This is a genomic window from Streptococcus sp. HMSC065H07, from assembly GCF_001837325.1.
Taxonomy (GTDB): Bacteria; Bacillota; Bacilli; order Lactobacillales; family Streptococcaceae; genus Streptococcus; species Streptococcus salivarius_H.
Window position 1 is genome coordinate 1 of sequence record NZ_KV832043.1, and the last position, 57,671, is coordinate 57,671.

The 57,671-nt window shown below is 38.6% G+C and carries 49 protein-coding genes and 3 pseudogenes (1 of these 52 running past the window's edge); 43 read left to right on the plus strand and 9 right to left on the minus strand.

Annotated elements, in window-relative coordinates:
* From HMPREF2637_RS11325 to htpX, 4 genes and pseudogenes are all read left to right on the plus strand, one after another.
* Positions 1–1,383 (plus strand): annotated as a pseudogene (locus HMPREF2637_RS11325) (alpha-1,3-glucanase); the annotation flags it as partial.
* Between the two features lie 143 nt (positions 1,384–1,526).
* Positions 1,527–2,531, plus strand: a complete 1,005-nt coding sequence (locus HMPREF2637_RS08505) for a DNA/RNA non-specific endonuclease (RefSeq protein ID WP_064524728.1) — start codon at positions 1,527–1,529, stop codon at positions 2,529–2,531.
* A 148-nt stretch (positions 2,532–2,679) separates the two neighbouring features.
* Positions 2,680–3,240 carry a LemA family protein gene (locus HMPREF2637_RS08510; RefSeq protein ID WP_002884070.1) on the plus strand — a complete coding sequence of 187 codons (561 nt, stop codon included), beginning with the start codon at positions 2,680–2,682 and terminating at the stop codon, positions 3,238–3,240.
* A gap of 1 nt (position 3,241) precedes the next feature.
* Complete coding sequence (htpX, locus tag HMPREF2637_RS08515) at positions 3,242–4,141, plus strand: zinc metalloprotease HtpX (RefSeq protein ID WP_064524726.1); 900 nt, start codon at positions 3,242–3,244, stop codon at positions 4,139–4,141.
* A 50-nt stretch (positions 4,142–4,191) separates the two neighbouring features.
* Here the strand turns inward: htpX and HMPREF2637_RS08520 are convergent, their stop codons facing one another.
* The 4 genes from HMPREF2637_RS08520 to HMPREF2637_RS08535 form a co-directional block, all read right to left on the minus strand.
* Positions 4,192–4,839: a metal-dependent transcriptional regulator gene (locus HMPREF2637_RS08520; protein WP_070839951.1), complete on the minus strand. Its 648-nt coding sequence runs from the start codon at positions 4,837–4,839 to the stop codon at positions 4,192–4,194.
* Positions 4,840–4,918: 79 nt separating this feature from the next.
* Positions 4,919–5,845 (minus strand): metal ABC transporter substrate-binding protein, encoded by a 927-nt coding sequence (locus HMPREF2637_RS08525; RefSeq protein ID WP_070839955.1) that lies wholly within the window; start codon positions 5,843–5,845, stop codon positions 4,919–4,921.
* Between the two features lie 19 nt (positions 5,846–5,864).
* Positions 5,865–6,704, minus strand: a complete 840-nt coding sequence (locus HMPREF2637_RS08530) for a metal ABC transporter permease (protein ID WP_002884063.1) — start codon at positions 6,702–6,704, stop codon at positions 5,865–5,867.
* On the minus strand, positions 6,694–7,422 hold the full coding sequence (locus HMPREF2637_RS08535) for a metal ABC transporter ATP-binding protein (protein ID WP_002890643.1): 729 nt from the start codon (positions 7,420–7,422) through the stop codon (positions 6,694–6,696). The genes HMPREF2637_RS08530 and HMPREF2637_RS08535 overlap by 11 nt, the downstream gene beginning before the upstream one ends.
* Before the next feature lie 289 nt (positions 7,423–7,711).
* On the opposite strand from HMPREF2637_RS08535, the gene HMPREF2637_RS08540 reads away from it, so the two are divergent.
* The 6 genes from HMPREF2637_RS08540 to HMPREF2637_RS08565 all read left to right on the plus strand — a co-directional run bounded on the left by HMPREF2637_RS08540 (position 7,712) and on the right by HMPREF2637_RS08565 (position 14,866).
* Positions 7,712–8,185, plus strand: a complete 474-nt coding sequence (locus HMPREF2637_RS08540; protein WP_070839958.1) for a hypothetical protein — start codon at positions 7,712–7,714, stop codon at positions 8,183–8,185.
* Positions 8,182–8,577 carry a DUF4430 domain-containing protein gene (locus tag HMPREF2637_RS08545; RefSeq protein WP_002890648.1) on the plus strand — a complete coding sequence of 132 codons (396 nt, stop codon included), beginning with the start codon at positions 8,182–8,184 and terminating at the stop codon, positions 8,575–8,577. Before HMPREF2637_RS08540 ends, HMPREF2637_RS08545 begins: the two co-directional genes overlap by 4 nt.
* A gap of 173 nt (positions 8,578–8,750) precedes the next feature.
* Entirely contained in the window at positions 8,751–11,573 is a 2,823-nt protein-coding gene (ppc, locus tag HMPREF2637_RS08550) for a phosphoenolpyruvate carboxylase (RefSeq protein ID WP_070839961.1), read from the plus strand.
* Positions 11,574–11,640: 67 nt separating this feature from the next.
* Positions 11,641–12,675, plus strand: a complete 1,035-nt coding sequence (holA, locus tag HMPREF2637_RS08555; protein WP_064524720.1) for a DNA polymerase III subunit delta — start codon at positions 11,641–11,643, stop codon at positions 12,673–12,675.
* A 95-nt stretch (positions 12,676–12,770) separates the two neighbouring features.
* Complete coding sequence (sodA, locus tag HMPREF2637_RS08560; protein WP_037600453.1) at positions 12,771–13,376, plus strand: superoxide dismutase SodA; 606 nt, start codon at positions 12,771–12,773, stop codon at positions 13,374–13,376.
* Between the two features lie 98 nt (positions 13,377–13,474).
* Positions 13,475–14,866 (plus strand): serine hydrolase, encoded by a 1,392-nt coding sequence (locus HMPREF2637_RS08565; protein WP_073688778.1) that lies wholly within the window; start codon positions 13,475–13,477, stop codon positions 14,864–14,866.
* Positions 14,867–14,895: 29 nt separating this feature from the next.
* Here HMPREF2637_RS08565 and HMPREF2637_RS08570 read toward each other — a convergent pair whose 3' ends face one another.
* The gene (locus HMPREF2637_RS08570; RefSeq protein ID WP_021144376.1) at positions 14,896–15,552 is read right to left on the minus strand and encodes a prepilin peptidase; all 657 of its coding nucleotides are present in this window, start codon (positions 15,550–15,552) and stop codon (positions 14,896–14,898) included.
* Between the two features lie 109 nt (positions 15,553–15,661).
* On the opposite strand from HMPREF2637_RS08570, the gene HMPREF2637_RS08575 reads away from it, so the two are divergent.
* The 18 genes and pseudogenes from HMPREF2637_RS08575 (at position 15,662) to ileS (ending at position 33,145) form a co-directional block, all read left to right on the plus strand.
* Entirely contained in the window at positions 15,662–16,183 is a 522-nt protein-coding gene (locus HMPREF2637_RS08575; RefSeq protein ID WP_037600458.1) for a Dps family protein, read from the plus strand.
* An 87-nt stretch (positions 16,184–16,270) separates the two neighbouring features.
* Positions 16,271–16,708 (plus strand): Fur family transcriptional regulator, encoded by a 438-nt coding sequence (locus HMPREF2637_RS08580; RefSeq protein WP_070839964.1) that lies wholly within the window; start codon positions 16,271–16,273, stop codon positions 16,706–16,708.
* A 107-nt stretch (positions 16,709–16,815) separates the two neighbouring features.
* Entirely contained in the window at positions 16,816–17,022 is a 207-nt protein-coding gene (locus HMPREF2637_RS08585) for a YqgQ family protein (RefSeq protein ID WP_002890657.1), read from the plus strand.
* Entirely contained in the window at positions 17,015–17,983 is a 969-nt protein-coding gene (locus HMPREF2637_RS08590) for an ROK family glucokinase (protein WP_037600464.1), read from the plus strand. Before HMPREF2637_RS08585 ends, HMPREF2637_RS08590 begins: the two co-directional genes overlap by 8 nt.
* A 140-nt stretch (positions 17,984–18,123) precedes the next feature.
* The gene (gene typA / locus HMPREF2637_RS08595) at positions 18,124–19,974 is read left to right on the plus strand and encodes a translational GTPase TypA (protein ID WP_002884130.1); all 1,851 of its coding nucleotides are present in this window, start codon (positions 18,124–18,126) and stop codon (positions 19,972–19,974) included.
* Between the two features lie 19 nt (positions 19,975–19,993).
* Positions 19,994–20,263: a DUF3165 family protein gene (locus HMPREF2637_RS08600; protein WP_064524715.1), complete on the plus strand. Its 270-nt coding sequence runs from the start codon at positions 19,994–19,996 to the stop codon at positions 20,261–20,263.
* Between the two features lie 127 nt (positions 20,264–20,390).
* Positions 20,391–21,743 carry a UDP-N-acetylmuramoyl-L-alanine--D-glutamate ligase gene (murD, locus tag HMPREF2637_RS08605; RefSeq protein WP_064524713.1) on the plus strand — a complete coding sequence of 451 codons (1,353 nt, stop codon included), beginning with the start codon at positions 20,391–20,393 and terminating at the stop codon, positions 21,741–21,743.
* A 3-nt stretch (positions 21,744–21,746) separates the two neighbouring features.
* Positions 21,747–22,817, plus strand: a complete 1,071-nt coding sequence (locus HMPREF2637_RS08610) for a UDP-N-acetylglucosamine--N-acetylmuramyl-(pentapeptide) pyrophosphoryl-undecaprenol N-acetylglucosamine transferase (protein WP_070839967.1) — start codon at positions 21,747–21,749, stop codon at positions 22,815–22,817.
* 9 nt (positions 22,818–22,826) lie between these two features.
* On the plus strand, positions 22,827–23,969 hold the full coding sequence (locus HMPREF2637_RS08615; RefSeq protein WP_070839971.1) for a cell division protein FtsQ/DivIB: 1,143 nt from the start codon (positions 22,827–22,829) through the stop codon (positions 23,967–23,969).
* 126 nt (positions 23,970–24,095) lie between these two features.
* Positions 24,096–25,472 (plus strand): cell division protein FtsA, encoded by a 1,377-nt coding sequence (ftsA, locus tag HMPREF2637_RS08620; protein ID WP_037600477.1) that lies wholly within the window; start codon positions 24,096–24,098, stop codon positions 25,470–25,472.
* Positions 25,473–25,500: 28 nt separating this feature from the next.
* Positions 25,501–26,590 (plus strand): annotated as a pseudogene (gene ftsZ, locus HMPREF2637_RS08625) (cell division protein FtsZ); the annotation flags it as partial.
* Positions 26,591–26,664: 74 nt separating this feature from the next.
* Positions 26,665–26,823: pseudogene (locus HMPREF2637_RS11740) on the plus strand (cell division protein FtsZ); the annotation flags it as partial.
* 2 nt (positions 26,824–26,825) lie between these two features.
* The gene (locus HMPREF2637_RS08630; protein ID WP_037600483.1) at positions 26,826–27,509 is read left to right on the plus strand and encodes a YggS family pyridoxal phosphate-dependent enzyme; all 684 of its coding nucleotides are present in this window, start codon (positions 26,826–26,828) and stop codon (positions 27,507–27,509) included.
* 4 nt (positions 27,510–27,513) lie between these two features.
* Positions 27,514–28,113, plus strand: a complete 600-nt coding sequence (locus HMPREF2637_RS08635; RefSeq protein ID WP_070839974.1) for a cell division protein SepF — start codon at positions 27,514–27,516, stop codon at positions 28,111–28,113.
* Positions 28,114–28,116: 3 nt separating this feature from the next.
* The gene (locus HMPREF2637_RS08640) at positions 28,117–28,374 is read left to right on the plus strand and encodes a YggT family protein (RefSeq protein WP_002890670.1); all 258 of its coding nucleotides are present in this window, start codon (positions 28,117–28,119) and stop codon (positions 28,372–28,374) included.
* Positions 28,374–29,177: a YlmH family RNA-binding protein gene (locus HMPREF2637_RS08645; protein ID WP_070839978.1), complete on the plus strand. Its 804-nt coding sequence runs from the start codon at positions 28,374–28,376 to the stop codon at positions 29,175–29,177. Before HMPREF2637_RS08640 ends, HMPREF2637_RS08645 begins: the two co-directional genes overlap by 1 nt.
* Positions 29,178–29,229: 52 nt before the next feature.
* Complete coding sequence (locus HMPREF2637_RS08650; protein ID WP_002890673.1) at positions 29,230–30,105, plus strand: DivIVA domain-containing protein; 876 nt, start codon at positions 29,230–29,232, stop codon at positions 30,103–30,105.
* Between the two features lie 241 nt (positions 30,106–30,346).
* Positions 30,347–33,145 (plus strand): isoleucine--tRNA ligase, encoded by a 2,799-nt coding sequence (gene ileS / locus HMPREF2637_RS08655; protein ID WP_064524710.1) that lies wholly within the window; start codon positions 30,347–30,349, stop codon positions 33,143–33,145.
* 91 nt (positions 33,146–33,236) lie between these two features.
* On the opposite strand, the gene nrdF is transcribed toward ileS, so the two are convergent.
* The 3 genes from nrdF to nrdH form a co-directional block, all read right to left on the minus strand.
* A complete protein-coding gene (nrdF, locus tag HMPREF2637_RS08660) occupies positions 33,237–34,196 on the minus strand; it encodes a class 1b ribonucleoside-diphosphate reductase subunit beta (RefSeq protein ID WP_014634259.1) in 960 nt (319 codons plus the stop codon).
* A gap of 157 nt (positions 34,197–34,353) precedes the next feature.
* Positions 34,354–36,513 carry a class 1b ribonucleoside-diphosphate reductase subunit alpha gene (nrdE, locus tag HMPREF2637_RS08665; protein ID WP_021144364.1) on the minus strand — a complete coding sequence of 720 codons (2,160 nt, stop codon included), beginning with the start codon at positions 36,511–36,513 and terminating at the stop codon, positions 34,354–34,356.
* 90 nt (positions 36,514–36,603) lie between these two features.
* Entirely contained in the window at positions 36,604–36,828 is a 225-nt protein-coding gene (gene nrdH / locus HMPREF2637_RS08670; RefSeq protein WP_049545542.1) for a glutaredoxin-like protein NrdH, read from the minus strand.
* Between the two features lie 331 nt (positions 36,829–37,159).
* Here nrdH and acnA point away from each other — a divergent pair, with 331 nt between their 5' ends.
* The 9 genes from acnA to HMPREF2637_RS08715 all read left to right on the plus strand — a co-directional run bounded on the left by acnA (position 37,160) and on the right by HMPREF2637_RS08715 (position 48,998).
* Positions 37,160–39,823, plus strand: coding sequence for an aconitate hydratase AcnA (gene acnA, locus HMPREF2637_RS08675; protein WP_064524706.1), 2,664 nt, complete (start codon positions 37,160–37,162; stop codon positions 39,821–39,823).
* A 1-nt stretch (position 39,824) separates the two neighbouring features.
* Complete coding sequence (locus HMPREF2637_RS08680) at positions 39,825–40,949, plus strand: citrate synthase (RefSeq protein ID WP_064524704.1); 1,125 nt, start codon at positions 39,825–39,827, stop codon at positions 40,947–40,949.
* 13 nt (positions 40,950–40,962) lie between these two features.
* Positions 40,963–42,138 carry an NADP-dependent isocitrate dehydrogenase gene (gene icd, locus HMPREF2637_RS08685; protein WP_070839982.1) on the plus strand — a complete coding sequence of 392 codons (1,176 nt, stop codon included), beginning with the start codon at positions 40,963–40,965 and terminating at the stop codon, positions 42,136–42,138.
* 261 nt (positions 42,139–42,399) lie between these two features.
* Complete coding sequence (locus tag HMPREF2637_RS08690; RefSeq protein ID WP_045772118.1) at positions 42,400–42,663, plus strand: phosphocarrier protein HPr; 264 nt, start codon at positions 42,400–42,402, stop codon at positions 42,661–42,663.
* Positions 42,664–42,667: 4 nt separating this feature from the next.
* On the plus strand, positions 42,668–44,401 hold the full coding sequence (gene ptsP, locus HMPREF2637_RS08695) for a phosphoenolpyruvate--protein phosphotransferase (protein ID WP_002890681.1): 1,734 nt from the start codon (positions 42,668–42,670) through the stop codon (positions 44,399–44,401).
* 218 nt (positions 44,402–44,619) lie between these two features.
* Entirely contained in the window at positions 44,620–46,053 is a 1,434-nt protein-coding gene (locus HMPREF2637_RS08700; protein WP_002890682.1) for an NADP-dependent glyceraldehyde-3-phosphate dehydrogenase, read from the plus strand.
* A gap of 115 nt (positions 46,054–46,168) precedes the next feature.
* On the plus strand, positions 46,169–46,996 hold the full coding sequence (locus HMPREF2637_RS08705) for an alpha/beta hydrolase (protein ID WP_004182709.1): 828 nt from the start codon (positions 46,169–46,171) through the stop codon (positions 46,994–46,996).
* Positions 46,997–47,047: 51 nt separating this feature from the next.
* Complete coding sequence (locus HMPREF2637_RS08710) at positions 47,048–47,788, plus strand: esterase family protein (protein ID WP_002884014.1); 741 nt, start codon at positions 47,048–47,050, stop codon at positions 47,786–47,788.
* Between the two features lie 46 nt (positions 47,789–47,834).
* The gene (locus HMPREF2637_RS08715) at positions 47,835–48,998 is read left to right on the plus strand and encodes an ATP-grasp domain-containing protein (protein ID WP_037600505.1); all 1,164 of its coding nucleotides are present in this window, start codon (positions 47,835–47,837) and stop codon (positions 48,996–48,998) included.
* A 52-nt stretch (positions 48,999–49,050) separates the two neighbouring features.
* On the opposite strand, the gene HMPREF2637_RS08720 is transcribed toward HMPREF2637_RS08715, so the two are convergent.
* Positions 49,051–50,133, minus strand: a complete 1,083-nt coding sequence (locus HMPREF2637_RS08720; protein ID WP_037600508.1) for a DEAD/DEAH box helicase — start codon at positions 50,131–50,133, stop codon at positions 49,051–49,053.
* A 91-nt stretch (positions 50,134–50,224) separates the two neighbouring features.
* On the opposite strand from HMPREF2637_RS08720, the gene udk reads away from it, so the two are divergent.
* From udk to mprF, 6 genes are all read left to right on the plus strand, one after another.
* Positions 50,225–50,860 (plus strand): uridine kinase, encoded by a 636-nt coding sequence (udk, locus tag HMPREF2637_RS08725; RefSeq protein ID WP_002890688.1) that lies wholly within the window; start codon positions 50,225–50,227, stop codon positions 50,858–50,860.
* Between the two features lie 36 nt (positions 50,861–50,896).
* On the plus strand, positions 50,897–52,816 hold the full coding sequence (locus HMPREF2637_RS08730; RefSeq protein WP_037600510.1) for an ABC-F family ATP-binding cassette domain-containing protein: 1,920 nt from the start codon (positions 50,897–50,899) through the stop codon (positions 52,814–52,816).
* An 89-nt stretch (positions 52,817–52,905) separates the two neighbouring features.
* On the plus strand, positions 52,906–53,166 hold the full coding sequence (locus HMPREF2637_RS08735) for a YiaA/YiaB family inner membrane protein (protein ID WP_002883990.1): 261 nt from the start codon (positions 52,906–52,908) through the stop codon (positions 53,164–53,166).
* A 191-nt stretch (positions 53,167–53,357) separates the two neighbouring features.
* Positions 53,358–54,389 (plus strand): hypothetical protein, encoded by a 1,032-nt coding sequence (locus HMPREF2637_RS08740; protein WP_037600513.1) that lies wholly within the window; start codon positions 53,358–53,360, stop codon positions 54,387–54,389.
* Positions 54,390–54,844: 455 nt separating this feature from the next.
* Positions 54,845–55,564 (plus strand): alpha/beta fold hydrolase, encoded by a 720-nt coding sequence (locus HMPREF2637_RS08745; protein WP_022495803.1) that lies wholly within the window; start codon positions 54,845–54,847, stop codon positions 55,562–55,564.
* On the plus strand, positions 55,561–57,671 hold the 5' portion of the coding sequence (mprF, locus tag HMPREF2637_RS08750; protein ID WP_037600518.1) for a bifunctional lysylphosphatidylglycerol flippase/synthetase MprF. The gene runs 445 nt beyond the window's last position; the window shows 2,111 of its 2,556 coding nt (coding positions 1–2,111); it begins with the start codon at positions 55,561–55,563; its stop codon lies beyond the right edge, outside the window. The genes HMPREF2637_RS08745 and mprF overlap by 4 nt, the downstream gene beginning before the upstream one ends.

The following is a 57,671-nucleotide window of genomic DNA, read 5'->3' on the forward strand; positions in this document are numbered from 1 at the left end:
CCAAAGAGTGAGGAAAGTTCAAGCACTCCAGTTTCTGAAGTATCAACTAGTGAAGTAGTTTCTGAGACCTCAGCATCAGAAACACCAAAGAGTGAGGAAAGTTCAAGCACTCCAGTTTCTGAAGTATCAAACAGTGAAGTAATTTCCGAGACTTCAGTTTCAGAAACACCGAAGAGTGAAGCAAGTTCAAGCACTCCAGTTTCTGAAGCATCAAACAGTGAAGTAGCTTCCGAGACTTCAGTTTCAGAAACCCCAAAGAGTGAGGGAGGTTCAAGCACTCCAGTTTCTGAAGCATCAAACAGTGAAGTAGCTTCCGAGACTTCAGTTTCAGAAACCCCAAAGAGTGAGGGAGGTTCAAGCACTCCAGTTTCCGAAGCATCTAACAGTGAAGTGATCTCAGAGTCTTCAGTTTCAGAAACACCAAAGAGTGAGGGAGGTTCAAGCACTCCAGTTTCTGAAGCATCAAACAGTGAAGTAGCTTCCGAGACTTCAGTTTCAGAAACCCCAAAGAGTGAGGGAGGTTCAAGCACTCCAGTTTCTGAAGCATCAAACAGTGAAGTAGCTTCCGAGACTTCAGTTTCAGAAACCCCAAAGAGTGAGGAAAGTTCAAGCACTCCAGTTTCTGAAGTATCTAACAGTGAGGTAATCTCCGAGACTTCAGCATCAGAAACACCAAAGAGTGAAGCAAGTTCAACTGCTCCAGCCTCTGAGTCACCAAAGAATGAGGCAACTTCAGTAGCTTCATCTACTAGTCAGGTTGACGTAGCAATTACTTCTGACAGCCCAGAGACATCTCCAACTTCAGAAAGTACACAAAAGGATCCGATTAGCGAGGTTTCTTCAGAAGTTATTGAAAAGGGTTCAACAAGTCAGGTTGATGTCAAAGTTTCTGAAGCTCCAACAACAGCACGTACATCTGAAGTTGTCAGCATCTCGCCAAATAGTCAGGTCGCTTATAACAATGACCTAAAAATCTCTGTAACAAGTAGTCAGCTCGCCTCAGAAGCTATTCGCTTTAATTCTCTTTTGAATGAGAAGTCTGTGGATGTGATTGCAAGTAAAGTTATGGCGGTTATGGCCTCTGAAACATTAGCCTCAGAAGCGGCATCACTTACAAGCTCTGAAGGTGTTGCCAAAGAGATTAGCAGTGATTTGTCAGAATTGGCGGAAAGCAAGAAGGATGACACACCTAAGAATGTCGCCCGTATTGATAAAGCAACTGAGGCAAAACAGGTGGCCAAGAGTTCTGAAAGCCAAGCTAGCACTTCAAAAGAAAAAGGTAAGTCTAATACGACAACGGTCTTCCTTCTTGTCGGAGTTGCTGCAGCACTAAGTATATCTACAGTTTATCTTACAAAACAAGGTAAAAAAGCAGGTAAATAATAGGTAAGAAACATCCATTAAATTGGGTGTTTTTGTTTTTAAGCAAGCTCTAAGATACCTAATATCATTATTCTTTATTTTTAATCATCCACTTTGATTTGGTCCTGTATAATTAAAGTGATAAGAGAAATTAAGGAGTTAAGATGATGAAAGAAAAAAGAAATAGTAGGATTCGTTTATTTGCTCTTCTTGTTTTAGTATTTACTTTAGGATTCGGATTTTCATTTGATACTAGCAAACAATCTTCGGCTGTGAGCTCTCAAGTGGTTCAAGCGGATGAGAACAATGGTATCTTGACTTTTAATGGTCAAAAGCAGTTTGTCATGGAGGAGAAGGACCAGTTAGGACGTGCCCACAGTGCTCATATACAGTTACAAGATAAGGACGAGCCGAAGAATAAGCGTCCCGGTAAAATAAAATATGATCCTGTAGGATGGCATAACTATAAGTTTTATTATGGTGACGGTAAATCAAAATCTTGGCTAATGAATCGAGGGCATTTGATTGGCTATCAGTTTTCTGGTGTCAATGACGAGGGCAAGAATTTAGTACCTATGACTGCCTGGTTGAATTCTGGAAATTATAAAGGAACCGACGAAGGTAATCAGTCAGGCATGCTTTATTACGAGAATCGCTTGGATAACTGGCTGGCACTCCACCCTAACTATTGGTTAGATTATAAGGTAACAGCTATCTACAGTGGAGACGAGTTGTTGCCTCGTCAAGTGGAACTTCAGTATGTTGGTATCGATAGTTCTGGAAACCTCTTGGAAATTAAACTTGGTGGAGATAAGGAGACTCTTGACAGTCAGGGAGTTACACATGTTGTCTTGGATAACCAATCACCAAATGCAGAAATCAATTATGCAGATGGGACAGCGACAAATACGGTTACTGAATTTACTGAAGCGCCATCTGAGCCTAGTTCTGAGAGTTCACAGGTGACTGAACAACCAAGTTCTGAGCCAGAGCCTGTGCAACCTACACAAGAAGAAAGTCGAACAGTTTATGTGGCGCGTCATGGTACAGCAGATGTTTATTGGTATGACATCAACAGTATGCCTAGCAATACCAACAAAGCAAATGTCGTTACAATGACAGAAGCAGATGCCCTAGCCCAAGGTAAACGACACACGTCTAAAGAGTAATACAAAAGCTGGACAAGATGTCCAGCTTTTTTGTAAAACGACTCAGATTTTACCACTTTTATCTGAAAATTTGATATACTGAGACTATCAAAGATACTTGAAAGAGAGGTTAATTGACTCTTTTTCAGTACAAGAAAGGAATAAAAATATGATTTGGATTATTATTGCCATTATCGTTGTTCTTGTAATTTTTGTTATTGCAAGTTATAACGGCTTGGTTAAAAGCCGTATGCAAACTAAGGAGGCATGGAGTCAAATTGATGTTCAATTGAAACGTCGTAATGACCTTCTTCCTAACTTGATTGAGACTGTTAAAGGTTATGCAAAATACGAAGGTTCAACACTTGAAAAAGTAGCAGAACTTCGTAATCAAGTAGCAGCGGCGACTTCGCCAGCAGAAGCGATGCGTGCTAGTGATGAATTGACACGCCAGGTTTCTGGAATCTTTGCGGTAGCTGAAAGTTACCCTGACCTTAAGGCTAGTGCAAACTTCAGCCAGCTTCAAGAAGAGTTGACAAACACTGAAAACAAAATTGCCTATTCACGTCAACTTTATAACAGTGTGACAAGTAACTACAATGTGAAATTGGAAACATTCCCAAGCAATGTTATTGCTAAGATGTTTAGCTTTAAGGCTGCTGAATTCCTTGAAACACCTGAAGAAGAAAAAGCTGTTCCTAAGGTTGATTTCAGTGGACTAGGTAACTAATATGTTATTTGATCAGATTGCTCGAAATAAGAGAAAGACTTGGCTTTTGCTCCTGGTCTTTTTCCTCTTGTTGGGCCTTGTTGGTTACGGTGTCGGCTATCTTTGGTTAGGTTCAGGCTTCGGTGGTTTGATTCTTGCTCTAGTTATCGGTTTTATCTATGCCGTTACCATGATTTTCCAATCAACCAATGTCGTTATGGCTATGAATGGTGCACGAGAGGTTGATGAACAAACCGCTCCAAACCTTTATCATGTGGTTGAAGATATGGCTATGGTGGCACAAATACCGATGCCACGTGTCTTTATTGTTGATGATCCTTCAATGAATGCTTTTGCGACGGGGTCTAGCCCTAAAAATGCTGCTGTAGCTGCTACGACAGGTCTTCTTGCAGTTATGAATCGTGAGGAACTTGAAGGGGTCATAGGGCACGAAGTCAGCCATATTCGTAACTATGACATCCGTATTTCGACTATTGCAGTAGCCTTGGCATCTGCGATCACCATGCTAGCTGGTATGGCTCGCAATATGATGTTCTGGGGTGGAGGCCGTCGTCGTAATGATGATGACCGTAATGGAAGTAGTGGCTTGGAGATTATTCTTCTCATTATTTCCTTGATTGCCATTATTTTGGCACCTTTGGCAGCTACTCTGGTTCAGTTGGCTATTTCACGCCAGCGTGAATTTCTAGCTGATGCTTCTAGCGTCGAATTAACACGTAACCCACAAGGTATGATTAATGCTCTGCTTAAACTTGATAATAGTACGCCAATGCAACATCATGTGGATGATGCGAGCGCAGCCCTCTATATCAATGATCCTAAAAAGGAATCTGGTTTGCAGAAGCTCTTCTATACTCACCCACCAATTTCAGAACGGGTGGAACGCTTGAAACAAATGTAAAAAAAGTGAGACTGATGACACTTCTAAAGGTGTTTATCAGCCTCGCTTTTTTAGTTTGATTCAATATAAAGGTTGCTAGCAACAGTTTCTGGAATTTGAATTTCTTTTCCATCAATATTCAGGCGGTAGAGTTGTGTAAAAGGGTCAAAGCCTTTCAAGGTAAAAGTTACCCCAATTTTAAGACCGACAGTTTCCAAATAATGGAGTAAATCAATTTGATCCTGAACTCGACGAAGTACATAGTCTCCAGGAGTTAGGTCTTGTGTAAAAGTCTGGTTGTAGATTTCCTCTATGAGCTGACCTGACTTGGGGATTTGCCCACCGTGTGGACAGGTTTGGGGGTAATTGAGTAGGCGGTCAAGGGCATTGATAAAGTGATCAGAGACAGTATGCTCTAAAATTTCAGCCTCTTGATGAATTAGGTCGCAAGTATATTGCAAGTGGTCCACCAAAAAGACTTCGATGAGGCGATGTTTCCGATAGAGTTCAGCGACATTGATTTTACCAGTTTTCGTTAGAAGATAGCCCTTGACTTTGTCTTTGATGATGAGGTCTTCTGAAATCAATTTCTTAATCATTTCCGTCACAGCAGGTGGAGACACCTGCATACGGTTTGTGATTTCCTTATTGCTTATTTTACCTTCTTCAGTACCAATCTCATAGATACATTTGAGGTAGTCTTCTTTATTAGGTGTCATTTCTCTTCCTTTGAAAATAGTCTCACCTTAGTATAACAGATTTATCATAAGAATACAGAATATTTCTTAGATAAGATTTTTACTGATTCAAGCCTTGGGAGATTTTATCCAGATTATATTTCATCATGTTGTAGTAGCTATCACCGTTTTGCCCTTTTTCAGCAATAGAATCTGTAAAGATCTTTGCATAAATAGGAATATTGGTATCCTTAGATACTGTTTTCATAGGGCGTTCATCGACACTAGATTCGACAAAGAGAGCTGGTACCTTTGTTTGACGTAGTTTTTCCACGAGTGTTTTGATTTGGTCTGGTGTGCCTTCTTCTTCTGTATTGATTTCCCAGATGTAGGCAGATGGTACGCCATAGGCTTTAGAGAAGTATTTGAAGCATCCTTCACTAGTGACAATCAGTTTTTTCTCATCGGGAATCTTGTTAAATGTCTCTTTAGCTTCTTGGTCCAGTTTACTAAGTTTGTCAGTATAGGATTTTAGATTCTTTTCGTAGTAGGTCTTGTTTTTAGGGTCCTTAGCAATCAGTTGCTTAGCAATATTTTGAGCATAAATAATCCCATTTTCCAGATTAAGCCAAGCGTGGGGATCTTCCTTACCTTTTTCTGATTGCCCTTCAAGGTAAATTACCTCAACACCATCACTAACTGCAAAATAATCTTTATTTTCTGTTTTATGAGCATTCTTGACTAACTTAGTAAACCAAGCATTTCCACCAGTTTCTAAATTGATACCGTTGTAAAAAATCAAGTCAGCTTGCGATGTCTTCTTTACATCATCAGGAAGGGGTTCGTATTCGTGAGGATCCTTACCAACGGGGACAATACTGTGGAGAGTGATTTTATCTCCAGCAATATTTTTGGTGATATCAGCAATAATGGAATTGGTCGTAACGACTCGTAATTTATCCTTGTTACTGCCTTGTTTATTGGTACAAGCTGTTAGAGTAACTACCGCTAAAAGTAGTAGTACTATTGTTGATAGTATTTTTTTCATATTATTTTCATCCTATTTTTTATTGTTTAGAAGTTTTATTCATGCCACTTTGTTTTGGGGCGATGAAAAAGCTGATGAGAAAGAGTAGAGCAGACGTTAATACAATGCTCGAACCAGCTGCAATATTAAAACTATAGCCGATAAAAAGACCTAGAACAGATGCCAGAGCCCCCAATCCTGATGAGAGAAGAATCATTGTTTTTAGGCTATGAACATAAAGGTAGGCAGTGGCAGCCGGTGTAATTAAAAGTGCCACAATAAGAATAGTGCCAACACTCTGCATGGCAGTTACAGAAACCAAAGTTAGAATAACCATAAGTAAGTAGTGGTAGAAGGTGACCTTAACTCCCATAGACTTGGCCAAAATTGGATCAAAGGATGTTAGGAGTAAAGGGCGAAAGAAGATTGTAATAGTTGCTAGTACGAGAAGTGAAACGATAATCGTTATCCACATATCCATGTCTTGTACAGCTAGAATATTCCCGAAGAGAATATGAAAGAGATCTGTGGAACTATTAGCAACACCGATGAGAATAATACCGAGAGCTAGAAAGCTCGAAAAGGTAATCCCAATTGCCGTGTCACTCTTAATAATGGAATTGCTTTTGATATAGGTAATCATTGTAGAAGCTAAAAGTCCAAAGATGATAGCTCCTATGAAAAAGTTAATACCCAAGATAAAGGAAATGGCTACCCCAGGTAGAACCGCATGTGAAATTGCATCACCCATAAGTGACATACCTCTTAGAATAATAAAACAACCAACAGCACCACCGACAATTCCAATAACTAAAGCCGTTATAAGAGCATTTTGTAAGAAGTGGAAATTTAGCAAACCATCAATAAATTCAGAAATCATTTACATCTCCTTTATAAAATAAACTGTTACCGTAGGTTTTACGGAGATTATCCTCATTAAAAACAAGATTAGTAGGCCCACTAGCAATCAGTTTACGATTTAGGAGGATAACTTGGTCAAAATAATGAGGAACTTTGCTCAAATCATGGTGGACAATAAGAATAAGCTTACCTTTGTCCCTAAGTTCTCTCAAGGTGTTCATGATAATATCTTCGCTAACAGAGTCAATCCCTACAAAGGGTTCATCTAATAAAATAATATCAGCCTCTTGTACAAGACAACGAGCGATTAGAACACGTTGAAATTGGCCTCCTGATAATTGGCTTATTTGTCGATGGGCCAAATCATTTAGACCAAGTAGTGTTAAAGCATCTGTGACCTTAGACCAATCACTCTTAGATAGACGTTTAAAGAACTTAGTTTTGGGATAGAGTCCTAGAGAGATGCACTCTCTGACAGTAATCGGAAAGTTAAAATCAATATCAGCCTTCTGTGCAACATAGGAAATACGATTCAATTGCTGACGAATCGGTTGTTTATTGAAAAGGATTTTTCCAGAGTGAGGAATAATACCAATTAATGCTTTAATTAGAGTTGATTTACCAGCACCATTTGGTCCAATAATCCCAGTAATACTAGGTCCCTCCAAGTTTAAGGTGATATTATCCAGAGCTAATGTCTGTTGGTAAGACACATTAATATTTTCAATTTGAATCATTAGCTACCTCCTTGGGTTTAATATACTTTAAAATAATAATTAAGTCAAGTTAACTTTTAAAATTAACTCAACTTAATTATTTAATGTTGTCAAGATGACAGAGGATAGTGAATGGGAGTACATTTTTTATATCAAATATTCAGCCTAATCAAACTGTTTGATATTTGGGAGAGGCAACAAGGGACATTATTTTCTTCAATTTGTACAATCTCACTCTGTATTTCAAGAAATATTTAGTTTTTATTTTCGAAAACTAGTCATCTTTCCATATTTCTGGCATAATAGATATATGAAATTAACGATTCAACGAATGGCTCGGATAGCCATTTTGTCAGCACTGGCAGTAGGATTGCGGTCAGCATTTATAGGCTTGCCAAATATTCAGCCTATTACAGCAATGTTTTTTGTGGCTGTTCTTTATTTGGGGTTAGTAGATGGTCTCTTGATTATGGCATTGACCATGTCAATCTCAGGATTCATCTTTGGTTTTGGTCCCTGGATTTTTAATCAGATTCTGGCTTTCGGCGTTTTGATGGCTCTTTGGAGTTTGATTGCACCTAGGTTATCACTTGTTTGGCAGATTGCTTTGGTAACTCTTTTGTCCTTTCTCTATGGAGTTCTCATGGATTACAGTTATGGCCTTCTATTTAAGAGTGGGATTACCTTTGTTATCTCTGGTCTTCTTTACGATACCTATCATGCAGTATCGACGCTTCTATTCTATCCATTCATCCAGTCTATTTTTAGGAGGTTTTTGAAATGAAAAAATTAGCGACATATATTTTTCTTGCTTTATCACTTGTTACTCTAGCAGCCTGTGGAAAAAATGAGGCAGCTAAACTTACTAGCAGCACAAATAATCATCAGTCTAAGGTTCAAGGTCAAGTGACTTTGATTTTGAAAACAGATAAGGAAAGTAAGAAAAAATCAGTAGAAATCCAAAAAGGTGATACAGTGCTTGATGTATTGGAAGAGGTATATCCTGTTCAAGAAAACGATGGCTTCATCACTGAGATTGATGGTATTTCTCAAGATAAAGATAAGGGCATCTATTGGATGTTTGATGTCAATGGTAAACTTGGTGAAAAAGCAGCCAACCAACTTAAGGTTGAAGATGGCGATGAAATCAAATTCTATCAAGAAAAGTATAATTAAGATTCTGAACTCTGTTTCAGAGTCTTTTTTAATAAAGTTCGGAAATAGCTTGAAAATTTACTTGAAAAAGTCGGAAAATTGCAAAATAACTGACGATTTAAAGGAAAATAGTTTACTTTTGTTTTAAAAGTGATATGATAAGAGGGTACTACATAAAGTAAGGAGAATAAGGTTTGGCTTTTAACAAATTGGAAAGCAGTAACAACCAGGAAATCATCTCTGAAGAAGTTGGTATCTTGAAAGAATTGTTGGATGATGCAACACGAGGCATGGCTGGAGAGCAAGGTCTCACAACTATCCAACATTTGGTTGAACTTTATGATGAAGGTGACTATGTGGCCCTTACACAAGCCATTTCAGAAATGACAAATGACGATATGGTCGTTGCATCACGTTATTTCTCTTTGTTACCTCTTTTGATTAATATCTCTGAAGACGTGGATTTGGCTTATGAAGTCAACCACAAGAACAATATTGATGAATCTTATCTAGGTAAGTTGTCTGAAACCTTTGATGTTGTCGCTGAAAGTGAAAATGCACGTGACATTCTTGAACATGTCAATGTCGTGCCAGTATTGACAGCCCACCCAACTCAGGTTCAACGTAAAACCATGCTTGAATTGACTAACCACATTCACGAACTTCTCCGTAAGCATCGTGATGTTAAGGCTGGTCTTATCAACAAGGATAAATGGTATGCAGATTTGCGTCGTTATGTAGAAATCATGATGCAAACAGATATCATTCGTGAGAAAAAACTTAAGGTTAAAAACGAAATCACTAACGTTATGGAGTATTATAACTCCTCATTGATTAAGGCGATTACGAACTTATCACATGAATTCAAACGTTTAGCAGTTGAAAAAGGTATTGAACTCGACAATCCAACCCCTATTACTATGGGTATGTGGATTGGTGGTGACCGTGACGGGAACCCATTTGTAACAGCAGAAACTCTTAAACTTTCTGCAACATTGCAAAGTGAAGTTATCCTCAACTACTATATCGAAAAAGTTGATAATCTTTATCGTTCATTCTCACTTTCATCACGCTTGACTGAGGTTTCAGATACAGTAGCAGAGATGGCGAAACATTCTCCAGATACATCTGTTTATCGTGAAAATGAACCCTACCGTCGTGCTTTCAGTTACATCCAGTCTAAGTTGATTCAGACACTTCTTTTCTTTAAAGAAGGAAACTTCAATAAGGAAAGAGTTGCTAAACGCCTTTCTGAAAATGTTCGTCTGGGTTCAGCTTCAACAGGTGAAGTAGTAGCTGATTACGTGCAACAACGTCTCAGCCAAAGTCTTCAAGCTGTCTCACAACAAACAACAGAATTCTACGAAACAGCAGATGCCTTCCATGACGATCTTTTGGCAATCAAAAATTCACTTCTTGAAAACGACGATGCTGTCTTGATTTCAGGTGATTTCGAAGAGCTTCTTCAAGCTGTAGAAGTCTTTGGTTTCTATCTTGCTACAATCGATATGCGTCAAGATTCAAGTGTTCATGAAGCATGTGTAGCAGAGTTGCTTAAATCTGCAAATATTGTTGATAACTATAGTGAATTAACAGAGGTTGAAAAAGTTGCGGTTCTTCTTAAAGAATTGCAAGAAGACCCTCGTACCTTGTCATCAACTAATGTGCCTAAGTCTGAAACACTTGAAAAAGAATTGGCGATCTTCCGCACTGCTCGTCTCTTGAAAGACTATATCGGTGAAGATGTCATCAAACAACATATCATTTCTCACACTGAGAGCGTTTCTGATATGTTTGAGTTGGCTATCCTTCTTAAAGAAGTTGGCTTGGTTGATACAGAACGTGCGCGTGTCCAAATCGTTCCACTTTTTGAAACTATCGAAGACTTGGAAAACTCTAATGATATCATGAAACAATATCTTGGTTATGATATCGTTAAACGTTGGATCAAGAATAGCAACAACTACCAAGAAATCATGTTGGGTTACTCAGACTCTAACAAAGATGGTGGTTACTTGTCTTCAGGTTGGACGCTTTACAAAGCTCAAAATGAATTGACTAAGATTGGTGAAGAGCGTGGCATTAAGATTACCTTCTTCCATGGTCGTGGTGGTACTGTCGGTCGTGGTGGTGGCCCATCATACGATGCTATTACGTCTCAACCATTTGGTACTATTAAGGACCGTATCCGTTTGACTGAACAAGGTGAAGTTATCGGTAATAAATATGGTAATAAGGATGCTGCCTACTACAATCTTGAAATGCTTGTTTCAGCTGCTCTTGACCGTATGGTAACACGTCAGATTGCGGACCCAGATGAATTGGTTGATTTCCGTGAAATTATGGACGGTATTGTTCATGATTCTAATGTTATCTATCGCGATCTAGTCTTTGGAAATGAACATTTCTATGATTACTTCTTTGAAGCAAGCCCTATTAAAGAAGTCTCAAGTTTGAATATCGGTTCTCGTCCAGCGGCTCGTAAGACTATTACTGAGATTTCTGGTCTTCGTGCGATTCCTTGGGTATTCTCATGGTCACAAAACCGTATCATGTTCCCAGGTTGGTATGGTGTGGGTTCTGCCTTTAATCGCTTTATCCAAGCTGAAGAAGGCAACCTTGAGAAACTTCAACATATGTTTGAAACATGGCCATTCTTCCGTTCACTTTTGTCAAACGTGGACATGGTGCTTTCAAAATCAGACATGAATATCGCCTTCCACTATGCACAATTGGCAGAGAGTGAAGAAGTACGTAGTGTCTTCAATATTATTTTGGATGAGTGGCAGTTGACTAAGGATGTTATTCTTGCTATTGAAAAACATGATGGCTTCCTTGATGAAAGTCCATCACTTAAAGCAAGTTTGGACTTCCGTTTGCCATACTTCAATGTCTTGAACTACATCCAAATTGAATTGATTAAACGTCTTCGTAACAATGATTTGACCGATGACGAAATAAGCCTTATTCACATTACCATCAACGGTATTGCAACAGGCCTTCGTAACTCTGGTTAATAAAGTAAAGTTCATCACTTTAGTGGTGGGCTTTTTGTTATGGTGAAAATTCTGTTATAATAAAACCATGATTGCTATGGAAACGATTGAAAAGCTGTCCAAAGAAAAGCTCCCCATGATAACGGTCTTGGCGGGCGAGGATTTAGGGCAGTATAGTCAAGCTAAAGAAAAATTTTTAAAACAAATTGGTTTTGATTCCAGTGACTTAACCTATTCTTATTTTGATATGTCGGAGACTGATTATCAAGATGCTGAGCTCGATTTAGAAAGTATGCCTTTTTTTGCAGATGAGAAGGTGGTCATTTTTGATCATTTCGCAGATATGACTACTGCTAAAAAGTCGTATCTGGATGAGAAAGAGTTGAAGCGTCTTGAAAATTATCTTGAGTCTCCTGTTGAAACAACTCGTCTTGTCTTAATGTCTGCAGGAAAGCTAGATGGAAAGCGTCGTTTAGTCAAACTTCTCAAACGTGATGCCATGGTGCTTGAAGCTAGTCCTTTAAAAGATGCAGAACTTAGAACCTATTTTCAAAAGCAGGCGCATCAAGAGGGGCTTACATTTGATACAGGAGTCTTTGAGGAACTTTTGATCAAGTCAAATTTTGATTTTTCAGATGTTCAAAAAAACTTAGCTTTTCTAAAGGGATATAAAACGGAAGGAAACATCTCATCGCAAGATATTGCTGAGGCCATTCCGAAAAGTTTGCAAGATAACATTTTTGATATGACGCAACTTCTTATACGAGGACAGATTCAGAGCGTTCGTGAATTGGTTCATGATTTACGGCTGCAGGGTGAAGATGAGATTAAGTTGATTGCTGTTATGTTGGGACAGTTTCGTACCTATTTACAGGTTAAACTTTTATCTGCTCAAGGTAAAAGTGAGCAGCAAATTGTTTCAAGTCTCTCAGATTATCTAGGGCGTAAAGTTAATCAGTTTCAGGTTCGTTTCGCACTGAGAGATAGCCGTCCCTTATCAGTAACATTCTTAATGATGACGATTAAGATTTTAGTAGAGACAGATTACCAGATAAAAACAGGAACTTTAGATAAAGACTACTTGTTTGATTTAGCACTTTTAAAAATTCTATCAAACCGCTAGAGGTATGGAGTTTTCTATGATTTTGTAAGCAAAATTTTTGAAAGCTCTACCACTTTGCGGTAAAATGGAGAAAAAATGAAAAGAGGACCTTTACTATGGCAATTATTCTTCCAGACCTTCCTTACGCATATGATGCTTTGGAACCATACATTGATGCTGAAACAATGACTCTTCACCACGATAAACACCATGCAACTTATGTAGCAAATGCTAATGCTGCTCTTGAAAAACACCCAGAAATTGGTGAAGACATTGAAGCACTTTTGGCTGATGTGGAACAAATCCCAGCTGATATTCGTCAAGCACTTATTAATAATGGTGGTGGACACCTTAACCACGCACTTTTCTGGGAACTTTTGTCTCCTGAAAAACAAGAACCAACTGCTGAAGTAGCAGCTGCTATTAACGAAGCTTTCGGATCATTTGAAGCCTTCCAAGAAGCTTTCACAGCAGCAGCAACAACTCGTTTTGGTTCAGGTTGGGCATGGCTTGTTGTTAACGATGAAGGTAAACTTGAAGTTGTTTCAACTGCTAACCAAGACACTCCTATCTCAGACGGTAAGAAACCAATCTTGGCGCTTGATGTTTGGGAACATGCTTACTACCTAAACTACCGTAACGTACGTCCAAACTACATCAAAGCTTTCTTTGAAATCATTAACTGGAATAAAGTTGCTGAGCTTTATGCAGCAGCTAAATAAGTTTAAAATTATCCTCAATAAAAGAGGATAATTTTTTTGTAATATGATTGTAAAATCTCCTTGCTTTTTAGTGAATTATAGCTTAAACTATTATTGTTATGAAAAAAAAGAAAAAACATTCAAGCAAGAAGTACAGTGGAAGTCGCCGAAAAACTAAAGATAAAAAGAAGGATTCGGTAAAACAAGATCTTCAACAAGACGTCAAGAAAGACACTAAAGATACTAAAAAAGATGTCAAAAAAGGCGCTAAAAAGGCCAACAAAAAAGAAGCGAAAAAAGATACAAAAAAGGTTTCTAAAAAATCAGCAGACAAAAAAGTAGCTGAAGAAACAGTAGTACCAGTTGAGCACAAGGAAAAAGAAACAAAAACTGAAACCTTGCCACTTAGAAGTAGACGCTCTAAGAAATCTAAATCAAAATCATCTCGTGATGATAAAAAAGCATATCTTATCTTAGCCTTCCTAAGTGTTCTGGTAATACTTTTGTTTGTTGCCATGCTTGCTTTAGCAGGACGTGGGAAACAAGCTGGTCACACTGGTAGCCTTGGAAATATCTTCGGCTCTAGTTCTAAAGTCACTAAAAAAGAAGACAAAGAAAAAGAGGAAAAGGTAACTCCAACTAATAAATCAGCCGAAGCTAAACAAGCAGTCATGGAAGCAGATGCAGATACCATGTATGGTAATGGATTGTATTATGATTATGCTAACATGACATTGAACCAAGTGGTTGAAGCTTTTATGGCTGACCAAGGTATCGAGTCTAGCCAAATTGCCTTTTCATATAAAAATACCAAGACAAATGAGCAATTCTCTATGAATGATACTCAGCCAATGACTGCAGGATCAACTTATAAATTGCCACTAAACATGCTTGTCATGGATGAGGTTAATAAAGGAAAACTTTCTTTAACTGAACGTTTTGATATTACTAATACTGAGTATGAGTATCAAGGCGAACATGATAATTACGTTGCTGCTTTCGGTGGTTCAATGACTATTCCAGAAATGCAAGAGTATTCTCTTGTTTACTCTGAGAATACTCCAGCCTATGCTTTGGCGGAACGCCTTGGTGGTATGGAAAAATTCTATGGCATGCTTGATAAATATGGTAAATCAAAAGGTGAAGTGAAAACTATCCAAATGCATGGTAATAAGACAACGACGGATTATTACATCCAAGTTTTGGATTACCTTTGGAAACACCAAGATAATTACAAAGATATTCTCCACTACATTGGTGAGTCATTCCCTAATGAGTACTATAAGACATATCTTCCTAATCTGACAATTTACCAAAAACCAGGTTATGTCCGTGAAGCACTTAACGTTGATGCTATCGTTATGGAAGATACACCTTATATGGTTGCAATCTATACACGTTACCTTGGTGGATCAACTGAAAATTCAGATGAAATCAGCGGTTGGGGTCTCCAACAATTAGGAATGCTCTCTTATGTTATTAATGAGTGGCACCGTGTTAATATGAACTAATAAAGAAAGCCGAGTTTATCGGCTTTTTTCTATACAATTGAATAAAAGGTAAGAAGTACAATCCCTAGAAAAAGAAATGGGACAAATGCGATACATTCCTTAAGATTTCTTCGTATAAGGAAATACGCTAGCCCTAATAGGCACGCAAGCTCGATAGTTAGAAGTATTTTTGAAAATGGGAAAATAAGTGAGGCACTTGCTAAGTAGAGAAAATCACCTTCCCCAATATTTAGATGTTTTATAAAAGAAAGGAAAGCGAGGATTATCCCTATGGCAAATGTGAGGTAATAGTTGCCCATGAATAGGAGTGGGACTGTTCCAACTATCCAGATCAGAAGTGGATAGGATTTCTGTTGCAAATCAAAAATAGATAAACAAAGGCTGAAGTAAAGAAAGTAGGTTACTTCAAGACTTAAAAAGTCATAGAAATATAGAAGACATATTACCCCACAAAATAGTTCCATAAAGAGGTAACGAAAAGGGATAGGAGTCTGACATGAACGACATCGAGATCTTAAGAAAAGTTGTGAGAGGATAGGAATCATCTCGAAAAAACGCAACTGATGCTTGCAATGGCTACAGTGACTACTAGGAAAAATAATCGAGTTCTCAGGAAAACGATCACAAACTAGTCCGATAAATGAGCCTAAAGAGGCTCCTAGAAAAAAATAAATAATGCTTAACATACCTAATTATTCGAAAAAGAATGAGAAAAAGCATTTCACTTGCATATTATTTAGAAATATTCTAAAATAAAAGTGTAAATAATAGTAATTCTAAATAAGGAGAATTAATATGGTAGATTCAATTAAAGAAACAATCAATGAAACAGTTAACCAACAAGCTGAAACTCCAACAAATACAAAAACTAAAGCAGTTTTGAATCAAGCAGTTGCTGATTTGTCTGTAGCAGCTTCAATTGTTCACCAAGTTCATTGGTATATGCGTGGTCCTGGTTTCCTCTATCTTCATCCAAAAATGGATGAATTGATGGATAGTTTGAATGCTCATCTTGATGTTATTAGTGAACGTTTGATTACTATCGGTGGGGAACCATACTCAACTTTGGTAGAATTTTCATCTAATTCAGGCTTGACTGAAACTACTGGTACATTTGATAAGCCAATGTCTGATCAAATTCAATTATTGGTTGATACATACAAATATTTGTCAGTATTGTTCCAAGTTGGTTTGGATATCACAGATGAAGAAGGAGATGCTCCTTCAAATGATATCTTCACTGCAGCTAAATCTGAAATTGATAAGACAATCTGGATGTTGACTGCTGAGCTTGGACAAGCGCCAGGCTTGAGATAAGCATTTTTGAGTTAAGATGATTGTCAAGAGTTCCTCTAAAAGTGTATAATAGACGTAAAATACTTTTAGAAGAAGGGAGGCGGAGATATGTCTGAGCATCGACGTAGTCTAGGCGTTTATGAAGATGTCCTAAATCAGTTAAAAGCTAAGGGAATTCGGTTGACGGAATCTCGTAAAGCTGTTATTCGCTATTTGATGATGTCTGATCAACATCCTAGTGCAGATGTGATATATTATGATCTTCTCCCTGACAATCCTGGGATGAGTTTGGCGACAGTCTATAACAACCTGAAGGTATTGGTTGAAGAAGGAATTGTCTCTGAAATTAAGGTTAATAATGATAATACAACCTATTATGATTTTATGGGACATGATCACTTAAATATTGTTTGTGAAAAATGCGGTCACATTACCGACTTAGACCTACTGATTCCGTCTTTCAAGGAAGAGGTAGAATCACAAACTGGTTTTCGCATTACTCGTGAACAGATGATTTTACATGGGATTTGCCCAAACTGCCAATAACCTGAGTCTTAATGACTTAGGTTTTTTAAGTCTTGAAGTATACAATAATCTGTAAAGGTTTTCAAAACTATCTTGTCATGGCAGAAGCTTTTTGCTAAAATATTGCTATGAAAACTTTATATGATGTTCAACAGTTGTTGAAACAGTTTGGCATAGTGGTTTACCTAGGGAAAAGGCTCTATGATATCGAAATGATGAAGATTGAATTAGAAGCCCTCTATCAGAATGGTTTAGTGGACAAGGACAACTATCTTACTGCTGAAATGATTTTACGACGTGAACATCGCATTGAAATGGAGAAAGAAAATGGCTAAAAAACTCTTAGGAATTGACCTTGGTGGAACAACTGTTAAGTTTGGTATTTTGACTTCGGAAGGTGAAGTGCAAGAAAAATGGGCTATTGAGACAAATACGCTTGAAAATGGTCGCCACATCGTTCCTAACATTGTTGAATCCTTGAAACACCGTTTGGAAATGTATGGACTTACTGCTGAAGACTTCATTGGAATTGGTATGGGATCTCCAGGTGCAGTTGACCGTGAAAATAAAACAGTAACGGGTGCTTTTAACTTGAACTGGGCAGAAACTCAAGAAGTTGGCTCTGTCATTGAAAAAGAACTTGGTATTCCATTCGCTATTGATAATGATGCTAATGTGGCTGCACTGGGGGAACGTTGGGTTGGTGCTGGTGCTAACAATCCAGATGTTGTCTTTGTAACATTGGGTACAGGTGTTGGTGGCGGTGTTATCGCTGATGGTAATTTAATTCATGGTGTTGCCGGTGCTGGTGGTGAAATTGGTCACATTATTGTTGAACCTGAAACAGGATTTGAATGTACATGCGGAAACAAGGGGTGTTTGGAAACTGTAGCTTCAGCAACAGGTGTTGTACGTTTAGCACGTCATTTGGCAGAAGGATACGAAGGGAACTCTTCTATTAAAGCTGCTGTAGATAATGGTGAGCAAGTGACAAGTAAAGATATCTTCGTAGCTGCTGCTGAAGGTGATAAGTTTGCTAATAGCATTGTTGATAAAGTCTCTCAATACCTCGGACTTGCAACAGCAAACATTTCAAACATTCTTAACCCAGATTCAGTTGTAATCGGTGGTGGTGTTTCAGCAGCTGGTGAATTCTTGCGTAGCCGTGTTGAAGGATACTTTACACGTTATGCATTCCCACAAGTTCGCCGTACAACAAAAGTGAAATTAGCAGAGCTTGGAAATGATGCTGGTATTATTGGAGCTGCTAGTCTTGCACTTACAATTGATAACTAATGACAGAAGGTGTGTCTGACCAATTATAGGTGGACAGCACCTTTTTCTTGTTGAAAAACGTTTACAATCAGCTGAGCTCTGCCATTTTGTTGAAAATGTGGTATACTTTAAAAGTTGAAATAAAAATTAAAGAGGAAAAAATGACTAAACTTAGAGAAGATATCCGTAACGTAGCCATCATTGCCCACGTTGACCACGGTAAAACAACACTTGTTGATGAATTGTTGAAACAATCACACACTCTTGATGAGCGTAAAGAGCTTGATGAGCGTGCAATGGACTCAAACGATCTTGAAAAAGAACGTGGAATTACAATTCTTGCCAAAAATACAGCAGTTGCTTATAACGGTACACGTATCAACATCATGGATACACCAGGTCACGCGGACTTCGGTGGAGAAGTTGAACGTATCATGAAAATGGTTGATGGGGTTGTCCTTGTTGTCGATGCCTACGAAGGTACAATGCCTCAAACACGTTTTGTGCTGAAAAAAGCGCTTGAGCAAAACTTGACACCTATCGTTGTTGTTAACAAGATTGATAAACCATCAGCACGTCCGGAAGAAGTTGTTGATGAGGTTCTTGAACTCTTCATCGAGCTTGGTGCCGATGATGATCAGTTGGAATTCCCAGTTGTGTATGCGTCAGCGATTAACGGTACATCATCATTGTCAGATAACCCTGCTGATCAAGAGCACACTATGGCTCCAATCTTTGACACTATTATTGATCACATCCCAGCTCCTGTAGATAACTCAGATGAGCCTCTTCAATTCCAAGTGTCGCTTCTTGACTACAATGATTTTGTTGGTCGTATCGGTATTGGACGTATCTTCCGTGGAACTGTAAAAGTTGGTGACCAAGTTACCCTTTCAAAACTTGACGGAACAACAAAGAACTTCCGTGTTACTAAACTTTTCGGTTTCTTTGGTTTGGAACGTCGTGAAATTGAAGAAGCAAAAGCTGGTGATTTGATTGCCATCTCAGGTATGGAAGACATCTTCGTTGGTGAAACAATTACACCAACTGATGCTGTTGAACCATTGCCAGTTCTTCGTATTGACGAACCAACACTTCAAATGACTTTCTTGGCGAATAACTCACCGTTTGCCGGCCGTGAAGGTAAACACGTGACATCACGTAAGGTTGAAGAGCGTCTTTTGGCAGAGTTGCAAACAGACGTTTCTCTTCGTGTTGATCCAACTGATTCTCCAGATAAATGGACTGTATCAGGTCGTGGTGAATTGCACTTGTCTATCCTTATTGAAACAATGCGTCGTGAAGGATACGAACTTCAAGTGTCTCGTCCAGAAGTTATCATCAAAGAAATTGATGGCGTGAAATGTGAGCCATTTGAACGTGTTCAAATTGATACTCCAGAAGAGTACCAAGGTTCTATCATCCAAGCCCTTTCAGAACGCAAAGGTGACATGCTTGATATGCAAATGGTTGGTAACGGTCAAACTCGCCTTATCTTCCTTGTACCAGCTCGTGGACTTATCGGATTCTCTACTGAATTCTTGTCTATGACACGTGGTTACGGTATCATGAACCATACCTTCGACCAATACTTGCCAGTTGTTGCTGGTGAAATTGGTGGACGTCACCGTGGTGCCCTCGTTTCTATCGATACAGGTAAAGCGACAACTTACTCAATTATGCGTATTGAAGAACGTGGTACAATCTTTGTTAACCCAGGTACTGAAGTTTATGAAGGTATGATTGTTGGTGAAAATGCTCGTGAAAATGACCTTGGTGTCAATATCACTACAGCAAAACAAATGACAAACGTGCGTTCAGCAACTAAGGACCAAACGGCTGTTATCAAGACTCCACGTATCTTGACTCTTGAAGAATCACTTGAATTCTTGGATGATGATGAATACATGGAAGTAACGCCTGAATCTATCCGCTTGCGTAAACAAATTTTGAATAAAGCAGAGCGTGATAAAGCCAATAAACGTAAGAAAAAAGCAGCAGAAGCTGAATAATATATAGAGAGGAGAAGAGATGTTTTATCTGATTGTTGCTGTATTGATTGCATCATTCTATTTCTTTATTGCACCAAAGTCGGTAAAAAACACCATGAATCTTCTCTTTGTCATGGCTACCTTAGCATTGCTCCTACTTTTGGCAGTGCTATCAATTATTAAATTCTTCAGCCTACCTGGTGAGTTCTTTGTTACAGTTGGAATGCTTGTATTGAGCTATTTCACCTTGAAAGATTTTTTCGCCATGTCGGACCTTAATCATGAAAAAGCTGAGCATGAAGATAAATAAGTAGCATGAGATTAAAAGTCAGTCTGATAGATTGGCTTTTTCTTTTACCAAGAAGAGGTAACTCCTTGAAATAGCTTGGGATAAAGGGTAAAATGATTATGATACAATTTGAGAGAATGGACGAATTATGAAATCAGTAACACAATTTGAAAATAAAAAAGTTTTGGTCCTTGGCTTGGCTAAATCTGGTGAAGCAGCTGCTCGCCTATTGGCTAAGTTGGGTGCTATTGTCACAGTAAATGATGGTAAACCATTTGAGGAAAATCCATCGGCCCAAGCCCTTCTTGAAGAAGGCATTAAGGTTGTTTGCGGCGGACATCCTCTTGAACTTTTGGATGAAAATTTTGAATTAATGGTGAAAAATCCTGGAATTCGTTATGACAATCCAATGGTAGCTCGTGCACTAGAAAAAGGTATTCCGGTTTGGACTGAAGTGGAATTGGCCTATCTAGTATCTGAAGCACCTATTATCGGTATTACAGGGTCAAATGGTAAGACAACAACGACAACTATGATTGCTGATGTCCTAAATCATGGTGGTAAATCAGGTGTCTTGTCTGGGAATATTGGTTTCCCTGCGTCAGAAGTTGCACAGTCAGTAACTAATCAAGATACCTTAGTTATGGAATTGTCTTCTTTCCAATTGATGGGGATTGACAGCTTCCATCCACATATTGCTGTGATTACTAACTTGATGCCGACACATATTGACTATCATGGTAGTTTTGAAGCATATGTGGCTGCTAAGTGGAATATTCAAAATCAAATGACTGTGGATGATTTTGTTGTTTTGAACTTCAATCAAGATTTAGCTAAGGAATTAGCTACACAAACTAAGGCACAAGTAGTTTCATTCTCAACAGTGGAAAAAGTAGATGGTGCCTATCTTGAAAATGGTGCTCTTTACTTCAAAGGTGAATTAGTGATGCGAGCTGATGAAATTGGCGTTCCTGGTAGTCACAATGTTGAAAATGCCTTGGCAACTATAGCTGTAGCAAAATTGTCAGGTATTTCAAACCAAGCTATAAAGGAAACCCTCGCAAGTTTTGGTGGTGTTAAGCACCGTCTCCAATTCGTTGATACTATCGATGAAGTGAAATTCTATAATGATAGTAAGTCAACTAATATTTTAGCGACACAAAAAGCACTTTCTGGTTTTGATAATAGTAAAGTCATTTTGATTGCTGGTGGTTTGGACCGTGGTAATGAATTTGATGAACTCATTCCTGACATTACCGGTCTTAAGAAAATGGTGATTTTAGGGGAATCAGCTCCTCGTGTCAAGCGTGCTGCTGATAAAGCAGGAGTAACTTATCTTGATGCCAAAGATGTGGCAGATGCGACACGTATTGCTTTTGATCAAGCCAGTGCAGGAGATGTTGTCTTGTTGAGCCCTGCAAATGCAAGCTGGGATATGTACAAGAATTTCGAAGTGCGTGGTGACGAATTTATCACAACTGTTGAGCAATTGAAGGGATAGGCTATGGCAAAAGCGAAAAAAATTGTTTTTACCGGTGGTGGAACTGTTGGACATGTGACTTTAAATCTTATCTTAATTCCAAAATTTCTAAAAGATGGATGGGAAGTGCACTATATTGGTGATAAGCACGGAATTGAACACGAGCAAATTGATAAATCTGGCTTGGATGTGACATTCCATAGTATTGCTACAGGTAAACTACGTCGTTATTTCTCATGGCAAAATATGTTGGATGTCTTTAAAGTTGGTTGGGGGATTCTACAGTCAATTGCAATTATTGCCAAGATTCGTCCTCAAGCACTCTTTTCAAAAGGTGGATTTGTCTCAGTGCCACCGGTAATTGCTTCTAAGTTATTAGGCGTTCCTGTATATGTGCATGAGTCTGATCTTTCTATGGGCTTGGCCAATAAGATTGCCTATAAATTTGCGACTACTATGTTTACGACTTTTGAACAATCTAAAGGATTGGCGAAGACAAAACATATAGGTGCTATTACAAAGGTAGGGATGGCAACGTCCAATCAGTCTGATGCTCTGGATAAGATTAAAGTACAGTTTGATGACAAGTTAAAAACTGTCCTTTTCATAGGTGGATCAGCTGGTGCAAAGGTATTTAATGATTTTATTAGTAATACTCCACAACTGACTGAAAAATATAATGTCATTAATATTTCTGGGGACTCTTCATTGAATACCTTAGAACGTCATCTTTATAGAGTTGATTATGTGACAGATTTGTATCAACCTCTTATGGATACGGCAGATTTAGTTGTCACTCGTGGTGGTTCAAATACGATTTTTGAATTGTTAGCTATGAAAAAACTTCATTTAATTATTCCTTTAGGGAAAGAAGCTAGCCGAGGAGACCAACTTGAAAATGCTGCCTATTTTGAACGAAAAGGTTACGCACGTCAATTACAGGAAGCAGAGTTAAGTTGGGAAACCTTAAATCATGAGTTTGAACAACTTGTTGAACATGCAGAGACTTACAAAGAAGCTATGGCTAAATCTGAGGAAATTACTTCTCCTGATGATTTTTATAACCTATTAGTGACTAGTATTTCAAAAAAATAAAGGAATTTCATGGCAAAAAAGGATCAAGAATCACAAGAAAAACAAGTTCTCACAGAGTGGCAGAAGAGAAACCTCGAATTTTTGAGAAAAAAAGAAACCGAAGATTCTGAAGAATTTACGAATGGAAAGGTCGTTCATCCAGAAGGAGCGACTTCAAATGAGAGCCAACCATCAGTGAAAAAGAAGGTTAAAAAGAAAAAAAGGACCAAAAAGAAGAAACGAAAAAAAGGGAATACGAGTAGTAATATTCCAATTGCACAACAAAATCTTGCGGGACTAGTTATTTTTATCGCTGCACTCCTAATCGTATTTTCACTTTTCTTTATTTCACCTTGGTCAAAACAAAAGTTTCTCACTGTATCAGGAACAAAAAATGCTCTACCAGAAGATGTGAAAGTTGCAAGTGGAATTCTTGATACAGACTATATCACTCATGTCTTTTTCAACCAAGGAAAGATTGCATCAACTGTTGAAAAAACCAATGTTTGGGTTAAAAAGGCTACAGTAACTTATAGTTTTCCAAATCAATTTAATATTGCAGTAAAAGAATACCCAATTGTTGCTTATCGTCAAACTACAAATGGTTATGTTTCTATTCTTGAAAGTGGTAAGACAGGAGGAACGGTTTCAACTAGCAATCTACCTGATAAATTCATCACTTTAAAGATGGATGACGAGAAGAAAATCGAAGATTTAGTAAAAGAATTAAATAAACTTGATTCAAAAATCAAGAATAATATTCAAATTATTAATCTTACGCCAACTAAAGCAACTTCAGATTTACTAACGATTGAGCTGTATGATGGCAATTCCATTCGTGTTCCTCTTTCTCAATTAACGGTTAAGCTCCCTTACTACGAGAAAATTAAGAACCAACTTTCAGATGGAAGTATTGTTGATATGGAAGTTGGACTTTATACAACGACTCCTGAGGTTGAATCATCAAAAACTGATGGGGATAAAAAGAAAGACAAAGATAAGACTGATAAAAAGGATGAAAATACAACTTCTGAAGAAGATCAAGATACTACAACATCAACTGAACAGCATTCTGAGGAAGAGTCTAATTCTGAAAATCCGGGTATTCAAGGACAGAAAAATCCAACTGTTGGTCAAGAAACAACTCTTCGTCCTTCCCCTGCCCAAGGCTAATATTGAATAATAAAAAACGTAAAATGCTGACATTTTACGTTTTTTTATGGTACAATAGTATCCGAATAATTCTGTTTTTATACAGTTTACAAAGATATTGAATGGAAAGATTGAGAGGTCGAGTGAATGGCTAGAGATGGCTTTTTTACAGGATTAGATATAGGAACTAGCTCGATTAAGGTTCTTGTTGCTGAGTTTATTGATGGATCAATGAATGTCATCGGTGTAAGTAATGTTAAGAGTTCTGGTGTGAAAGATGGCATCATTGTTGACATTGACGCTGCAGCGAAAACAATCAAAACAGCTATTGAACAAGCAGAGGAAAAAGCTGGGATTGTTATTGAGCAAGTGAACGTTGGGCTTCCAGCTAATCTTCTTCAAATTGAGCCTACACAAGGTATGATACCTGTAACAAGTGAATCAAAAGAAATCAAAGATGAAGATGTTGAAAGTGTTGTTCGCTCAGCCTTGACAAAGAGCATTACACCTGAGCGTGAGGTTATCTCACTAGTTCCTGAAGAGTTTATTGTTGATGGCTTCCAAGGAATTCGTGATCCTCGTGGAATGATGGGGATTCGTCTTGAAATGAGAGGTCTCATTTATACAGGACCAACAACAATTCTTCACAACCTTCGTAAGACAGTTGAACGTGCTGGTATTCAAGTAGAGAATATTATCATCTCTCCTCTTGCAATGACACGTGCTGTTCTGAATGAAGGTGAACGTGAGTTTGGTGCTACTGTTATTGATATGGGTGGCGGTCAAACAACTGTTGCAAGCATGCGTGCTCAAGAACTTCAATTTACCAATATTTATTCTGAAGGTGGCGAGTACATCACTAAGGATATTTCAAAAGTTTTGAAGACTTCAATGCAGATTGCTGAAGCGCTTAAGTTCAATTTTGGTAATGCAGATATTGAAGAAGCAAGCGAAACAGAAACTGTCCAAGTAGAGGTTGTAGGTGAGAATTCACCTGTTGAAATTACAGAAAAATACCTTGCTGAGATTATCTCAGCTCGTGTGAAGCATATCCTTGATAGAGTTAAACAAGACTTGACTCGAGGACGTCTACTTGATTTGCCTGGTGGCATTGTCCTTGTAGGTGGAACAGCTATCATGCCAGGTGTGGTTGAAGTTGCTCAAGAGATTTTTGAAACAAATGTTAAACTTTACGTGCCAAACCAAGTTGGTATCCGTAATCCAATGTTTGCAAATGTGATTAGTCTTGTTGAGTATGTTGGTCTTCTTACAGAAGTTGACATCATCGCGCAACAGGCTGTGTCTGGTGAAGAGTATCTACGTCGTAAACCAATCGACAATGAGGCTCCTTCCTTGAGTTTTGATAGAACTCCTGCTCCAGCACCTCGAGTGGCTCCTCAACCAAATCCTATTCCTGTTGAGAACACTATTGAGGTACCTCTGCCAGTTGAAGAAGAAAATCATGAACAAAAACAAAAACTTGGTGATCGTGTTCGTGGAATTTTCGGCAGTATGTTTGATTAATTGAATCTAGTAAAAGCGAGGAAATAAAATGAGTTTTTCATTTGATAGCGCATCAGTTCAAGGTGCGGTAATTAAAGTTATCGGTGTCGGTGGAGGTGGCGGAAACGCTATCAACCGAATGATTGAAGAAGGTCTTGCTGGTGTTGAATTTATTGCAGCTAATACTGATATTCAAGCACTCAGTTCTTCTAAAGCAGAAACAGTAATCCAATTGGGTCCTAAATTGACTCGTGGCCTAGGTGCCGGAGGTCAACCTGAAGTTGGTCGTAAGGCAGCTGAAGAAAGTGAAGAAACACTTACAGAAGCACTTACAGGAGCTGATATGGTCTTTATCACTGCTGGTATGGGTGGTGGCTCTGGTACAGGGGCAGCACCAGTTATTGCACGTATTGCGAAAAGTTTGGGTGCATTGACAGTTGCAGTTGTGACACGTCCATTTGGATTTGAAGGTAACAAACGTGGTGCCTTTGCTGTCGAAGGGATTCAAGAGTTGCGTGAGCAAGTTGATACCCTTCTTATTATCTCTAACAATAACCTTCTTGAAATCGTTGATAAGAAAACACCTCTTCTTGAAGCTCTTAGTGAAGCAGATAATGTTCTTCGTCAAGGGGTCCAAGGTATTACAGACCTTATCACTAACCCAGGTTTGATTAACCTCGACTTTGCCGATGTGAAAACAGTTATGGCCAATAAAGGTAATGCACTTATGGGTATCGGTATTGGGTCTGGTGAAGAACGTATTGTTGAAGCTGCACGCAAAGCCATCTATTCACCACTTCTTGAAACTACTATTGATGGTGCAGAAGATGTTATCGTTAACGTAACTGGTGGTCTTGATATGACGCTTACGGAAGCAGAAGAAGCTTCTGAAATTGTTGGCCAAGCAGCTGGTAATGGTGTTAACATTTGGCTTGGTACATCAATCGATGATACATTGAAAGATGAAATCCGTGTAACAGTTGTTGCAACTGGTGTTCGCCAAGATCGTGCTGAAAAAGCATCTGGTATCAAAGCTCAACCACGTAAAGTGACTACAGCTCCTTCACAACCATCAGCTCCTACTCAACAAGTTGTTCAAGAAGAACAACGTCCAGTCTCTCAACCTTCATTTGAACGTCAACCAAATTTTGACTATAATGAAACACCTTCAATGCCACAACCAGGAGTTCGTCCTGCAGCGGCAGCTCCTCAACAAGAGCAGTCAGCTTTTGGTAATTGGGATTTGAGACGTGATAATATTTCTCGTCCTGAAACTGGTCAACTAGATAGTCAATTGACTATGTCTACATTCTCAAGTGATGTTGAAGATGATGATGAATTGGAGACACCACCATTCTTTAAAAATCGTTAATAATGACTATAGAAGAGAATAAAAATAATGTTTATCAAGCGGTAAAAGAAGCATGTGAAAGGGCTAATCGCTCTAGTGATGAAGTCAATATTATTGCCGTAACCAAATATGTTTCAAGTGATGTCGCTGAAGAATTGGTTCAAACGGGAATTAAGCACATTGCTGAAAATCGCGTTGATAAATTCTTAGATAAGTATCAAGCTTTAAAAAATTATGATTTGACTTGGCACCTTATTGGTACCTTGCAACGTCGTAAAGTAAAGGATGTTATTAATTTAGTTGATTATTTTCATGCTTTGGATTCTGTTAAATTAGCAGAGGAAATTCAAAAGCGTGCCGACCATACTATTAATTGCTTCCTACAAGTTAACGTTTCAGGGGAGGAATCAAAACATGGTTTTTCAGCTGAAGAACTTGATACTGTTCTAAAACAAATTGAAAATCTTGATAAGATTTGTATCGTTGGACTAATGACTATGGCTCCAATTGATGCAGATGCTCAAGAACTTGATAAGATTTTTTCTGAGACAAATGAGCTTAGACAATCAATTCAAGAGAAAAAACTAAAGAATGTTCCTTGTGATCAGTTAAGCATGGGGATGAGTCGAGACTATGACATGGCTATTCAGAATGGATCAACCTTTGTCAGAATAGGCAGTGCATTCTTTAAAGAGAACGGAGAATAACCTTATGGCATTAAAAGACGCAATTGATAAAATTGTTTCATATTTTGATACCGACGAAGTAACAGATTATGAAGATGCTGCTAAAGAAGAGGCTAAAGCACGTCCAGTAAAAGCACGTCCAGTAAAAGCACAGAGATCTGTGCAGACACCACCTCCTCGTCAGCAACGTCAACCTGAGCGTTCTCAGGCAACAGTCCCTCCTCGTCGCCAACATGTTAATTCAGACTTACAGGAAACTCAAGTCCTTCGTAGTTTACCTCTGAGTCGTTCACAAGCAAATCAGGGACCACAACAAATGAATACAACTAAAACAACAATTGCAATTAAATATCCTAAAAAGTATGAAGATGCTCAGGAAATTGTAGAACTATTGATTGAAAATGAATGTGTTCTAATCGATTTTCAATATATGTTGGAAGCGCAAGCTCGTCGTTGTCTTGACTTTATTGATGGTGCTAGCAAGGTACTTACAGGCAACTTGCAAAAAGTTGGCTCTTCAATGTATTTGCTTACGCCAATTAATGTCGTAGTTGACATTGAAGAGATTGGTTTGGCTCACGGCAACCAAGAAGCTAATTTCGACTTCGACATGAAGAGACGTTAAGTGATGTCTGTATTACTTTATGTTATTTGGGCACGTGTTGTTAACGTGATAGAGATTCTTCTTGTAGTCTATGCTTTGTTATCCTGGTTTCCAGGAGCTTATGATACTAGCCTTGGAAGAATCATTAGACAAATTGTTCAACCGATTCTCGCACCATTTCGTCGCCTGAATTTAGCTTTTGCTGGTATTGATTTTTCAATAATCGTAATTGTACTTCTACTAAACTTTTCACTTAGAATTCTTAGATTTATTCTACTCTGATGTCAGATATTAAAAAAATTGAACAGCATTACTCGTTAGGTGAACGGCCTTTTCTAGAGAAGGTTAGGGGATTTTGTCATTTAGTTGATGAGAGGTACAGTCCTTACTTAACTGATTTCTTGAATCCTCGTGAAATTCAGATTGTTGAAGAGTTGGCTCATTATTACAATTTAAAATTTTTTGTGAGTTCAAATCTTGAATCTGAAGAGTATGGAAGAGTGATACTTGCTCCCGAATATTACGAGCTTGAAGAAGATGACTTTGAAATTAAACGATTAGAGATCTCATATGCGAGACAGTTCAATAAATTGACACACCCAAAAGTTTTGGGAGCTCTGATTAATCAGCTTGGTCTTGATCGTCAAGTATTTGGAGATATTATTCTTGATGAAGAAGGACGCGTTCAATTTTACATTGCTTCTCATTTAGCAAGTTATGCGATAATGACTATTACTAAGATTGGTAATGTTTCGGTTATTCTAAAAGAAGTAAGTAAAGACGATTGGATTTCAAATCAAGAAAAGTACTCAAAAACTTTTGTCTTACTTTCCAGTATGCGTCTTGATAATGTGTTAGCGACGGTATTAAACTTATCTCGTTCTAACGCCTTAAAACTTATTGCTTCAGGAAAAGTAAAATTAAATTATAGACAAGTTGAGAAGGCTGATCAGGCAGTTATTATTGGTGATATGATTTCGGTTAGAGGTTATGGTCGATTTCGACTAGCTCAACAAGACGGATTTTCAAAGTCCGGGAAAGCTAAAATCGTTATTGAAAGTCTGTTAAGACGGAGAAAAAAGTAGTTATTTAATTTAAACCATTAAATATGGTAATGAAAAATAAAGGAGGCCTGTAATGGCTATTACAGCACTTGATATTAAAGATAAACAGTTTACAACTAAATTTCGTGGATATAATGAGCAAGAAGTTGATGAATTTCTTGATATTATTGTAGACGATTATGAAGATTTAGTTCGTGACAATCGTGAACTTGCTGCTCGTGTAAAAGAGCTTGAAGAAAAATTGGCTTATTTTGATGAAATGAAAGAATCATTGAGTCAATCAGTTATTTTGGCTCAAGAAACAGCAGAAAAAGTTAAAGCTTCAGCGGCTGACGAATCAGCTAACTTGATTAATAAGGCTAACTTCAATGCTACTCATTTGGTTGAAGAAGCTAAATCTAAGGCATCTGAAATTCTTCGTGATGCAACAGATGAAGCCAAACGTGTTGCCATCGAAACAGAAGAACTTAAACGTCAAAGTCGTGTCTTCCACCAACGCCTATTGGCTGCAGTTGAAGGTCAGCTTAGCTTAGCAAGTGCTCCAGAATGGGGTGAATTGTTGCAACCAACAGCTATTTATCTTCAAAATTCAGATGCTGCCTTTAAAGAAGTTGTTGAAAAAGTTTTGGATGAGCATGTACCTGATTCAAATGATGCAGCTTCATTTGATGCAACTCGTCAATTCACTCCTGATGAAATGGCTGAACTTCAACGTCGCGTTGCTGAAAGTAATAAGCAAGTTGAAGATTTCTCTAGTCCAGAAGTTGATGAAACAAACGAAGTTGTTTCAACTCCAGTTGAGTTTGGTATTCCAGACACTTTCGAGAGTGAAGTGGCAGATTTCCCAACTTCAGCACCAGTAGATGAAGATTTTGATTTGCAACCTGAGACAACAGGTGAAATTAATCTAAACGAAACACAAACGTTTAAATTGAATATTAGCGAATAAGAAAAATACAACTTACCAAGTATATTAACAGCGAGTGGGAGATGGTGTGAGTCCCACATTCCCTATTTGGATAGTTATCATTTTCAAGCATTCTAACTGAAAATAAGTAAGTTAGAAGGATGGTCCTCCTTACGGACATATGAGGGAGCAAATTCTTTTGCTCTGAATTAAGGTGGTACCACGAGCTTTCGTCCTTTTTGATGAAGGCTCTTTTTATTTAGTAAATTAAAGAGGAGATATAATGAAACTCAAAGAAACCTTAAATCTAGGTAAGACAGCCTTTCCAATGCGAGCTGGACTTCCTAACAAAGAACCAATCTGGCAAAAAGAGTGGGAAGATGCTAACATGTATCAACGTCGTCAAGAGTTGAACCAAGGTAAACCTCACTTCACTCTTCATGATGGTCCTCCCTATGCCAATGGTAATATTCACGTTGGACATGCGATGAATAAAATTTCTAAGGATATCATTGTGCGTTCAAAATCAATGTCTGGTTTCTATGCTCCTTACGTTCCTGGTTGGGATACGCATGGTCTTCCAATTGAACAAGTGTTGGCAAAACAAGGTGTGAAACGTAAAGAACTTGATCGTGCTGAATATCTTAAGATGTGTCGCGATTATGCACTTTCACAAGTTGACAAACAACGTGAAGATTTCAAACGTCTTGGTGTTTCGGCTGATTGGGATAATCCATATGTTACTTTGACACCAGACTATGAAGCTGCACAAATCCGTGTCTTTGGTGAGATGGCTAAAAAAGGTTACATCTATCAAGGTGCAAAACCAGTTTATTGGTCATGGTCATCAGAGTCAGCACTTGCTGAAGCAGAAATCGAGTACCATGATTTAGTTTCAACCTCACTTTACTATGCCAATAAGGTTAAGGATGGTAGAGGAGTACTAGACACAGATACATATATCGTAGTTTGGACAACAACACCATTTACAGTAACAGCTTCACGTGGTTTGACTGTTGGTGCTGATATTGAATACGTTCTCGTAAAACCTGCCGGAGAAAACCGAAAATTTGTCGTTGCTTCTGAATTACTTAATAGTCTTTCTGAGAAATTTGGTTGGACTGATGTGGAAGTACTTCAGTCATACCGTGGTGAAGAATTGAATCAAATCGTCACTGAACACCCATGGGATACAGAAGTTGATGAGCTTGTTATCCTTGGTGATCACGTTACTACTGATTCAGGTACAGGTATCGTCCATACGGCTCCTGGTTTTGGTGAGGATGACTATAACGTAGGTATCGCTAATGGCCTTGAAGTTGCCGTAACCGTTAATGAGCGTGGTATCATGATGGAAAATGCTGGTCCTGATTTTGAAGGTCAGTTCTACGATAAAGTGGCGCCAATCGTTATGGAAAAACTCGGTGATTTGCTCCTTGCTAAAGAAGAAATCTCACACTCATACCCATTTGACTGGCGTACGAAGAAACCAATCATCTGGCGTGCTGTGCCACAATGGTTTGCCTCTGTTTCTAAATTCCGTCAAGAGATTTTGGATGAGATTGAAAAAGTTAAATTCCATTCTGAGTGGGGGAAAGTTCGTCTCTACAACATGATTCGTGACCGTGGTGACTGGGTAATCTCTCGTCAGCGTGCTTGGGGTGTGCCTCTCCCAATCTTCTATGCTGAAGATAAAACACCAATCATGACTGAAGAAACAATCGAACATGTGGCTAAACTTTTCGAAGAGCACGGTTCAGTTATCTGGTGGGAACGTGATGCCAAAGATCTTCTTCCAGAAGGCTTTACACATCCGGGTTCACCAAATGGTGAGTTTACTAAAGAAACTGACATTATGGACGTATGGTTTGACTCAGGTTCATCATGGAATGGTGTCGTTGTTAACCGTCCTGAGTTGACTTATCCAGCTGACCTTTATCTTGAAGGTTCAGACCAATACCGTGGATGGTTTAACTCATCACTTATCACATCTGTTGCCAATAATGGTGTTGCACCATATAAACAACTCTTGTCTCAAGGTTTTGCGCTTGATGGTAAGGGTGAAAAGATGTCTAAATCCCTCGGTAATACTATTGCTCCTAGTGATGTTGAGAAACAATTTGGTGCTGAAATTCTTCGTCTTTGGGTAACAAGTGTTGATACAACTAATGACGTTCGTATCTCAATGGATATCCTTAGCCAAGTATCAGAATCTTATCGTAAGATTCGTAACACACTTCGTTTCTTGATTGCCAATACATCTGACTTCAATCCAACAACTGATGCAGTAGCCTTTGAAGACTTGCGTTCTGTAGATCAGTACATGACTATTCGATTTAACCAATTAGTTAAGACTATTCGTGATGCCTATGCAAACTTTGAATTCTTAACTATCTACAAAGCCTTGGTTAACTTTATTAACGTTGAGTTGTCTGCTTTCTATCTTGATTTTGCCAAAGATGTGGTTTACATTGAAAGTGCAGAATCACTTGAACGTCGTCAAATGCAAACAGTCTTCTACGATATTCTTGTCAAGATTACAAAACTATTGACTCCAATCCTTCCTCACACTGCAGAAGAAATTTGGTCATATCTTGAATTTGAAACAGAAGACTATGTTCAATTGTCAGAGTTGCCAGAAGCAGAAGATTTCGCTGGTCAAGATGCACTTCTTGAAAAATGGAATGCCTTCATGGATTTCCGTGGCCAAGCTCAAAAAGCTTTGGAAGAAGCGCGTAACGAAAAAGTTATCGGTAAATCACTTGAAGCTCATTTGACAATCTATCCTAATGCTGAAGTCAAAGAACTTCTTGAAGGTTTGAACACTAACCTTGCTCAACTTTTGATTGTTTCAGCATTGACTATTGCTGAAGGAGATGCTCCTGAATCTGCTGTAAGCTTTGAAGGTGTAGCATTCACAGTAGAACGTGCTGAAGGTGATGTCTGTGATCGTTGCCGTCGTATCGATCCAACTACCAAAGAACGTAGCTACAATGCGACTATCTGTGATCACTGTGCTAGCATTGTTGAAGAAAACTTTGCTGAAGGTGTCGCAGAAGGTTTTGAAGTAAAAGCAAAATAAAATAAAAAGAGTTCAACTTGAACTCTTTTTCTGTTTGTTTTTCGAATATAGTATTGAACACAATAAAAAAACTAGCCCAGCTAGTTTTTTCTTATAGTCCGTAGTTATAATCATCGTCTTGCATGGCTTCAACAGTCCCTAGAAGGTAACCATTACCAACTTGAGAGAAGAAGTCGTGGTTAGATGTTCCTGTAGAAATACCATTCATAACGATTGGGTTAACATCGTTCGCACTATCTGGGAAGAGTGGATCTTGTCCCAGGTTCATGAGAGCCTTGTTGGCGTTGTAACGAAGGAAAGTCATAACTTCCTCAGTCCATCCAACACCATCATAAAGAGATTTAGTGTAGAGCTCTTCATTTTCATACAATTGGTAGAGAAGATCATACATCCATTCACGGAAACTTTCTTGCTCTTCTTCAGTCAATTCGTTGAACCCTAGTTGGAATTTATAGCCAATATAGGTTCCGTGAACAGATTCGTCACGGATAATGAGCTTAATGATTTCAGCGACATTAGCCAGCTTGTTATTACCAAGATAATAGAGTGGAGTGAAGAACCCTGAATAGAAAAGGAATGTTTCAAGATATGTTGAAGCAACCTTTTTCTGAAGAGGCGTTCCATTTTCATAGATATCGTTAATGATTTTCGCCTTGGTTTGGAGGTATTCGTTACTGTTTGTCCACTCGAAAATTTCTTCAATTTCAGATTTAGTATTCAAAGTTGAGAAGATTGAAGAGTAAGATTTCGCGTGAACAGATTCCATGAACTGAATGTTGTTCAATACAGCTTCTTCATGAGGTGTACGGACGTCTGCACGAATGGCTTCAACACCAGTTTGAGATTGCATGGTATCTAGCAAGGTTAAACCACCGAAAACTTTTCCAACCAAATCCTTTTCTTCAGCTGAAAGTTTACGCCAGTCATCAAGGTCATTTGAAAGTGGGATACGTGTATCTAGCCAAAATTGTTCGGTCAATTTTTCCCAAGTAGATTTATCAATCGCATCTTCGATTTCATTCCAGTTAATGGCTTTGTAGTAAGTTTCCATTAGAAACCTCTTTCTTTATTGATGTCGTTACTATTTTATCATAATTCAAAATCATGATATAGTTTTTTGAGTTGATCTATTAAAAAAGTCGGCGAACCGACCTTTTAATGCATTTTGTAAATAAGACTAGTGAAGTTGTTATCGTTAAATCACTATCTTAGATGACACAGCTTTCACATTGGTTAGAACCAACCTCTTCACCGTCATCTGTATAAGTACGGATGTAGTAGATTGATTTAATTCCCTTGTTAAAGGCGTAGTTACGAAGGATAGAAAGATCTCGAGTCGTTTGTTTATTTTCTGTTTTCCATTCGTAAATTTCTTTTGGTAACTCACTACGCAAAAATAGGGTTAATGACAAACCTTGATCAACGTGTTCAGTTGCAGCGGCATAAACATCGATAACTTTACGCATGTCCATGTCGTAGGCTGAAGTGTAGAAAGGAATTGTGTCTGTTGAAAGACCGTTGGCTGGATAGTAGATTTTTCCGATTTTCTTTTCTTGACGTTCTTCAATACGTTGTGTGATTGGATGGATAGAAGCCGAACAGTCGTTAATGTAAGAGATTGAGCCATTTGGCGCAACAGCCAAACGGTTTTGATGGTAGAGTCCATCTTTCTTAACGAGTTCACGGAGCTCTTCCCAATCTTTAGCTTGGGGGATGAAGTGGCCATCGAAAAGTTCTTTGATACGGTCAGATTTAGGAACGTATTGGCCTGTAACGTATTTGTCAAAGTAAGAACCATCAGCATATTTTGATTTTTCAAAACCGACAAAGGTTTCTTGACGTTCACGGGCAATGTTGTTAGATTCAACTAAAGTCCAGTAGTTCATAAGCATGAAGTAGATATTAGTGAATTCAACAGATTCAGGGCTACCATACTCGATATGGTGTTTAGCGAGGTAAGAGTGAAGCCCCATAGCTCCCAAACCAAAGGTATGAGCTTGTTGGTTACCATTTTTGATAGATGGAACAGCATCAATACTTGAGCTATCTGTAACAAAGGTAAGCGCACGTGTCATAGCTCTAATCGAACGACCAAAGTCAGGTGAAGTCATCATGTTAAGGATATTAGTTGATCCGAGGTTACATGAAATGTCTGTACCGAGTTTAACAAACTCTTGTGCATCGTTAAGTTCACTTGGTGTTTGAACTTGGAGAATTTCAGAACAGAGGTTGGACATGATAATCTTACCATCGATTGGATTGTGTCGATTGGCTGTATCAACATTGACGATATATGGATAACCTGATTCTTGTTGGAGTTTAGAAATTTCAGTTTCTAGCTCACGGGCATTAATCTTGGTTTTTGTGATATTTGGATTGGCAACCAACTCATCGTACATAGCTGTAATATCAATGTAGTTATATGGTTTACCGTACTCTTTTTCGACTGAGTAAGGACTGAAGAGGTACATATCTTCATTATTACGTGCCAACTCGTAGAATTTATCTGGAACTGTAACACCAAGTGATAGTGTCTTAACACGCACCTTCTCATCAGCATTCTCTTTCTTAGTAGAAAGGAAGGCAAGGATATCTGGGTGGAAAACATCCAAATAAACAACACCAGCACCTTGACGTTGGCCAAGTTGGTTTGAGTAAGAGAAGCTATCTTCAAAAAGCTTCATAACAGGCACGACACCAGAGGCTGCCCCAGCATATCCTTTGATAGGAGCACCAGCTTCACGAAGGTTAGACAGGCTAATACCTACCCCACCACCAATACGTGATAACTGGAGGGCAGAGTTGATAGAACGTCCGATAGAATTCATGTCATCTGTTACTTGAATAAGGAAACATGACACGAGTTCACCACGACGACTACGTCCAGCATTTAAAAATGAAGGAGTAGCAGGTTGGTAACGTTGGTGAATCATTTCGTTGGCAAGGTCACTAGCTAGTTTTTCATCACCATCAGCAAAGTAAAGGGCGTTGAATAGAACACGATCTTCAATACTTTCGAGGTAAGACTCGCCATCGTTTGTTTTGAGGGCATATTGTTGGTAGAACTTGTAGGCTGCCATGAAAGATTGGAAGCGGAATTTTTGAGAATGAATTTCTGCAGACAATTTTTCGATGAAAGCAGGTTCGTATTTACCGATGAATTCAGACTCAATATAATCGTTCTCAATCAAATAATTAATTTTATCTGTGATGCTGTTGAATGCCATTGAATTTGGCTTAACGTTTTCAAGGAAGAAGGCACGAAGTGCTTCTTTGTCCTTATGCAAAGGAATTTGACCGTTAACAGGACGATTAATTTCGTTATTGAGGCGGAAGTATGAGACATCGCCAAGATTTTTTAAAGACATAATACAGATACCAGGCTCAGTTTAATAGTAGATTAAGGTTAAAATATTAAACTAAGCAAACAAGTTCCTTTCTATATAAAAACTTGATAATTAAAGGATTTCTTTAAGTTTAGCCGGTTGAAAACCTGAAAAGACGATATCGCCGGCTTCAATAACTGGAGCAGCAGTGAAACCGAGGCTTTTAACGTAATCGATTTTTTCTGGCTGTTCATCAATGTTGATTTCTTCGAAATCAGCACCTTCCTTTTCCAAGAATTTTTTAGTCATTTTGCACTGCATGCAGTTGTTTTTAGAAAACAATGTAATCTTTGACATTGCAAATACTCCTTTATAAAAAGATTTTAAGTGGCCAAGAGCCACTTTTTCAACTCTAATAGAATACCCAAAATATTGGGAAAAATCAAGCTAAATATCTCAAGGAAATACAATATTTTGTGTTTAGTATTAAAACACAACCCTATATCTTGTGTTTTAAAGGCTTTTTTAAGTTTCCTAAATTAAATAGGATTTTTATATGGAATTGACTAAAAAAGAAACATCTAACCATAAATGTTATATAATGTAACATCAAAATGCCAATTCTATTTGTTTTTTCAAAAAAAACAGTGTAGAATAAAGAAAATTTTTAACTAATGGAGGTTCAAGTATGCAAGAATACTGTTCAAATCTAACTGTAAATGGTAAGACATTCTCTTTCTATGATCTCGAAAAAGCAGCAAAATCTCATGATGTTAAGGTCGGAGAACTACCTTATACCATTCGAATACTACTTGAAAGTCTCCTCCGAAAAAAAGATGGCGTCGATGTTAAGGAATCTCACATTTCTGACCTGATGAAATTTCCGAATTTTCCGACAGTTTCCGAAGTGCCTTTTAAACCAAGTCGTGTTATCTTACAAGATTTTACAGGAGTTCCTGTTGTTGTTGATTTAGCTTCAATGCGTGATGCTATAGTGGCTAATGGTGGTAAAGCAGAATTTATTAACCCTGAGATTCCAGTAGATTTGGTCATCGACCACTCTGTCCAAGTGGATTCATACGGATGTGATACTGCTCTTGAAGACAATATCAATCTAGAGTTTAAACGTAATAACGAGCGCTATGAATTTCTTAAGTGGGCCGAACAGTCTTTTGAAAATTATCGTGCGGTTCCACCAGCAACAGGGATTATTCACCAGGTTAATATTGAATTTTTGAGCGATGTCATTATTGAAAAAGATGGGTTACTCTATCCTGATTCTATGTTTGGTACAGATAGTCACACGACTATGATTAATGGTATTGGCGTTCTTGGTTGGGGTGTTGGCGGTATTGAAGCTGAAGCAGCTATGCTCGGTGAAGCATCTTATTTCCCAATTCCAGAGGTTATTGGTGTACATCTGACAGGAGAGTTGCCTAAAATTGCTACAGCAACAGATTTGGCTCTCAAGATTACTCAGGTGCTTCGTTCTGAAAATGTGGTTGGTAAATTTGTTGAGTACTTTGGACCTGGCTTGAAGAGCTTATCTCTAGCTGATCGTGCTACAGTCGCTAATATGGCACCAGAATATGGTGCGACCTGTGGTTATTTTCCTATTGATGACGAGACTCTTAACTACATGCGTTTAACTAACCGTGATGAGGAACATATCCAAGTCACTGAAGCCTATACAAAAGCCAATCATCTTTTCTATGATCCAAGTAAAGAAGCCAAGTATACTAAGATTGTTGAAATTGATTTGTCATCTATTAAACCTTCTATCTCAGGTCCTAAACGTCCACAAGATTTGATTCTCTTATCAGATGCTAAGCAAGAATTTCAAGATGCAGTGGTACGAGAAGCAGGTGTCCGTGGCTTTGGTTTGGATAAGGAAGAGTTAGCAAAAACTGCAAAAGTTGACTTTGAGGATCATTCAGAAACAATTCAAACAGGTCATGTGGCCATTGCAGCTATCACATCATGTACCAATACTTCAAATCCTTACGTTCTTATGGCAGCCGGTCTTTTAGCTAAAAAAGCGGTTGAGAAAGGATTAAAAGTATCTCCAACAGTGAAGACATCTTTGGCACCAGGTTCTAAGGTTGTTACTGGTTATCTCAAAGCTTCAGGCTTACAAACCTATCTAGATAAGCTTGGCTTTAACTTGGTAGGTTACGGTTGCACAACCTGTATTGGGAACTCAGGAGACTTACGTCCTGAGGTGGCTAAGGCTATTGTAGATACTGATTTATTAGCGAGTGCTGTTTTGTCAGGAAATCGTAATTTTGAAGGGCGTATTAATCCACTTGTTAAAGCGAATTTCTTGGCTAGCCCACCATTGGTTGTTGCTTATGCCTTAGCTGGTAACACGAATATTGATTTGACAACTGAACCTTTAGGTTTTGACGACAATGGTCAAGCTGTTTATTTAGAGGATGTTATGCCATCCCGTGATGAAATTGAGACTTATGTTGATAAATACGTCACTCGTCAACTCTTCCAAGATGAATATGCCAGTGTCTTTTCTGATAGTGAGAAGTGGAATGCCATTCCTACTGAACAAAGTCAAAATTATAAATGGAATCAAAACTCTACCTATATTCAAAACCCACCTTACTTTGATGCTTTAGGAGATGATTTGAGCATTAAACCATTGAAAGATTTGAAGGTTTTGGCTAAATTCGGAGATACGGTTACAACAGACCATATTTCTCCGGCAGGTAATATTGCCAGAAATAGTCCAGCAGCTCGTTATTTGACCGAGAATGGTGTTGATTATCAAGAATTCAATTCTTATGGTAGCCGTCGTGGAAATCACGAAGTCATGATGCGAGGCACCTTTGCTAATATTCGTATCAAGAATGAGCTAGCAGATGGAAAAATTGGTGGATATACTAAATATGATGGTGACATTCTACCTATATATGATGCTGCTATGAAATATAAAGAAGCTAATCAAGGTACACTTGTAATTGCCGGTAAGGATTATGGTATGGGCTCAAGTCGTGACTGGGCGGCTAAAGGTGCTAATCTTCTTGGTGTAAAAGTAGTGCTTGCTGAGAGTTTTGAGCGTATTCACCGTTCAAATCTCGTTATGATGGGGATTTTACCAGTCCAATTTATGGAAGGAGAAAATGCTGAAAATCTTGGATTGACAGGACATGAGACCTTTAGCTTTGATCTTTCAGAAAATCCAGGTGTCCATGATGTTATCACTGTTACAGCTTCAACACCTGAACAAACCAAAACCTTTAAAGCCTTGGTACGCTTCGATGCAGATGCTGATATTCGCTACTATAAAAATGGTGGTATCTTGCCAATGGTTGTAAGAAAAAAATTGAAGGGGGCCTAATATGACAACAGTTGAAATTAATGGACTTAAGGATATGATTGCCTGTAATACTAGGATTTCATCTATTATTGATGATCATTTATCGTATTCGGGATATGATATTTCCGAGTTTATGGAAAATAAAGCGTCTTTTGAGGAAGTGATTTATCTCTTGTGGAATGGTCATCTTCCTACGCAAATGGAACTTAAGTATTTTGAAGCTGAGTTGCGTAAGAACTATGATATTTCTGATGCTGTAGAGCAATGCATTCTTATCCAGTCTCGTCCACATTTGCACCCAATGAGTGTTTTACGTTCAACAGTCTCCCTTCTTGGGGTTTATAATGTGGATGCCGAGGAAAGATCCATGGAGGCAATTTATCAGCAAAGTATTGAATTGATGGCTAAATTGCCAACAATTATTACGACTTTTGCACGCTTACGCACTGGTAAAATGCCCCTCAAACCAAGAGAAGATTTAGGTTTTGCTGCTAATTTTCTTTACATGCTGAATGGTGTTGAACCTTCTGAAATTGAAGTTGAGGCTATGAATAAGGCCTTAATTCTACATGCTGATCATGAGTTGAATGCTTCAACTTTTGCAGCGCGTGTTTGTGCTTCGACTCTGACAGATATTTATTCGTGTGTTACAACAGCTATTGGTGCTCTAAAAGGTCCCCTGCATGGTGGGGCTAATGAACGCGTCTTTGATATGCTTAAAGAAATCCGCGAATCAGGTGATGTTTATGCTTACTTACAGGAAAAACTTGACTCTAAAGAGAAAATCATGGGATTTGGGCACCGTGTATACAAGAAACAGGATCCTCGTGAAATTTTCTTAAGAGATATGGCTAAAAAGTTGACAGAGGGTACCGAGAATGAAGAATTCTTTAATATGTCTCAAGAAATTGAAGAGTTCATGAAAGATAAGAAGGGATTAATTCCCAATGTAGACTTCTATTCAGCCACCGTATACCATACTCTAGGAATTGACAGCGATATCTTCACACTTATCTTTGCAATGAGTCGTGTTGCCGGCTGGATTGCTCATATTCAAGAGCAGCAAAAAAATAACAAATTGATTCGTCCTCGCTCACAGTATATTGGACAAGAAAATATGACCTATATTCCTTTAGAAAAACGCTAGGGAGGAAAGCTATATGGCAGAAAAAATCGTAATGACAAATGGACAGCTTCAAGTTTCTGATAGTCCAATTATCCCTTTTATTGAAGGGGATGGTGTTGGACATGATATCTGGAAGAATGCCCAAGCAATCTTTGATAAAGCAGTAGAAGTAGCCTATGAAGGAACGCGTCATATTGAGTGGCAAGAGCTCCTAGCTGGTAAGAAGGCTTATGATAAAACAGGAGAATGGTTGCCGAAAAAAACATTGGAGACTATTCGAGAAAGTTTAGTTGCTATTAAGGGTCCGCTTGAGACGCCAGTAGGTGGAGGGATTCGTTCTTTAAATGTAGCTTTACGTCAAGAACTTGATCTCTACGCTTGTGTTAGACCGGTTCGTTACTTTGAAGGAGTAGCAAGTCCGCTTAAGGAACCAGAAAAAACGAATATTACTATTTTTCGTGAAAATACTGAAGATATTTATGCGGGAATTGAATGGGAAGCGGGAACAACAGATGTTAAGCGCGTGATTGAGTTTCTCCAGACAGAAATGAATGTTAGTAAAATTCGCTTCCCAGAATCAAGTAGTATCGGAATCAAGCCAATTTCAATAGAAGGAAGTAAACGCCTCATTCGCTCGGCTATCGACTATGCTCTCAAGAACAATCTAAAAAAAGTGACCTTAGTTCATAAGGGGAATATTCAAAAATTTACAGAAGGTGGCTTCCGTAAATGGGGTTATGAATTGGCTCAGGAAGAATATAAAGAAGAATTGCTGGCTGGTCGTTTAGAGATTAATGATATAATCGCGGATAACTTTCTACAACAGATTCTTTTAAATCCAGAAAAATTTGATGTTGTTGCCTTAACCAACTTGAATGGTGATTATGCCAGTGACGCCTTAGCTGCACAAGTTGGTGGTATCGGCATCTCCCCTGGAGCCAATATTAACTATCAAACAGGCCATGCTATTTTTGAAGCAACACATGGAACAGCTCCGGATATCGCGGATCAAGATAAGGCTAATCCTTGCTCAGTTCTATTATCTGGCTGCATGCTTCTAGATTATATTGGTTGGACTGAGGTAGCTCAACTGATTACAAGTGCTATTGAAAAGACATTTAAAGCTGATATCTTTACAGCTGACTTGGCATTTGGGAAACAAGCTTATTCAACGAGTGCCTTTAGCAATCAAATTCTTTCAATTATGTGATTGTTTTTGCTCGAAAATGAAAATTAACGATTGAAAACACCATGAAAGAAATTTTCTGAAAATGTTGTAAATAACTAGAGACTAGTATTTGCTTATGTTTAAAAAATTGAAAATGAGCAGTAAAATGAGAGACAGGCTTTTGAAAAACTTGTAGAAAGTACGTTTTAACCTTGATAATCTCAATTAGCTATGTTATAATTCTAAATTGTAAGGGTTATCATTGATAACTCAAATATTCCAAACTAAGAAGGAGAATCCATTATGGCTTCTAAAGATTTCCACATTGTTGCAGAAACAGGTATCCACGCACGTCCAGCTACTTTGCTTGTTCAAACAGCTAGCAAATTTGCTTCAGATATCACTCTTGACTACAAAGGTAAAGCAGTTAACCTTAAATCAATCATGGGTGTTATGAGCCTTGGTGTTGGTCAAGGTGCTGACGTAACTATCTCTGCAGAAGGTGCTGATGCTGATGATGCAATCGTAGCAATCGCAGAAACAATGACAAAAGAAGGATTGGCATAAGAATATGACAGAAATGCTTAAAGGAATCGCAGCATCTGATGGTGTTGCAGTTGCTAAGGCATATCTGCTTGTTCAACCGGACTTGTCATTTGAAACTGTAACAGTTGAAGATACAAGTGCAGAAGAGGCTCGTCTAGATGCTGCTCTAGCGGCGTCACAAGACGAGCTTTCTGTTATCCGTGAAAAAGCAGTTGAAAGCCTTGGTGAAGAAGCGGCAGCCGTTTTTGATGCTCACTTGATGGTTCTTGCTGACCCAGAAATGACTGGTCAAATTAAAGAAACTATCCGTGCTAAACAAGTTAATGCTGAAGCTGCTTTGACAGAAGTAACAGACATGTTTATCGCTATTTTTGAAGGTATGGAAGATAACCCATACATGCAAGAACGTGCAGCGGATATTCGTGACGTTACAAAACGTGTGCTTGCTAACTTGCTTGGTAAGAAATTGCCTAACCCGGCAACAATCAACGAAGAATCAATCGTTGTTGCTCATGACTTGACACCATCTGATACAGCTCAGTTGAACAAAAAGTACGTAAAAGCCTTTGTTACTAACATCGGTGGACGTACAAGTCACTCAGCTATCATGGCGCGTACACTTGAAATCGCAGCCGTTCTTGGAACAAATAACATCACAGAACTTGTCAAAGATGGTGATGTTTTGGCTGTTTCAGGTATTACTGGTGAAGTTGTTATCAACCCAACTGAAGAGCAAATTGCTGAGTTCAAAGCAGCTGGTGAAGCTTACGCTAAACAAAAAGCTGAATGGGCTCTCCTTAAAGATGCTCAAACAGTTACTGCTGATGGAAAACATTTCGAATTGGCTGCCAACATCGGTACACCTAAAGACGTTGAAGGTGTAAATGATAACGGTGCTGAAGCTGTTGGTCTCTATCGTACAGAATTCTTGTATATGGATTCTCAAGACTTCCCAACTGAAGATGACCAATATGAAGCTTACAAAGCAGTTCTTGAAGGTATGAACGGTAAACCTGTTGTCGTTCGTACAATGGATATCGGTGGGGATAAGGAACTCCCTTACTTCGACCTTCCTAAAGAAATGAACCCATTCTTGGGTTACCGTGCTTTGCGTATTTCTATCTCTGAAACTGGTAATCAAATGTTCCGTACACAATTGCGTGCTTTGCTTCGTGCATCTGTTCACGGTAAATTGCGTATCATGTTCCCAATGGTTGCTTTGTTGACTGAGTTCCGTACTGCTAAAGGTATTCTTGAAGAAGAAAAAGCTAAATTGGTTGCTGAAGGTGTTGCCGTTGCAGACGATATCGAAGTAGGTATCATGATTGAAATCCCAGCTGCAGCTATGCTTGCTGACCAATTTGCTAAGGAAGTTGATTTCTTCTCAATTGGTACAAATGACCTTATCCAATACACAATGGCTGCTGACCGTATGAACGAACAAGTTTCATACCTTTACCAACCATATAACCCATCAATCCTTCGTTTGATTAACAATGTTATCAAAGCTGCTCATGCTGAAGGTAAATGGGCTGGTATGTGTGGTGAAATGGCCGGTGACCAAACTGCTGTTCCACTTCTTGTTGGAATGGGCTTGGATGAGTTCTCAATGTCAGCGACATCTGTTCTTCGTACACGTAGCTTGATGAAGAAACTTGACACAGCTAAAATGGAAGAATACGCTAACCGTGCTCTTACTGAATGTGCAACAATGGAAGAAGTTCTTGAACTTTCAAAAGAATACGTTAACGTAGACTAATCATAAAAAGTGGAGGCTTAGGCTTTCACTTTTTTTATATCTAAACGGAGACAAAATAATTGACTCATTCTTTAGTTAGGAGTAGAATACCGCTAACCTAGGTTAATAATTTTAACTATTTTTTGTCAAAATTTTCTGAATAATTCTCGTTTAAATCTTGGAATATTTCTAAAAAAATGATAAAATAGGTCTTATAATAGATAAAAGGAGTTACTATCTTGGCTAAACAATACAAAAACTATGTCAATGGTGAGTGGAAAACATCTGAAAACGAAATTACTATCTATGCACCTGCAAACGGTGAGGAACTTGGATCAGTTCCAGCAATGAGCCAAGCTGAAGTAGACGAAGTCTACGCAGCAGCTAAAGCAGCACTCCCAGCATGGCGTGCGCTTTCATATGCTGAACGTGCAGCTTACCTTCATAAAGCAGCAGATATCTTGGAACGTGATGCAGAAAAGATCGGTCAAGTTCTTTCTAAAGAAATCTCTAAAGGTTTGAAATCTGCAATCGGTGAAGTCGTTCGTACTGCTGAAATCATCCACTATGCAGCTGAAGAAGGTTTGCGTTTGGAAGGTGAAGTACTTGAAGGTGGTGCATTTGACGCTGGTAGCAAGAAAAAAATCGCTGTTGTTCGTCGCGAACCAGTAGGTCTTGTCCTTGCTATCTCTCCATTTAACTACCCAGTAAACTTGGCTGGTTCTAAAATTGCTCCTGCCTTGATTGCTGGTGACGTTGTTGCCTTCAAACCACCAACACAAGGTTCTATCTCAGGTCTTCTTTTGGTTGAAGCATTTGTAGAAGCTGGTATCCCTGCAGGTGTCTTGAACTCTATCACAGGTCGTGGTTCTGTTATCGGTGACTACATTGTTGAGCACAAAGCAGTTGATTTCATCAACTTTACAGGTTCAACACCAGTTGGTGAAAATATCGGTCGTTTGGCAGCTATGCGTCCAATCATGCTTGAACTTGGTGGTAAAGATGCCGCTATCGTTCTTGAAGATGCTGATCTTGACTTGACTGCTAAAAACATTGTTGCTGGTGCCTTTGACTATTCAGGTCAACGTTGTACAGCTATCAAACGTGTCCTTGTAATGGATAGCGTTGCAGATGAATTGGTAGAAAAAGTAACTGCTTTGGTAGGTAATATCACTGTTGGTATGCCTGAAGAAAGCGCAAGCGTTACACCACTTATCGATACAAAAGCTGCTGACTTCGTTCAAGGTTTGATTGATGATGCAGTTGAACAAGGTGCTACTGCTAAAACTGAATTGAAACGTGAAGGTAACCTTATTTACCCAGCAGTCTTTGACCATGTAACAACTGATATGCGTCTTGCTTGGGAAGAACCATTTGGTCCTGTATTGCCATTCATCCGTGTATCTTCAGTTGAAGAAGCAATCAAGATTTCTAACGAATCTGAATTTGGACTTCAAGGTGCTGTCTTCACACAAGACTACCCACGTGCATTTGCAATTGCTGAACAACTTGAAGTTGGTACAGTTCACATCAACAACAAAACACAACGTGGTACAGATAACTTCCCATTCCTTGGTGTTAAAGGATCTGGTGCCGGAACTCAAGGTGTGAAATACTCTATCGAAGCTATGACTCGTGTGAAATCAACAGTATTTGATATCGCAAACTACTAAGAGTGTAGCTATTCAATCATTAAAAAAGTGTAAAGGGTCCCAATAATAGGGGCTCTTTTTCTTTTAAAATATGGTATAATAGAACTAAATTTCGAATATAGAGAGTTTTCTGACAATGAATAAATCTTATTTTTACTTGGTTATGAAGACGCATGAGTTAGAGGTACCATACACTGGTCAACTTCGTCGTGTGCGTGTTCTTCTACCTAAGAACTATGAAACGGATACAGATCGTTCTTACCCTGTCGTGTATTTCCATGATGGTCAGAATGTTCTTTATAGTAAGGAGTCGTTTTCTGGCTATTCTTGGAAGATTATCCCAACAATCAAGCGTAATCCTGATATTTCGCGCATGATTGTTGTAGCTATTGATAATGATGGTCCTGGCCGTATGAATGAGTATTCTGCGTGGAAGTACCAAGAATCTAATATCCCTGGTGTCCAGTTCGGAGGTAAGGGTGTAGAGTATGCAGAGTTTGTCATGGATGTGGTTAAACCCTTTATTGATAAGGAATACCGTACCCTCTCTGACCGTCAGCACACAGCTATGATTGGTTCATCTCTCGGTGGTAATATTACTCAGTTTATGGGGCTTGATTATAAGGAGCAGATTGGTTGTCTTGGGGTATTTTCTTCAGCTAACTGGTTGCATCAGGATGCTTTTGATCGTTACATGTCGCGTCAAAAGCTCGATTCAGATCAACGTGTCTACATATATGTAGGAACTGAGGAAGCTGATGATACTGACAAGACCTTGATGGCTGGTAATATTAAGCAGGCTTATATAGACTCTTCATTGAGCTATTATCATGATTTGATTGCTCGTGGGGTTGATTTGGAAAATATCAAGATTCACATTCAATCTGGTGCTGAACACAATGAAGAAGCTTGGGCCGAGAATTTACCAGACTGTCTTCGCTTTTTCGCTGAAAAATGGGACTAGTCTTTATTAACGCAAATTAATTTAATTTAATTTAGGAAAAGGAATATAAATATGAATATCGAACATCTTAGCCACTGGAGTGGTCAACTTAACCGTGAAATGTATGTTAACCGTTACGGGCACGCTGGTATCCCTGTTGTGGTTTTTGCCTCATCAGGTGGTAGCCATAACGAATACTATGACTTTGGTATGATTGATGCTTGTGCACGTTTTATCGAAGAAGGACGCGTACAATTCTTTACGCTTTCAAGTGTGGACAGTGAAAGCTGGCTTTGTGATTGGAAAAATCCACACGATCGTGCTGAAATGCACCGTGCCTATGAACGCTATGTTATTGAAGAAGCTATTCCATTTATCAAACACAAAACTGGTTGGTTTGATCCAATGATGACAACAGGTTGTTCAATGGGGGCATACCATGCGCTTAATTTCTTCTTGCAACACCCTGATGTTTTCAATAAAGTGGTAGCCCTCAGTGGTGTCTACGATGCTCGTTTCTTTGTGGGTGAGTTTGGAGGGGACGAAGCTATTTACCAAAATTCCCCATCAGATTATATCTGGAACCAAAATGATGGTTGGTTTATCGACCGTTACCGTCAAGCTGAGATTATCGTATGTACAGGTCTTGGTGCTTGGGAACAAGATGGTCTTCCATCTTACTATAAACTCAAGGAAGCCTTTGAACAAAAGAATATTCCAGCTTGGTTCTCTGAGTGGGGCCATGATGTCGCTCATGATTGGGAATGGTGGCGTAAACAAATGCCTTATTTCCTTGACAATATGAACCTATAATTTCTTTGTCCATCCCATCTAAATAACTATAAAAGAGGAATTACTAATGAATTATCTTGTTATTTCACCATACTATCCACAAAACTTCCAACAGTTTACAGTTGAACTTGCTAATAAGGGCATCACTGTTCTTGGTATTGGTCAAGAGCCTTATGAACAATTGGATCAACCTTTGAAAGAGGCTTTGACTGAGTACTTCCGTGTAGACAATCTGGAAAACTTGGATGAAGTTAAACGTGCGGTAGCCTTTCTTTTCTATAAACACGGACCAATTGACCGAATCGAATCTCATAACGAATACTGGTTGGAATTGGATGCTGCTCTTCGTGAACAGTTCAATGTTTTTGGTGCTAAGCCAGAAGATCTTAAGAAGACTAAATTCAAGTCTGAAATGAAAAAACTCTTCCAAAAAGCTGGAGTTCCAGTTGTACCTGGTGCTATCATTAAAACTGATGAAGATGTGGATAAAGCTGTGAAAGAAATCGGTCTTCCAATGATTGCTAAGCCAGATAATGGGGTTGGTGCAGCTGCAACCTTCAAACTTGAAACAGAAGATGATATCAATCACTTTAAGGCTGAGTGGGATCATGAAACAGTTTATTTCTTTGAAAAATTTGTAACATCAAGCGAAATCTGTACTTTCGATGGTTTGATTGATCATGATGGTAATATTGTCTTCTCGACAACTTTTGATTATGCCCACACACCACTTGACTTGATGATTTACAAGATGGATAATTCTTACTACGTTCTTAAAGAAATGGATCCTAAGTTACGTAAGTATGGTGAGGCAATTGTCAAAGAATTTGGTATGAAGGAACGTTTCTTCCATATTGAGTTCTTCCGTGATGGTGACGATTATATTGCTATTGAATATAACAACCGTCCAGCAGGTGGTTTCACAATCGACGTGTATAACTATGCTCACTCTTTCGATTTGTACAAGGGGTATGCGGATATCGTTGCTGGCGAACCATTCCCAGCTTCTCAGTTTGAGCCACTTTACTGTTTGGCGACTTCACGTCGTGCAAGCTCTCACTATGCTTATTCAGAAGAAGAACTTTTTGATAAGTATCGTGAACAACTTAAAGTTAAGAAAATCATGCCTGCAGCCTTTGCAGAGTTGCAAGGTGACTTCCTCTATATGTTGACAACTCCAAGTCGTGAGGAAATGGAACAAATGATTGAGGACTTTGGTAAAAAAGCCTAATCTGTATATGTTAAAAGCACTTCAGAGTAAACTGAAGTGCTTTTGTGATGCCTTATTTTTCGTGAAGTTCTTGATTTTTAAGAACCAGTTCTGAAACTTTGGCGAATTTTTTAAGTTTTTTGAGGTCTTCTGGATGGGTTACCAAGCTAATGACGCTACCTTCATTTCCCATACGACCAGTACGTCCTGCACGGTGAGTATAGGCTTCGCGATCTCGAGGTATATCGAAGTTGATGACTACCTCTAGATTTTCAATATCGATGCCGCGTGCCAAGAGGTCAGTACCTAGTAAGAGTGAAATCTCATGATTCTTGAATTTTTCCAAGATAACCTTACGGAATTTGACGTTGATGTCACTAGCCAATGATACCGCTGAAGCTCCGTTAAATTGGAGGCGTTCTTCAGTAGCCCCAAGGTCAGATAGACTGTTAAAAAAGACAAGGCCACGGAAGTCAGGGATATTGGAGAACTTACGGAGAAGTTCGACACGGTTACGTTTATCAACACTGATATAATAATGTTTGATAGTGTCAAGTTCTTGATCAGATAGGTCATAAACGATGGTATTTTCGACAAGATTTTGATCATCAATTTTGTTGGTTGCCGAAATATAAATCATTTGATGGTCACGAGGAACATGGTGGCTGATTTTTGTCACAAAGTGGTATTGGCTATCACTGAGAAGCTCATCAAATTCATCTAGGACGATGGTGTTGACATTCATCATCTTGATCTTTTTGAGTTTAATCAGCTCAAAGACACGGCCAGGTGTTCCGATGAGAATTTCCGGTCCTTTCTTCAGGCGTTCAATTTGTCTCTTTTGACTAGAGCCAGAAAGGAAGAGTTGGGCAGTGAGTCCTAGTGGCTCAGCCCATTGTTTGGTCACATCAAAAATCTGTCCAGCAAGCTCTGAATTGGGTGCTAGGATAAGCAATTGCTGAGATTTTTTGGGCTTGAGTGAGAGGAGCAATGGGAGAAGGTAGGCTAGAGTCTTACCTGTTCCTGTAGGACTGATACCTAGGATATTGTCTCCTTCAGTGATTGGTGCAAAGAGTTCTTTTTGAATGGCAGTCTCTGTAGTGATTCCTTTTTCTTTAAGGAGGTCTTGCCATTGTTCAGGAAAGTTTTTAAACATAAAAGTCTCATTTTCTATATGGATTTGCTTTTATTATATCATGATTTAGTGTAGAATAGATAAGAAAGACTATATTAGATAGGAATTTACCATGCCTAAAAAACCGATTATTATTGGGGTTACGGGTGGCTCTGGTGGAGGTAAGACCAGTGTTTCTCGTGCCATTCTATCAAATTTTCCAGATGAGAAAATTGCTATGATTGAGCATGATTCTTATTATAAGGATCAGTCACATTTGACTTTTGAAGAGCGTGTATCAACTAACTACGACCATCCCTTTGCCTTCGATACAGATCTTATGATTGAACACATCAATGAGCTGATTGCTGGGCGTCCAGTGGATATTCCGATTTATGACTACACCCAACACACTCGTAGTGAAAAGACTTATCGTCAGGAACCACAGGATGTCTTCATTGTTGAAGGGATTTTGGTACTTGAGGATAAACGCTTGCGTGATTTGATGGATATCAAGCTTTTTGTAGATACTGATGATGACATTCGTATTATCCGTCGTATCAAGCGTGACATGGAAGAGCGTGGCCGTAGCTTGGATAGTATTATTGAGCAATATATCAGTGTGGTTAAACCTATGTACCACCAGTTTATCGAACCTACGAAACGCTACGCAGATGTGGTGATTCCTGAAGGTGTTACAAATACTGTTGCTATCGATTTGATTAATACTAAGGTAGCAAGCATTTTGAAAGAAAGTCAGAAAGCCTAAGCAGGAGCTTGGCTTTTTTGGTATAATTGAAACGTTATGATTATTTTACAAGGAAACAAGATTGAGCGCTCTTTCTCAGGGGATGTGCTCTTTGATAATATTAATATTCAGGTAGATGAACGCGATCGTATTGCCCTTGTTGGACGTAACGGTGCTGGGAAATCAACCCTATTGAAAATTTTGGTTGGAGAGGAAGCGCCGACAAGTGGTGAAATCAACACAAAACGTGATTTGAATTTGTCTTACTTAGCTCAGGATAGTCGCTTTGAGTCTAGCAATACCATCTATGCGGAAATGTTAAATGTTTTTGCAGGTCTTCGTGCAGACGAAAAACGCCTTCGTGACATGGAAATGAAGATGGCTGAGTTAACTGGGTCAGACTTGGACAAGTTAATGACTGACTACGATCGCCTTTCTGAGGATTTCAGACAGCGAGGTGGTTTTACCTATGAATCTGATATCAGAGCCATTCTCAATGGTTTTAAGTTTGATGAAAGCATGTGGGAAATGCCCATTTCAGATCTTTCTGGAGGGCAAAACACGCGCTTAGCTTTGGCGAAAATGCTGCTTGAGAAGCCTGAACTCTTGGTACTGGATGAACCGACTAACCACTTGGATATCGAAACCATTGCCTGGTTGGAGAATTACCTGGTCAATTATCAGGGAGCTCTAATCATTGTCAGTCACGACCGTTATTTTTTGGATAAGGTGGCGACAGTAACCCTGGATTTGACCAAACATAGTTTAGATCGTTATGTCGGAAACTATTCAAAATTCATGGACCTTAAGGCTGAAAAGTTGGCCACTGAAGCAAAGAACTTCGAAAAACAACAAAAGGAAATTGCTAAGTTGGAGGACTTTGTTAATCGTAATATTGTCCGTGCTTCTACAACTAAGCGTGCTCAAGCTCGTCGTAAACAGCTAGAGAAAATGGAACGTCTGGATAAGCCAACAGAAAGCCAGAAGTCAGCTAATATGACTTTCCATGCGGATAAGGTCTCTGGGAATGTGGTCTTGACAGTTAGGGATGCTGCTATTGGTTATGACGACGAGGTTCTCTCAGAGCCTATTTCCCTGGATGTTAAGAAGATGGATGCCATTGCCATCGTTGGTCCAAATGGTATCGGGAAAACAACCTTTATCAAGTCGGTAGTGGGTAAATTGCCTTTTATCAAGGGAACGTCAACCTATGGTGCTAATGTTGAAGTGGGGTATTATGATCAAACCCAATCTGCCTTGACATCGTCGAACACAGTCCTTGATGAGTTGTGGAATGATTTTGCGACGACTCCTGAAGTTGAGATTCGTAACCGTCTGGGGGCCTTTCTCTTCTCAGGTGATGATGTCAAAAAGTCTGTTTCCATGCTTTCTGGTGGTGAGAAAGCTCGCTTACTCCTAGCCAAATTGTCAATGGAAAACAACAACTTTCTCATCCTAGATGAGCCGACCAACCACTTGGACATTGATAGTAAGGAAGTCTTGGAAAATGCTCTCATTGACTTTGATGGAACGCTTCTCTTTGTCAGCCATGACCGTTACTTTATCAACCGTGTGGCAACCAAAGTGATGGAAATTTCTGAGGATGGGGCAACCATTTATCTTGGAGATTATGATTACTACCTTAAGAAGAAGGCGGAGCTTGAAGAGTTAGCACGTCTTGAAGCAGAGGAAAATCAAGTATCAGAGGAAGTCCAAGTAGCTTCAGCGGGTGCTAGTGATTATCAAGCTCAAAAAGCCAATCAAAAAGAGATACGTAAATTAAGCCGACGCATTGAGCAAATTGAAAATGAGCTAGAGACGATTGAAGAACGATTGGAGGAAATCTCTGCTGCCATGCTTGAAACAAATGACGTGGCAGAATTGTCTGACTTACAGAAAGAGCTGGATGACTTATCAGTCAATCAAGAAGCTCTGATGGAAGAGTGGAGTGCCCTATCAGAACAATTGGAAGGTTAAGGGATGATGAGAACCTTTTCATGTTTTGAGCTGTGAAAGGCTTACATTGTTGGTATAATAGTCTTAGTATATAAAAGGAGACTAACTTTATGAACAAAGTAAAGAAAAAAGTGTATCGTAACACAACATCTTTCAACATGATGGCATGGGGATCATTTGCCTTCTTCGTAATCTTGATGTTGGTAGGCCTCTATACCCTTAAAGAGCCTTTGATGGTTAAGGGTTACTACCTCATGGGATGTGTTGGTTTGATTTCATCTTCATTTACAGTATCTAAGGTTGTCCGTGATAACCAAGAAGATGAAGAAAACTATAATAAGCTCATCGCTCAACAAACTTTCGAACAATAAGAGGAGAAGCCTGAAAAGGCTTTTTCTTTTTGTCAAACTCTAATTTATTATTTGATACATACTTTACTCAAATAATAAAAAGTCCTTAAATAAGCAAAATATTAAAATTAAATAAAAATTAAAGAATACGTTGACACTTTATTTCTTTTAAAATATACTGATGATATCAAATTAATTTGGAGTTTAATATAATGAAATTACGTAGTATGACTTTTCTATCATTACTTATAATTTTTTCGATAGCAGTGGCGCATGTTAATGCAGATTCGAAAGTTGAAAATGAAGTAAAGACTCCTATATCTTCTAAAAACTTAGATGAAGAGTATTATGATGATTTAGTGACTGATTTTAAAAAAGCAGGATTTACAGATGTTGTAGTCAAGAAAGATGAAGATCTTATTTTTGGATTTGTACATTTCGATGGAGAAGTAGAAGAAGTTCAAGTAGGAAAGACTACGAATTTTAAAAAGGGAGCATCTTTTTCAAAGAATGACAAAGTTACTATAACTTATCATACATATTCAAATAGAGATCAGAAAATTCTAAAATTGGAACTCGATAGAGAGTTTACGGCTGATGAAAATGGCAATGTTGAGGTTAATGGTATTACAGAAAAGGGAACACAAATATCATCTTCAGATGAACAGAGTATAGATGCAAAAGACGATGGTAAATTCAGTATGTCATTTAAACTGAAAGATAAGAATGATTCTAAAATTAGACTTGATTTAAAAAATGGTAAAAAGAATCGAGTTAAATACATAACATTACATCAGAATAAAAAGGTAATTGAAAGAATTGAATCTTCTGAAGAAGCTAGTGCATCATCAAGCATAGCAGCATCAGAAAATGCAGCTAGAGAAAAACAGAAGATAGATGATTATAATAAAAATCATATTGCATATAAGATTGATTTTTATGATTATAAAAAGTTTTATGTTTTAGATACCCAAAATCATCAAATTTTTGAGATAACAAAATATGATAATGAAGAGAGTGCAGTAGTCACTACTGCTTCTTATACAGGAGATATGAATACAGCGATTGATTTTACATTTGATTTTGGTGAAGGTGGTAGCTACTCAATGCATGCATACAATAAGTACAATGGTTTACCTAAATCTGGTGCAATTTTTACAGGTGTAAATGACGGAATTAGTAATAAAGCTAGCTATTTGGAAGACTCTTATGGTATTGCAAAAAAATATTTAGGTATTGAGTGATAAACAATTCTCATACTAGAAAAAAAGTATAATTTAGCCTTAAGTGATTTATCAATCGTGGCAATAAATACAAATAAATTCTTCAAGAAGTAATTAAATAAAGCTAGATGAGACTTCCTGTTGTGAGAAAAGTGGCTGAATCTTTTTAGTACCAGCCACTCGGAATTTTTGAGACTTTAGGCTCAAAAATTAGTCATGGAACTTCGAAGAAGGTCGCTGACGTCCGTACTCACTTAAAGGAAGTCTCAAAAAGATTATATTTAAAGAAGCCTGAAAAGGCTTTTTCTTTTTGCAGAAAATGCACAAATATTCTGACTCTTGCCTAGTGGAAGTGTTATAATGGAGTGAAGGGGGTTAGATGATTTTGGAATGTGATAAGTCCAATTCATCAGCCCTAATGCCTTATAAGACTAATTATCGTATAAGAATGCGTTAGTGAAAAGGTAGGTAATATTATGGAATTCAAAGTGAAAGATGGTCAAATCATCTATTATCGTGATCTCGGTAAAGGCTTTCCAATTGTTTTTTTGCATGGCAATAATTTGTCAGGGAATTACTTTGGTAAGCAAGGAATTCTGTATCGAGACTATCGTTTAATTTTCATTGATAGTCGTAATCACGGCAGGTCCAGTCGTCAGAGTGTCAAGATGACCTTTGAACAGATGGCTGCCGATTTGGAGGAAATTTTGCAATATTTGAATATTAAGAAGGCCTTATTTGTCGGTCATAGTGACGGTGCTAATTTGGCTATGGTTTATGCTAGTCGTTATCCTGACCGGATTGCAGGGCTCTTGCTTAATGCGGGAAATATGACCTTTAATGGGTTGACGAGACGCTCAAGATTCGCGGTCTATATACAATATCTTTGCTTAAAAGCCTTGTCACCATTTTCATCTAAAATGGATATCATGGCTCAGGTAACGGGTCTGATGCTTCATGACTTGCCACTAGATAGGGAACGTCTACATCAGGCTGCCTATCCTGTTTGGGTAGTTATGGGGCAAAGGGATGTTATCAGTATTAGGCATTCTAGAGAGATTTCAGAACTCTTTCCTATTCATAAGCTCTATGTCCAACGTCGAGAAGGACATCGTCTAGCTCAACGTAAATATAAGGTCTTTAATCAAATGATTCGTGAACTTGTGAGAATTAGTCGAAAAGAGGTGGTGGCATGAAGCGTCTTTTAGAGAGACTTCAACCTTTAAAAGCGGCCGTTAAATCCATCTTCTTTATCTCGATTACGGTTCTTGTCGTCATAGAATTGGTTCGTCTAAAACGGACCATCACTTTAGAGTCACTGGAGTCAGCTCTGTCCGGTTTGTCTATTTGGCATCTTGTTTTGATGGCTGTCATCGGACTAGTCGCTGTCTCCCCCATGCTCTTTTATGACATCATACTGAATAAGGAGCTAGAAACGGATTATTCCAAATCCTATATCTTAGAAACAAGTTGGGCTGTCAATACCATTAATAACTTGGCTGGTTTTGCTGGTTTGGTCGATGTGGGTCTGCGATATTCCTTTTATTCTGAGGATGGGCAGGAAAAGACAGGTGTTAAGGCACTTTCTCGTTTATTGCCTTATTTTATGTCGGGTCTATCCCTTTTAAGTGGTTTGGTATTCGCTGTCTTTTGGTTCTTCCCTCTAAGTCCAGACTTAAGAAAATATTGGTTACTCTTATTGGGTATTTTCCTTTATCTGCCTTTTATTTTCTTTGTTTCTAGTCGTGAAAAGTTAACTTATTTTGGTCAAGTACCGTTGAAAACGAGGCTAAGTCTTCTTTTAGCTTCGACAGCTGAATGGGGAACGGCCCTAGGGAGCTTTGTCAGTGTGGCTTATTTAATGGGCTTACATGTTCCACTTTATAATCTGGTTCCACTTTATTTCCTAGCGGTTATTATTGGTATCTTCTCTATGATTCCGGGTGGTATTGGTAGTTTCGATTTGATTGTGATTACCGGTCTGACCTCTATGGGGGTTAGCAATGCTCTTGCGGTTAGTCTGCTCTTGCTCTTTCGTTTAACCTACTACGTTATTCCCTTCATGCTTGGTGTTGTCTTCTTTTTCAAACACATGGGAGGACGTATCAACGAGAAATACTTCAAACTTTCTTCACGAGTATTTGGTGGAAGTCTCCACCGTTTTCTCGTCTATTTGCTACGTTTTTTAGGGATTTTCTTGATTTTGTCTGCCCTAATCCCTGAACGCTTGGCTAATGTCTACTTTATTAGCCGTTTTGATCCTATTCAGGAGCAGTTGATTTGGCAATTCCCAAGTATCCTATTTGGTACCCTATTCATTTTCATGGCTCGTCTCATTAGACGTCGGGTTAAGGGTGCTTTTGTTGCCTCCTTGATAACCTTTGTCTTGGCCTTAATTTATGTCAATCTCAATGGTATTTCATGGGCCATGTCTTTCCTAATTTTACTCTCTTTGGTGCTTATGTTGATCATCAGAAAGAGGTTGTATCATCGTTACTTTGTTTATAGTTGGGAAGACAAAACCAAGGATTTCCTTTTCCTAGCCTTTACGATTCTGGTTCTCCTCGTTTTGGGTGGCAGCGGTTTTTGGTCTCATTTATTGCCACCTAAGAATCGGGATGTTCTTGGACATTTTGTTCATATTTGGTTTGATATTTTACTGGCATCAGTTATCATTGCAACTATTGTTTGGGGAGTCTTGAGAATTTTGGCACCCCGCAGGCCTTTTGGTCAAAGCATGGATGATGAGCGCTTCACAGCTCTCCTTGAGAAATATGGAGGTGCATCAGAAAGTGCCCTGGCTTATTTACATGATAAACGCCTCTTTTGGTATCGTGTCGATGGACAAGACCAGGTAGTTTTCCAATTTGCACAAACCAGTAACAAGTGTGTGGTTATGGGAAATCCGATAGGTAATGAAAACTATTACCGAGTAGCTTGGGAATCTTTCTTGAAGACCTTATCGGATTGGAATTTACAAGCCTTGTTTTATGAGGCAGATGAGAGTATTACCCTGATGCTTCATGATTATGGCTTTGATTTTATGAAATTTGGGGAAAATGCCATGGTTGATTTGACGTCATTTTCTGTTGATGGTAAACATGGTAAGAAGTTCCGTAAGCCAACCAATCGTGTTGAAAAAGCAGGTTTCCAGTTTAAGTTACTTGACCCTCCATTTTCAGAGACTCAGATGCAAGAAATGAAGGCTGTCTCAGATATTTGGCTTAACGGTCGTAAGGAGAAGGGCTTCTCCCTTGGTTTCTTTGATGAAGCCTATCTGCAGCAAGCACCGATTGCTATTGT

Coding starts and splice junctions, on each gene's coding strand:
- HMPREF2637_RS08600 (WP_064524715.1), top strand. CDS start 19,994: ATGTTTTATCTGATTGTTGCTGTATTGATTGCATCATTCTATTTCTTT.
- holA (WP_064524720.1), top strand. CDS start 11,641: ATGATTGCTATGGAAACGATTGAAAAGCTGTCCAAAGAAAAGCTCCCC.
- HMPREF2637_RS08705 (WP_004182709.1), top strand. CDS start 46,169: ATGAATAAATCTTATTTTTACTTGGTTATGAAGACGCATGAGTTAGAG.
- HMPREF2637_RS08590 (WP_037600464.1), top strand. CDS start 17,015: ATGGCTAAAAAACTCTTAGGAATTGACCTTGGTGGAACAACTGTTAAG.
- HMPREF2637_RS08650 (WP_002890673.1), top strand. CDS start 29,230: ATGGCTATTACAGCACTTGATATTAAAGATAAACAGTTTACAACTAAA.
- HMPREF2637_RS08510 (WP_002884070.1), top strand. CDS start 2,680: ATGATTTGGATTATTATTGCCATTATCGTTGTTCTTGTAATTTTTGTT.
- nrdF (WP_014634259.1), bottom strand. CDS start 34,196: ATGGAAACTTACTACAAAGCCATTAACTGGAATGAAATCGAAGATGCG.
- murD (WP_064524713.1), top strand. CDS start 20,391: ATGAAATCAGTAACACAATTTGAAAATAAAAAAGTTTTGGTCCTTGGC.
- HMPREF2637_RS08525 (WP_070839955.1), bottom strand. CDS start 5,845: ATGAAAAAAATACTATCAACAATAGTACTACTACTTTTAGCGGTAGTT.
- nrdE (WP_021144364.1), bottom strand. CDS start 36,513: ATGTCTTTAAAAAATCTTGGCGATGTCTCATACTTCCGCCTCAATAAC.
- HMPREF2637_RS08545 (WP_002890648.1), top strand. CDS start 8,182: ATGAAAAAATTAGCGACATATATTTTTCTTGCTTTATCACTTGTTACT.
- HMPREF2637_RS08630 (WP_037600483.1), top strand. CDS start 26,826: ATGACTATAGAAGAGAATAAAAATAATGTTTATCAAGCGGTAAAAGAA.
- udk (WP_002890688.1), top strand. CDS start 50,225: ATGCCTAAAAAACCGATTATTATTGGGGTTACGGGTGGCTCTGGTGGA.
- HMPREF2637_RS08640 (WP_002890670.1), top strand. CDS start 28,117: ATGTCTGTATTACTTTATGTTATTTGGGCACGTGTTGTTAACGTGATA.
- ileS (WP_064524710.1), top strand. CDS start 30,347: ATGAAACTCAAAGAAACCTTAAATCTAGGTAAGACAGCCTTTCCAATG.
- HMPREF2637_RS08520 (WP_070839951.1), bottom strand. CDS start 4,839: ATGACACCTAATAAAGAAGACTACCTCAAATGTATCTATGAGATTGGT.
- HMPREF2637_RS08585 (WP_002890657.1), top strand. CDS start 16,816: ATGAAAACTTTATATGATGTTCAACAGTTGTTGAAACAGTTTGGCATA.
- HMPREF2637_RS08740 (WP_037600513.1), top strand. CDS start 53,358: ATGAAATTACGTAGTATGACTTTTCTATCATTACTTATAATTTTTTCG.
- HMPREF2637_RS08615 (WP_070839971.1), top strand. CDS start 22,827: ATGGCAAAAAAGGATCAAGAATCACAAGAAAAACAAGTTCTCACAGAG.
- HMPREF2637_RS08530 (WP_002884063.1), bottom strand. CDS start 6,704: ATGATTTCTGAATTTATTGATGGTTTGCTAAATTTCCACTTCTTACAA.
- HMPREF2637_RS08730 (WP_037600510.1), top strand. CDS start 50,897: ATGATTATTTTACAAGGAAACAAGATTGAGCGCTCTTTCTCAGGGGAT.
- HMPREF2637_RS08570 (WP_021144376.1), bottom strand. CDS start 15,552: ATGTTAAGCATTATTTATTTTTTTCTAGGAGCCTCTTTAGGCTCATTT.
- ptsP (WP_002890681.1), top strand. CDS start 42,668: ATGACAGAAATGCTTAAAGGAATCGCAGCATCTGATGGTGTTGCAGTT.
- HMPREF2637_RS08575 (WP_037600458.1), top strand. CDS start 15,662: ATGGTAGATTCAATTAAAGAAACAATCAATGAAACAGTTAACCAACAA.
- typA (WP_002884130.1), top strand. CDS start 18,124: ATGACTAAACTTAGAGAAGATATCCGTAACGTAGCCATCATTGCCCAC.
- HMPREF2637_RS08580 (WP_070839964.1), top strand. CDS start 16,271: ATGTCTGAGCATCGACGTAGTCTAGGCGTTTATGAAGATGTCCTAAAT.
- HMPREF2637_RS08735 (WP_002883990.1), top strand. CDS start 52,906: ATGAACAAAGTAAAGAAAAAAGTGTATCGTAACACAACATCTTTCAAC.
- nrdH (WP_049545542.1), bottom strand. CDS start 36,828: ATGTCAAAGATTACATTGTTTTCTAAAAACAACTGCATGCAGTGCAAA.
- HMPREF2637_RS08565 (WP_073688778.1), top strand. CDS start 13,475: ATGAAAAAAAAGAAAAAACATTCAAGCAAGAAGTACAGTGGAAGTCGC.
- HMPREF2637_RS08715 (WP_037600505.1), top strand. CDS start 47,835: ATGAATTATCTTGTTATTTCACCATACTATCCACAAAACTTCCAACAG.
- HMPREF2637_RS08635 (WP_070839974.1), top strand. CDS start 27,514: ATGGCATTAAAAGACGCAATTGATAAAATTGTTTCATATTTTGATACC.
- HMPREF2637_RS08505 (WP_064524728.1), top strand. CDS start 1,527: ATGATGAAAGAAAAAAGAAATAGTAGGATTCGTTTATTTGCTCTTCTT.
- HMPREF2637_RS08610 (WP_070839967.1), top strand. CDS start 21,747: ATGGCAAAAGCGAAAAAAATTGTTTTTACCGGTGGTGGAACTGTTGGA.
- HMPREF2637_RS08540 (WP_070839958.1), top strand. CDS start 7,712: ATGAAATTAACGATTCAACGAATGGCTCGGATAGCCATTTTGTCAGCA.
- sodA (WP_037600453.1), top strand. CDS start 12,771: ATGGCAATTATTCTTCCAGACCTTCCTTACGCATATGATGCTTTGGAA.
- ftsA (WP_037600477.1), top strand. CDS start 24,096: ATGGCTAGAGATGGCTTTTTTACAGGATTAGATATAGGAACTAGCTCG.
- acnA (WP_064524706.1), top strand. CDS start 37,160: ATGCAAGAATACTGTTCAAATCTAACTGTAAATGGTAAGACATTCTCT.
- HMPREF2637_RS08745 (WP_022495803.1), top strand. CDS start 54,845: ATGGAATTCAAAGTGAAAGATGGTCAAATCATCTATTATCGTGATCTC.
- htpX (WP_064524726.1), top strand. CDS start 3,242: ATGTTATTTGATCAGATTGCTCGAAATAAGAGAAAGACTTGGCTTTTG.
- HMPREF2637_RS08535 (WP_002890643.1), bottom strand. CDS start 7,422: ATGATTCAAATTGAAAATATTAATGTGTCTTACCAACAGACATTAGCT.
- HMPREF2637_RS08720 (WP_037600508.1), bottom strand. CDS start 50,133: ATGTTTAAAAACTTTCCTGAACAATGGCAAGACCTCCTTAAAGAAAAA.
- HMPREF2637_RS08645 (WP_070839978.1), top strand. CDS start 28,374: ATGTCAGATATTAAAAAAATTGAACAGCATTACTCGTTAGGTGAACGG.
- HMPREF2637_RS08690 (WP_045772118.1), top strand. CDS start 42,400: ATGGCTTCTAAAGATTTCCACATTGTTGCAGAAACAGGTATCCACGCA.
- icd (WP_070839982.1), top strand. CDS start 40,963: ATGGCAGAAAAAATCGTAATGACAAATGGACAGCTTCAAGTTTCTGAT.
- HMPREF2637_RS08680 (WP_064524704.1), top strand. CDS start 39,825: ATGACAACAGTTGAAATTAATGGACTTAAGGATATGATTGCCTGTAAT.
- HMPREF2637_RS08710 (WP_002884014.1), top strand. CDS start 47,048: ATGAATATCGAACATCTTAGCCACTGGAGTGGTCAACTTAACCGTGAA.